The sequence below is a fragment of the Rhizobium indigoferae genome, assembly GCF_034554815.1.
GTDB lineage: Bacteria > Pseudomonadota > Alphaproteobacteria > Rhizobiales > Rhizobiaceae > Rhizobium > Rhizobium leguminosarum.
Genome location: NZ_CP140635.1, coordinates 4,435,276 through 4,492,946, shown reverse-complemented (window position 1 = coordinate 4,492,946; position 57,671 = coordinate 4,435,276). Strand labels below are relative to the sequence as shown.

49 protein-coding genes (2 of these 49 only partly in view) are annotated in these 57,671 nt (G+C 59.9%); 22 read left to right on the top strand and 27 right to left on the bottom strand.

From position 1 onward, the window contains the following. On the top strand, positions 1 to 3,492 hold the 3' portion of the coding sequence (addA, locus tag U5G49_RS22045) for a double-strand break repair helicase AddA (protein WP_047622449.1). It extends 60 nt beyond the left edge of the window; 3,492 of the gene's 3,552 nt are visible here — the last part of the coding sequence; its start codon lies beyond the left edge, outside the window; its stop codon occupies positions 3,490 to 3,492. Between the two features lie 75 nt (positions 3,493 to 3,567). Further along, positions 3,568 to 3,888, top strand: coding sequence for a thioredoxin (gene trxA / locus U5G49_RS22040; RefSeq protein ID WP_008528748.1), 321 nt, complete (start codon positions 3,568 to 3,570; stop codon positions 3,886 to 3,888). A gap of 69 nt (positions 3,889 to 3,957) precedes the next feature. On the opposite strand, the gene U5G49_RS22035 is transcribed toward trxA, so the two are convergent. The 10 genes from U5G49_RS22035 to U5G49_RS21990 form a co-directional block, all read right to left on the bottom strand. Beyond that, on the bottom strand, positions 3,958 to 5,310 hold the full coding sequence (locus U5G49_RS22035; protein ID WP_193444510.1) for a bifunctional folylpolyglutamate synthase/dihydrofolate synthase: 1,353 nt from the start codon (positions 5,308 to 5,310) through the stop codon (positions 3,958 to 3,960). 27 nt (positions 5,311 to 5,337) lie between these two features. After that, complete coding sequence (gene accD / locus U5G49_RS22030; RefSeq protein WP_018068910.1) at positions 5,338 to 6,243, bottom strand: acetyl-CoA carboxylase, carboxyltransferase subunit beta; 906 nt, start codon at positions 6,241 to 6,243, stop codon at positions 5,338 to 5,340. Positions 6,244 to 6,387: 144 nt separating this feature from the next. After that, positions 6,388 to 7,227, bottom strand: a complete 840-nt coding sequence (trpA, locus tag U5G49_RS22025; RefSeq protein WP_018244177.1) for a tryptophan synthase subunit alpha — start codon at positions 7,225 to 7,227, stop codon at positions 6,388 to 6,390. A gap of 3 nt (positions 7,228 to 7,230) precedes the next feature. Beyond that, on the bottom strand, positions 7,231 to 8,451 hold the full coding sequence (gene trpB, locus U5G49_RS22020) for a tryptophan synthase subunit beta (protein ID WP_003544114.1): 1,221 nt from the start codon (positions 8,449 to 8,451) through the stop codon (positions 7,231 to 7,233). Between the two features lie 2 nt (positions 8,452 to 8,453). Beyond that, positions 8,454 to 9,122 carry a phosphoribosylanthranilate isomerase gene (locus U5G49_RS22015; RefSeq protein ID WP_027689457.1) on the bottom strand — a complete coding sequence of 223 codons (669 nt, stop codon included), beginning with the start codon at positions 9,120 to 9,122 and terminating at the stop codon, positions 8,454 to 8,456. A 176-nt stretch (positions 9,123 to 9,298) separates the two neighbouring features. After that, complete coding sequence (locus U5G49_RS22010) at positions 9,299 to 10,057, bottom strand: M48 family metallopeptidase (protein WP_047622451.1); 759 nt, start codon at positions 10,055 to 10,057, stop codon at positions 9,299 to 9,301. Positions 10,058 to 10,164: 107 nt separating this feature from the next. Continuing rightward, positions 10,165 to 10,599, bottom strand: coding sequence for a DUF2852 domain-containing protein (locus U5G49_RS22005; protein WP_017962639.1), 435 nt, complete (start codon positions 10,597 to 10,599; stop codon positions 10,165 to 10,167). Between the two features lie 145 nt (positions 10,600 to 10,744). Then, entirely contained in the window at positions 10,745 to 12,022 is a 1,278-nt protein-coding gene (locus U5G49_RS22000; RefSeq protein ID WP_018244173.1) for a polyhydroxyalkanoate depolymerase, read from the bottom strand. 204 nt (positions 12,023 to 12,226) lie between these two features. After that, positions 12,227 to 13,069 carry a fumarylacetoacetate hydrolase family protein gene (locus tag U5G49_RS21995; protein WP_047622452.1) on the bottom strand — a complete coding sequence of 281 codons (843 nt, stop codon included), beginning with the start codon at positions 13,067 to 13,069 and terminating at the stop codon, positions 12,227 to 12,229. Between the two features lie 142 nt (positions 13,070 to 13,211). Further along, a complete protein-coding gene (locus tag U5G49_RS21990; RefSeq protein ID WP_193444511.1) occupies positions 13,212 to 14,171 on the bottom strand; it encodes a glutathione S-transferase family protein in 960 nt (319 codons plus the stop codon). Between the two features lie 274 nt (positions 14,172 to 14,445). On the opposite strand from U5G49_RS21990, the gene U5G49_RS21985 reads away from it, so the two are divergent. After that, the gene (locus tag U5G49_RS21985; protein ID WP_018448416.1) at positions 14,446 to 14,730 is read left to right on the top strand and encodes a DUF2218 domain-containing protein; all 285 of its coding nucleotides are present in this window, start codon (positions 14,446 to 14,448) and stop codon (positions 14,728 to 14,730) included. A gap of 46 nt (positions 14,731 to 14,776) precedes the next feature. Next, positions 14,777 to 15,376 carry a nitroreductase family protein gene (locus U5G49_RS21980; RefSeq protein WP_193444512.1) on the top strand — a complete coding sequence of 200 codons (600 nt, stop codon included), beginning with the start codon at positions 14,777 to 14,779 and terminating at the stop codon, positions 15,374 to 15,376. Between the two features lie 63 nt (positions 15,377 to 15,439). Here U5G49_RS21980 and gyrB read toward each other — a convergent pair whose 3' ends face one another. The 5 genes from gyrB to U5G49_RS21955 all read right to left on the bottom strand — a co-directional run bounded on the left by gyrB (position 15,440) and on the right by U5G49_RS21955 (position 20,766). Further along, positions 15,440 to 17,875 (bottom strand): DNA topoisomerase (ATP-hydrolyzing) subunit B, encoded by a 2,436-nt coding sequence (gene gyrB / locus U5G49_RS21975; RefSeq protein ID WP_047622505.1) that lies wholly within the window; start codon positions 17,873 to 17,875, stop codon positions 15,440 to 15,442. 135 nt (positions 17,876 to 18,010) lie between these two features. Continuing rightward, positions 18,011 to 18,388, bottom strand: coding sequence for a helix-turn-helix domain-containing protein (locus U5G49_RS21970; RefSeq protein WP_018244167.1), 378 nt, complete (start codon positions 18,386 to 18,388; stop codon positions 18,011 to 18,013). Beyond that, positions 18,385 to 18,951, bottom strand: a complete 567-nt coding sequence (locus U5G49_RS21965) for a Smr/MutS family protein (RefSeq protein ID WP_193444513.1) — start codon at positions 18,949 to 18,951, stop codon at positions 18,385 to 18,387. Before U5G49_RS21965 ends, U5G49_RS21970 begins: the two co-directional genes overlap by 4 nt. Continuing rightward, positions 18,951 to 20,069: a murein transglycosylase A gene (gene mltA, locus U5G49_RS21960; RefSeq protein WP_193444514.1), complete on the bottom strand. Its 1,119-nt coding sequence runs from the start codon at positions 20,067 to 20,069 to the stop codon at positions 18,951 to 18,953. Before mltA ends, U5G49_RS21965 begins: the two co-directional genes overlap by 1 nt. Beyond that, complete coding sequence (locus tag U5G49_RS21955) at positions 20,062 to 20,766, bottom strand: Tim44/TimA family putative adaptor protein (RefSeq protein WP_018068923.1); 705 nt, start codon at positions 20,764 to 20,766, stop codon at positions 20,062 to 20,064. Before U5G49_RS21955 ends, mltA begins: the two co-directional genes overlap by 8 nt. 131 nt (positions 20,767 to 20,897) lie before the next feature. Here U5G49_RS21955 and U5G49_RS21950 point away from each other — a divergent pair, with 131 nt between their 5' ends. Then, a complete protein-coding gene (locus U5G49_RS21950) occupies positions 20,898 to 21,404 on the top strand; it encodes an FxsA family protein (protein WP_032980783.1) in 507 nt (168 codons plus the stop codon). A gap of 101 nt (positions 21,405 to 21,505) precedes the next feature. Continuing rightward, positions 21,506 to 21,988, top strand: a complete 483-nt coding sequence (gene secB / locus U5G49_RS21945) for a protein-export chaperone SecB (protein WP_017995590.1) — start codon at positions 21,506 to 21,508, stop codon at positions 21,986 to 21,988. A gap of 67 nt (positions 21,989 to 22,055) precedes the next feature. Here the strand turns inward: secB and dnaQ are convergent, their stop codons facing one another. Genes dnaQ through U5G49_RS21920 form a run of 5 tightly spaced genes read right to left on the bottom strand, consistent with a single transcriptional unit; the run spans position 22,056 to position 25,686 of the window. Further along, positions 22,056 to 22,778 carry a DNA polymerase III subunit epsilon gene (dnaQ, locus tag U5G49_RS21940; RefSeq protein WP_018244163.1) on the bottom strand — a complete coding sequence of 241 codons (723 nt, stop codon included), beginning with the start codon at positions 22,776 to 22,778 and terminating at the stop codon, positions 22,056 to 22,058. Next, complete coding sequence (gene coaE / locus U5G49_RS21935; protein WP_047622457.1) at positions 22,771 to 23,382, bottom strand: dephospho-CoA kinase; 612 nt, start codon at positions 23,380 to 23,382, stop codon at positions 22,771 to 22,773. The genes dnaQ and coaE overlap by 8 nt, the downstream gene beginning before the upstream one ends. Continuing rightward, the gene (locus tag U5G49_RS21930) at positions 23,382 to 24,239 is read right to left on the bottom strand and encodes a shikimate dehydrogenase (protein WP_047622458.1); all 858 of its coding nucleotides are present in this window, start codon (positions 24,237 to 24,239) and stop codon (positions 23,382 to 23,384) included. The genes coaE and U5G49_RS21930 overlap by 1 nt, the downstream gene beginning before the upstream one ends. Next, positions 24,232 to 24,831, bottom strand: coding sequence for a Maf-like protein (locus U5G49_RS21925; RefSeq protein ID WP_130718398.1), 600 nt, complete (start codon positions 24,829 to 24,831; stop codon positions 24,232 to 24,234). Before U5G49_RS21925 ends, U5G49_RS21930 begins: the two co-directional genes overlap by 8 nt. Before the next feature lie 33 nt (positions 24,832 to 24,864). Then, positions 24,865 to 25,686 (bottom strand): pyruvate, water dikinase regulatory protein, encoded by an 822-nt coding sequence (locus U5G49_RS21920; RefSeq protein WP_011649834.1) that lies wholly within the window; start codon positions 25,684 to 25,686, stop codon positions 24,865 to 24,867. A gap of 401 nt (positions 25,687 to 26,087) precedes the next feature. Here U5G49_RS21920 and hemE point away from each other — a divergent pair, with 401 nt between their 5' ends. From hemE to U5G49_RS21880, 8 genes are all read left to right on the top strand, one after another. Continuing rightward, positions 26,088 to 27,134 carry a uroporphyrinogen decarboxylase gene (hemE, locus tag U5G49_RS21915; protein ID WP_130718396.1) on the top strand — a complete coding sequence of 349 codons (1,047 nt, stop codon included), beginning with the start codon at positions 26,088 to 26,090 and terminating at the stop codon, positions 27,132 to 27,134. Between the two features lie 2 nt (positions 27,135 to 27,136). Continuing rightward, entirely contained in the window at positions 27,137 to 27,673 is a 537-nt protein-coding gene (hemJ, locus tag U5G49_RS21910; protein ID WP_032994780.1) for a protoporphyrinogen oxidase HemJ, read from the top strand. Positions 27,674 to 27,871: 198 nt separating this feature from the next. Further along, positions 27,872 to 29,137 carry a transcription termination factor Rho gene (rho, locus tag U5G49_RS21905; protein WP_011654069.1) on the top strand — a complete coding sequence of 422 codons (1,266 nt, stop codon included), beginning with the start codon at positions 27,872 to 27,874 and terminating at the stop codon, positions 29,135 to 29,137. A 105-nt stretch (positions 29,138 to 29,242) separates the two neighbouring features. After that, positions 29,243 to 30,562, top strand: coding sequence for a tRNA uridine-5-carboxymethylaminomethyl(34) synthesis GTPase MnmE (gene mnmE / locus U5G49_RS21900; protein WP_193444515.1), 1,320 nt, complete (start codon positions 29,243 to 29,245; stop codon positions 30,560 to 30,562). Between the two features lie 70 nt (positions 30,563 to 30,632). Next, the gene (gene mnmG / locus U5G49_RS21895; protein WP_193444516.1) at positions 30,633 to 32,507 is read left to right on the top strand and encodes a tRNA uridine-5-carboxymethylaminomethyl(34) synthesis enzyme MnmG; all 1,875 of its coding nucleotides are present in this window, start codon (positions 30,633 to 30,635) and stop codon (positions 32,505 to 32,507) included. Positions 32,508 to 32,532: 25 nt separating this feature from the next. Then, positions 32,533 to 33,150, top strand: a complete 618-nt coding sequence (rsmG, locus tag U5G49_RS21890; RefSeq protein WP_193444517.1) for a 16S rRNA (guanine(527)-N(7))-methyltransferase RsmG — start codon at positions 32,533 to 32,535, stop codon at positions 33,148 to 33,150. Between the two features lie 19 nt (positions 33,151 to 33,169). Continuing rightward, positions 33,170 to 33,964, top strand: a complete 795-nt coding sequence (locus U5G49_RS21885) for a ParA family protein (protein WP_018244154.1) — start codon at positions 33,170 to 33,172, stop codon at positions 33,962 to 33,964. A 32-nt stretch (positions 33,965 to 33,996) separates the two neighbouring features. Beyond that, positions 33,997 to 34,878 carry a ParB/RepB/Spo0J family partition protein gene (locus tag U5G49_RS21880; protein WP_193444518.1) on the top strand — a complete coding sequence of 294 codons (882 nt, stop codon included), beginning with the start codon at positions 33,997 to 33,999 and terminating at the stop codon, positions 34,876 to 34,878. A 104-nt stretch (positions 34,879 to 34,982) separates the two neighbouring features. On the opposite strand, the gene holA is transcribed toward U5G49_RS21880, so the two are convergent. Genes holA through leuS form a run of 3 tightly spaced genes read right to left on the bottom strand, consistent with a single transcriptional unit; the run spans position 34,983 to position 39,175 of the window. Next, positions 34,983 to 36,023, bottom strand: a complete 1,041-nt coding sequence (gene holA / locus U5G49_RS21875; protein WP_193444519.1) for a DNA polymerase III subunit delta — start codon at positions 36,021 to 36,023, stop codon at positions 34,983 to 34,985. A 10-nt stretch (positions 36,024 to 36,033) separates the two neighbouring features. Further along, complete coding sequence (lptE, locus tag U5G49_RS21870; protein WP_018244151.1) at positions 36,034 to 36,555, bottom strand: LPS assembly lipoprotein LptE; 522 nt, start codon at positions 36,553 to 36,555, stop codon at positions 36,034 to 36,036. Continuing rightward, positions 36,545 to 39,175: a leucine--tRNA ligase gene (gene leuS, locus U5G49_RS21865; RefSeq protein WP_193444520.1), complete on the bottom strand. Its 2,631-nt coding sequence runs from the start codon at positions 39,173 to 39,175 to the stop codon at positions 36,545 to 36,547. Before leuS ends, lptE begins: the two co-directional genes overlap by 11 nt. A gap of 200 nt (positions 39,176 to 39,375) precedes the next feature. Between leuS and U5G49_RS21860 the strand changes: the two genes are divergently transcribed. The 3 genes from U5G49_RS21860 to U5G49_RS21850 all read left to right on the top strand — a co-directional run bounded on the left by U5G49_RS21860 (position 39,376) and on the right by U5G49_RS21850 (position 43,119). Then, positions 39,376 to 40,035 carry a YggS family pyridoxal phosphate-dependent enzyme gene (locus U5G49_RS21860; protein WP_018244149.1) on the top strand — a complete coding sequence of 220 codons (660 nt, stop codon included), beginning with the start codon at positions 39,376 to 39,378 and terminating at the stop codon, positions 40,033 to 40,035. A gap of 82 nt (positions 40,036 to 40,117) precedes the next feature. After that, a complete protein-coding gene (locus tag U5G49_RS21855) occupies positions 40,118 to 42,028 on the top strand; it encodes a propionyl-CoA synthetase (protein WP_193444521.1) in 1,911 nt (636 codons plus the stop codon). 155 nt (positions 42,029 to 42,183) lie between these two features. After that, a complete protein-coding gene (locus U5G49_RS21850) occupies positions 42,184 to 43,119 on the top strand; it encodes a flagellin N-terminal helical domain-containing protein (protein WP_018244147.1) in 936 nt (311 codons plus the stop codon). Positions 43,120 to 43,198: 79 nt separating this feature from the next. Here U5G49_RS21850 and U5G49_RS21845 read toward each other — a convergent pair whose 3' ends face one another. Continuing rightward, on the bottom strand, positions 43,199 to 43,903 hold the full coding sequence (locus tag U5G49_RS21845) for a DUF1013 domain-containing protein (protein ID WP_193444522.1): 705 nt from the start codon (positions 43,901 to 43,903) through the stop codon (positions 43,199 to 43,201). A 232-nt stretch (positions 43,904 to 44,135) separates the two neighbouring features. Here U5G49_RS21845 and acs point away from each other — a divergent pair, with 232 nt between their 5' ends. Continuing rightward, positions 44,136 to 46,091 (top strand): acetate--CoA ligase, encoded by a 1,956-nt coding sequence (gene acs, locus U5G49_RS21840; protein ID WP_168331865.1) that lies wholly within the window; start codon positions 44,136 to 44,138, stop codon positions 46,089 to 46,091. Between the two features lie 96 nt (positions 46,092 to 46,187). Here acs and U5G49_RS21835 read toward each other — a convergent pair whose 3' ends face one another. Beyond that, entirely contained in the window at positions 46,188 to 46,412 is a 225-nt protein-coding gene (locus U5G49_RS21835; protein ID WP_018448393.1) for a DUF1674 domain-containing protein, read from the bottom strand. 110 nt (positions 46,413 to 46,522) lie between these two features. Here U5G49_RS21835 and htpX point away from each other — a divergent pair, with 110 nt between their 5' ends. From htpX to purH, 4 genes are all read left to right on the top strand, one after another. Continuing rightward, positions 46,523 to 47,485, top strand: a complete 963-nt coding sequence (gene htpX, locus U5G49_RS21830) for a zinc metalloprotease HtpX (protein WP_018448392.1) — start codon at positions 46,523 to 46,525, stop codon at positions 47,483 to 47,485. Continuing rightward, positions 47,476 to 48,864 (top strand): RsmB/NOP family class I SAM-dependent RNA methyltransferase, encoded by a 1,389-nt coding sequence (locus tag U5G49_RS21825; RefSeq protein WP_193444523.1) that lies wholly within the window; start codon positions 47,476 to 47,478, stop codon positions 48,862 to 48,864. The genes htpX and U5G49_RS21825 overlap by 10 nt, the downstream gene beginning before the upstream one ends. Before the next feature lie 216 nt (positions 48,865 to 49,080). Further along, on the top strand, positions 49,081 to 50,754 hold the full coding sequence (locus U5G49_RS21820) for a heparinase II/III family protein (RefSeq protein WP_018244142.1): 1,674 nt from the start codon (positions 49,081 to 49,083) through the stop codon (positions 50,752 to 50,754). Between the two features lie 206 nt (positions 50,755 to 50,960). Beyond that, entirely contained in the window at positions 50,961 to 52,577 is a 1,617-nt protein-coding gene (gene purH, locus U5G49_RS21815; RefSeq protein WP_193444524.1) for a bifunctional phosphoribosylaminoimidazolecarboxamide formyltransferase/IMP cyclohydrolase, read from the top strand. A 136-nt stretch (positions 52,578 to 52,713) separates the two neighbouring features. On the opposite strand, the gene U5G49_RS21810 is transcribed toward purH, so the two are convergent. Together U5G49_RS21810 and U5G49_RS21805 are read right to left on the bottom strand one after the other, a co-directional pair. Continuing rightward, positions 52,714 to 54,102, bottom strand: coding sequence for an MFS transporter (locus tag U5G49_RS21810; RefSeq protein WP_018448388.1), 1,389 nt, complete (start codon positions 54,100 to 54,102; stop codon positions 52,714 to 52,716). Between the two features lie 27 nt (positions 54,103 to 54,129). Then, a protein-coding gene (locus U5G49_RS21805) for an NAD-glutamate dehydrogenase (RefSeq protein WP_193444525.1) crosses the window boundary here: on the bottom strand, positions 54,130 to 57,671 show its 3' portion. Its footprint extends 1,234 nt past the window's final position; only the last 3,542 of its 4,776 coding nucleotides appear in the window; its start codon lies off the right edge, out of view; its stop codon occupies positions 54,130 to 54,132.

Genomic DNA, 57,671 nt, shown 5'->3' with positions numbered 1-57,671 from the left:
ACGATCCAGCAGGCGATTGCCTCTGATCCGCTGCGTTCGGCATGGGTCTCAGCCAATGCCGGTTCCGGCAAGACGCATGTCCTGACACAGCGCGTCATCCGGCTGCTGCTTGCCGGTGCGCGGCCTTCCGCCATTTTATGCCTCACCTATACCAAGGCCGCGGCGTCCGAAATGTCGAACCGCGTCTTCGAACGGCTGGCGGAATGGGTGGTGCTTGACGATGAAGACCTCGGCCGGCGGATCACGCAGATCGAGGGTACGGCTCCCGACGGACTGAAGCTCGCCGAAGCTCGCCGGCTGTTTGCCAAGGCGCTGGAGACACCCGGCGGACTGAAGATCCAGACGATCCATGCCTTTTGCGAGGCGCTGCTGCATCAGTTCCCGCTGGAGGCTAACGTTGCCGGACATTTCTCGGTTCTCGACGATCGCGCGGCGGTGGCGCTGCTTTCCGATGCGCGCCGGGCGCTGCTGACGGCAACAGCGCCGGAGAAAGACAGCGCCCTTGCCGAGGCATTCGCCTATGTGCTCAATCTCGGCGACGAATCCGGACTGGAGAACCTGCTCGGCGACATCGTCGCCAACCGCAACGCCATTCGTCGTTTCACGGCGACGGCTGAACAGCAGGGCGGTGTGGAGAAGGTCCTGCGCAAGAGGCTAGGTCTCGCCGCTGGTGACACGGAAAGCCGGATCGCAGCGCAATATTGGCCTTTGCCGGAGCTTTCGGGCGGCACGCTGGAGCTTTATCTCTCGCTTGCCGACCAGAAGGGCGGTGCCAAGGCGCAGGAGGTTGCCTACGGCCTCAGGCTCGCTGGGCGGGAGCGCGATGAGGCAAGGCGCGCTGAGTTTCTCGAGAAAATCTTTCTGACCGTGAAGGGCGAGCCCAAGGCGGACTCGCAATTCTTCGTCAAGGCCATGCTTGCCGAGGCCCCGCAGCTGGCGTGCGCCATCGCCATTGCCCGCGCGCATGTCGCAACAAGCCGCGACCGGCTGAAACTGATGCGGATGTACGGCGCCACGCATGCAGCACTCGTGCTCGCCGACAGACTGAATCACGACTATGAAGAGCTGAAGAAGCAGCGCAGCCAGCTCGACTTTGAGGACCTGATCACCCGCACCGCCGACCTGCTGACGAAAAGTGGCGTCGGTCCGTGGATCCACTACAAGCTCGATCGGGGTATCGATCATATCCTCGTCGACGAGGCGCAGGATACCAGCCCGATCCAGTGGAGCGTCATCCAGTCGCTCGCCGAAGATTTCTTCTCCGGCGAAAGCGCCCGACCGATCGTGCGCACGCTTTTTGCCGTCGGCGACGAAAAGCAGTCGATCTATTCTTTCCAGGGGGCGCGGCCTGAGCGTTTTTCCGAGGAGAGCGACCGGACGCGGCGGCGCGTTTCCGACAGCGGGCAGAGCTTTTCCTCGGTGCGGTTGCCGCTCTCCTTCCGCTCGACTGCCGACGTGCTCGAGGCCGTCGACCACATTTTCAAGGCACCCGACAACGCCCGCGGCCTGAGCGCGCTCGGCGAACCGGTCGTGCATCGTTCCAGCCGCATCGGACATCCCGGCGCTGTCGACCTCTGGGAGATGGTCGCGCCGGAAGCCGTGGTGAAGGAGGAAGACTGGACGGCGCCCTTCGATGCGACGCCGGAAAGCGCGCCGGCCGCAATCCTCGCGCGGCGGATCGCCCATTCGATCGGCACGCTCGTCGGCCGCGAGACGATCGTCGACAAAGGCAAGGAGCGCCTGATCGAAGCCGGCGACATCCTGGTGCTGGTGCGCAAGCGCGACGCCTTCGTCAATGCGTTGACGCGGGCGCTGAAACGCCGCGGCGATATTCCGGTCGCCGGTGCGGACAGGCTGGTGCTGACCAGCCACATCGCCGTGCAGGATCTGCTGGCGCTCGGTCGTTTCCTGCTTCTGCCGGAAGACGACCTGTCGCTCGCCGCCGTGCTCAAGAGTCCGCTTTTCGATCTCTCCGAAGACGACATCTTTGCGATCGCCGCATTGCGCGGCGGCAATCAGAGCGTTTGGAGCCATCTCAAAAGCTTCGCCGCCGACGGCACCGAACGTTTCCGTGCTGCCGTCGAGAGGCTGGAGCTGTTTCTCCGGCAATCCAGGAGCCTGTCGGTCCATGATTTCTATGCGCGCGTGCTGGGTAGCTATGGCGGGCGGCGGCAATTCCTTGCCCGTCTCGGCACCGAGGTCAGCGATATTCTCGACGAATTCCTGACCTTCACGCTCGACCACGAGAGCTCCGGCCTTCCCGGTCTGCAATCCTTCATCTCGACGCTGGAGCTCGAAGCACCCGTGATGAAACGCGAGCAGGATAAGGGGCGCAACGAGGTGCGGATCATGACGGTGCATGCCTCCAAGGGTCTTGAAGCACCGATCGTTTTCCTCGTCGACGGCGGTTCGAAGGCCTTCACCCATACCCATCTGCCGAAGCTTCGCCTGATCGAGACCGGCCCCGACGAGCCGTCGATGCCCGTCTGGGTTCCTGTCTCCGATCTCGCCAATTCGCTGACCCAGGACGATGCGGCGCGTATCCAGATGCTGGCGGAAGAAGAATATCGCCGGCTGCTCTATGTCGCCATGACGCGCGCAGCCGACCGGCTGGTCGTCTGCGGCTATCGTGGCGTGCGGGTGAACAACGACACCTGGCATATGATGATTTCGACGGCGCTGCACGACGACCATCCGCATGTGGAGGCGACCACATTCTCCGGCCCCGATGGGCAATGGCCGGGCATCAAATGGCGCGTGCCGCGGGTAGAACGAAGCTTCGAGCGTACCGATCGCAACGAAGAGCGCGACAGCGAGGAGACCTTGCCGGACGGCCTGTTGCGGCCATTGCCGCCGCAGGCTGAGCTCCCTCGGCCGCTCAGCCCTTCCGGTGCCGGGACGATCGTCGATGAAGACGAGGGCAGTCTGCTCGTCATTTCGCCGCTGTTCGGCCAGAAGGAGCGCAGCGATCGCTCACTGGAGAAGGGCAGGCTGATCCATCGCATGCTGCAGGCGCTTCCCGAAATTCCACTTGGCGAACGGCCTGATGCGGCAAGCCGCTATGCCGAACGAGCGGCGCGATTCTGGCCGGAAGCGGAACGGCGCAAGCTTGTCGATTCAGTTCTGAAACTATTGGACGAGGAAGGTCTGCAGGCCGTCCTCGGTGCGCAGGCCCAGCCAGAGGTCTCGATCATGGGAACATTGACGCTCGAGGACCGGCGCTATGCTGTCTCCGGCCGTATCGACCGGCTTGCCGTCCTTGCCGATCGCGTCGTCATTCTCGACTACAAGACCAATCGGGTGCCGCCGACAACAGAAGAGACCATCCCCTTCGCGCACCGGGCGCAGCTGGCGATCTATCGCGAGATCCTGGCGCCGCTCTATCCTGAGAAGCGTATCGATTGCATGCTTGTCTATACCGAGAACGCCTCGCTCTTCACACTGAGCGAAAAGGCGCTCGGTTTGGCGCTTGCAGCGGTCAAGACAAAGTGAAATACCGGACATTGAAAATTCAGCACCGCACCATCACATGTGGTTCAACACCCAATTCCGATAAAGGAGCAGCCCATGGCTACCGTGAAAGTCGATATCAATAACTTCCAGTCGGAAGTTCTGGAATCCGCAGAACCCGTCGTCGTCGATTTCTGGGCTGAATGGTGCGGCCCGTGCAAGATGATTGCTCCGAGCCTCGAAGAAATCGCCGTCGAGATGGAAGGCAAGGTCAAGGTGGCCAAGCTGAATATCGATGAGAACCCGGAACTCGCTGCACAGTTCGGTGTGCGCTCCATTCCGACGCTTGCAATCTTCAAGGGCGGCGAAGTTGCCGATATCTCGGTTGGCGCAAAGCCGAAGACGGCCCTTTCGAACTGGATTTCGAACGCTGCCTGATTGATATCGCTCAATTTGTATCACAAATGAAAAGCCCGGTTCGACCGGGCTTTTTTCATCTTACCGCCTTCATTTCGGGGGCGTGCCGTTGTCGGCAAGGACATCGCCGACGAGATAGAGAGAGCCGCCGACCAAGATGCGCGGCGGCAAAGCCTCTGGATCGAGAACGGCTCTTATTGCTTCCAGCGCATCGCCGACCGTCAACATCGGTTCGGCAACCAAACCGGCATCATAAGCGGCATTGGACAATATCACCGGGTCGATCATCGCTTCGCTGCCGCGGATCGGCACGCAGAAAACCTTCTCGACCAGGCCGGTAAAGGCCTTGAAATAGCCGACCGGATCCTTGGTGTTGATCATGCCGGTAATCAGGAAAAGCGGCCGAGACTGGCGTTCCTCGAAATTGGCCATGGCTTCGGCGATCACTTCGCCTGCACCGGGATTATGTCCGCCATCGATCCAGATCTCGGCGCCGGCGGGCGCATGCGACAGCAGCCGGCCCTCGCTCAGACGCTGCAGCCGGCCCGGCCATTCGACCGAACTCATCGCCTTTTCCATCATCGTCTCGGTGACCGTGAAACCCGCCGCCTTGACGGCACGAATGGCGGCGGCGGCATTGGCATATTGATGCCGGCCGGGAAGGCGCGGCAGCGGCAGGTCGGCAAGACCGAATTCGTCCTGGTAGACGAGCCGGCCATATTCCTCATGCGCCATGAAATCCTGCCCGAAGACGGCGCTCGGGCAATGCAGCCGCTCGGCCGTCGACATCAGCACGTCGAGTGCTGCGTCATATTCCTGATGACCGATGACAACGGGAAATCCCGGCTTCATGATACCGGCCTTTTCGGCCGCGATCAGCTCGACCCTGTCGCCGAGATAGGGCTGGTGATCCAGCGAAATCGGCATGATGACCGAGACGGCCGGATTGGAAATGACATTCGTGGCGTCGAACCGGCCGCCGAGACCGACTTCGATGATAGCGGCATCGGCCGGATGTTCGGAAAACAGGATGAAGGTGACCGCCGTCAGGATTTCGAAGACGGTAATGTGCTGTCCTGCATTGGCATCGGCCACGCGACGCACGGCCTCGGCAAAGACGGCGTCATCCACAAGCTGCCCGCGTCCGCCCTTGACGCCAATGCGATAACGTTCGTGCCAATTGACGAGATGCGGCGAGGTGTGGACATGGGCGCTGTAGCCGCCGGCTTCGAGCAGGGCGCGGCAGAAGGCGGTGACAGACCCCTTGCCATTGGTGCCGGCGACATGGATCACCGGCGGCAGCTTCCTGTGCGGATTGCCGAGCACATCGAGAAGACGAGTGATGCGATCGAGAGACAGATCAAAGCCCTTGGGATGCAATCCCATGAGCTTGTCGATCTCCTGTGCTGCCTCACTCACCGCGGTTTGGCCTCTGGGTATCAATTCGGCACCCCGCCTGCTTGTCGGTTATCAGGCGCTCGCCGCCAGAGCAATCGCGCCGCCATTCATGTCGTTCGCCGCAGAAACCGGCTTCTTCGTCAGGATCTTCAAGAGGCGCGCCAGCGTTTCCGGAATATCGTGACGTTTAACGACCATATCGACCATACCATGCTCCAGCAGATATTCGGAGGTCTGGAAGCCTTCGGGCAGTTTTTCACGCAACGTCTGCTCGATCACGCGCTTGCCGGCAAAGCCGATTTCAGCGCCGGGTTCTGCCAGATGAATATCGCCAAGCATGGCATAGGAGGCCGTGACGCCACCGGTCGTCGGATTGGTCAGCACGACGATATAGGGCTGGCCGGATTCCTTGAGCATGTCGACAGCAACCGTCGTGCGCGGCAACTGCATCAGCGACAGGATGCCTTCCTGCATGCGCGCCCCGCCGGAAGCGGGGAACATCACCAGCGGGCACTTTTCAGACGTCGCACGCTCAAAAGCTTTAACGATCGCCTCGCCGGCGGCCATGCCGAGCGAACCACCGATAAAGTTGAATTCATGCACGACGGCCACGAGTTTCAGTCCCTGCACCTTTCCGACACCGGCGAGGATCGTATCCTCCTGTTCGGTCTTCAGGCGGCTGTCGCGCAGGCGATCGCTATATTTCTTCGAATCGCGGAACTTCAGCGGATCTTGAGCAACCTTCGGCTGCGGCAGCGATTCGAACTCGCCATTGTCGAAGAGATCGGCCAGCCGCGCCTTGGCCGGCATCTTCATGTGATAACCAGACGCTGGAATGACCCATTTGTTGCCTTCGAGGTCCTTGTGGAAGACCATCTCGCCCGTTTCCGGGCACTTGATCCAGAGGTTCTCCGGCACTTCGCGACGGCCCAGCATGGAATTGATCCGCGGGCGAACGTAGTTGGTGATCCAGTTCAACTCGAATACTCCTGATTGACTAAAGCGCGTCGCGATCTTTCAGATTTGCCTGCCGCGCTTTTAGGTCTTGGGTTTCCCGTATGTCGTTGCCACAAAACCGCTGCACACCTTTGCGCGACATGCTTTAGCGCCAATGTGGGCAAACTATTCGGCAGCAACAAGGCGCGCCGAACGGGTTCCTGTGGAAAGGCCGCGCACCAGCGTGGCAACGGCCTGCACCGTGTCCGCCGTTGCCTTTCCGTCATTCGTCAAGCTGGTCGCGACCTGATTGACGATCGCGGTGCCGACGACGACGCCGTCGGCCGAACCGCCAATGACCTTTGCATGTTCCGCCGTCTTGACGCCAAAGCCGACGCAGACGGGCAGGCTGGTGTGCTGCTTGATGCGGGCGACAGCGCCCGAAACCAGCGACGGATCAGGCAGCGCCGAACCGGTGATGCCGTTCATCGAGACGTAGTAGACGAAGCCGGAGGTGTTCTTCAGTACCTTCGGCAGGCGCTTCTCATCGGTCGTCGGCGTCGCCAGGCGGATGAAATTGATGCCTTTGCGGATGGCCGGAATGCAGAGTTCGTCATCCATCTCGGGCGGCAGGTCGACGACAATCAGGCCATCGATGCCGGCGGCGAGCGCGTCATCGAGGAATTTCTCGACGCCATAAATATAGATCGGGTTGTAGTAACCCATCATCACGATCGGCGTAGCATCGTTGGTCTTGCGGAAATCCGCCGCCAGCTGCAGCGTCTTCTTCAGCGTCTGGCCGCCTTTCAAGGCGCGCTGGCCGGCCAGCTGGATCGCCGGGCCGTCGGCCATCGGATCGGAAAAGGGCATGCCGAGCTCGATGATGTCGGAGCCCGCCTCAGGCAGCGCCTTCATGATGCCGAGCGAGGTGTCATAATCAGGATCGCCGCCCATGAAATAGGTCACAAGCGCCGGACGGCCCTCGGCCTTCAGCTCGGCAAAGCGTTTGTCCATGCGTGCGGTCATGTCTTACAGTCCCATTCCGAGAATCTTGCCGACGGTGAAGATATCCTTGTCGCCTCGCCCGGAGAGGTTCATCAGGATGATCTCGTCCTTGCCCATCGTCGGTGCGCGTTTGATCACCTCGGCAATGGCATGCGAGGGCTCGAGCGCCGGGATGATGCCTTCGAGGCGGGTCAGCGTCTGGAAAGCCTCGAGCGCTTCGTGGTCCATGATCGGCACATAGTCGACACGGCCGGTATCGTTCAGCCAGGAATGTTCGGGACCGATGCCGGGATAATCGAGACCGGCCGAAATCGAATGGCCTTCCTTGATCTGACCGTCACCATCCTGCAGCAGATAGGTGCGGTTGCCGTGCAGCACGCCGGGCGAACCGGCGGTGATCGAGGCGCAATGCTCGTCGCCCTGCAGACCCTTGCCGCCGGCTTCGACGCCGACGATCTTCACAGAGGGATCATCCAGGAAAGGATGGAAAATGCCGATGGCGTTCGAGCCGCCGCCGACGGCAGCGATGACGAGATCCGGCAAGCGGCCTTCGGCTGCCAGCATCTGCTCTTTCGCTTCGATACCGATCACCGACTGGAAATCGCGGACCATCTCCGGATAGGGATGCGGACCGGCTGCCGTTCCGATCAGGTAATAGGTATCCTCGACATTGGTGACCCAGTCGCGAAGCGCCTCGTTCATGGCGTCCTTCAGCGTGCCGCTGCCTGCGGTGACCGGTTTGACCTCCGCGCCGAGCAGCTTCATGCGGAAAACGTTCGGCGCCTGACGCTCGACATCGGTGGCGCCCATATAGACGACGCAGGGAAGGCCAAAGCGGGCGGCAACGGTTGCGGAGGCGACGCCGTGCTGGCCGGCACCGGTTTCGGCGATGATGCGGGTCTTGCCCATGCGCTTGGCGAGCAGGATCTGGCCGATGCAGTTGTTGATCTTGTGCGAGCCGGTATGGTTCAGCTCCTCGCGCTTGAAATAGATCTTCGCGCCGCCGAGTTCGGCCGTCAGCCGCTCGGCGAAATAGAGCGGGCTCGGGCGGCCGATATAATGCGCGCCGAGATGCTTCAATTCGGCCTGGAATGCCGGATCGTTCTTTGCCCTGTTCCACTCGTCCTGCAGATCAAGGATCAGCGGCATCAATGTTTCGGCGACGAAACGACCGCCATAAATGCCGAAACGGCCATCTTCATCGGGGCCGGAACGGAAGGAATTCGGTTTAGGCGTCTCGTTCACTCTCAACTCCCTGAGGCCATCATCGGCGCATTCGCCTTTTCGACCGCGTCAAAAAATTCATCGATCTTCGCGACGCTCTTCACGCCAGGCGCAGTTTCGACTCCCGACGAGACGTCGATACCCGGTGCCTTGGTGATGAAAAGCGCTTCTGCGACATTGTCCTTGTTCAGCCCGCCGGAAAGCATGTAGTCGACGTTGCCGTCAAGCCAGCTGAGAAGGCTCCAATCGAAGGAAATACCGTTGCCGCCAGGCAGTTCTGAACCCTTCGGCGCTTTGGCGTCAAAGAGGAAACGGTCGGCGATGCCGATATAGGCCTCGACGCGCTTCAGGTCGTCTGCCGTGCGGACCGAAAAGGCCTTCATCACGGGCAGACCATAGACCGCCTTTATGGTCAGCACATGTTCGGGGCTCTCGTTGCCGTGAAGCTGCAGCATATCCGGCTTCAACAACGACACGATCTCGTCGAGTTCGTCATTGGTCGGATCGACGACGACGGCGACGATTTTCGCCTTGCCACGCGCAGGTTCGGCAAGCTTTGCCGCCAGGTCCGGCTCGATATAGCGCGGGCTCTTTTCGAAGAAGATAAAACCGATATGGGTCGCGCCGCGTTTCAGCGCGCGATCGACTGCGTCGGGCGTCTTCAAGCCACAGATCTTGATATCCGGTCTCATGGCAGCGAAGTGACACGAAATGCGGAAAGAGTCGAGCCAATTTGCGACGGACACTGAATTTAGCGCGGCTCCCGGCTAGAGCGCCGCGCGTCCAAACGACGCGCTAGGGACGCTCTATCACTTTAAATCTGCGCATAATCCTTTCCGAAAAATCATTCCGATTTTCGGGTTATGCGCTAGTCGAAATCGATGGCATGCAACTGGCTTCCATGCCGTTTGAGCCAGGACTTCGCCTCCTCCATACCGGGGCAAAGCTTACGGCAGAGGGCCCAGAAGTGCGGACCGTGGTTCATTTCCTTGAGATGGGCGACCTCATGGGCGGCGAGATAATCGATCACCGAAGGTGGCGCCATGACGATACGCCAGGAAAAGCTCAGATTTCCTTCCGACGAGCACGAACCCCACCGGCTGCGTGTATCCTTCATCGAGATCGAGCGGATCGGCGCCCGGATCGTTGCGGCATGCATCGTCGCCAGTCTTGCGAGATCGGAGCGCGCCTCCTTCTTGAGAAAGGCCGCAATGCGCCGTCCCACATGTTCCGGCATGCCGCTGACGCGCAGCACCGCCCTGCCATCTATGGACACCGCCTCGGTCAGCCCGCGCAAGCTGCCGCTATGCTGGATGCGATGGGAAACGCCGCGAACAAGGATTTCGGCGCCGTCACGCAGGCCGGCATCGGTCGAAAACTTCGCAAGCTTGGTGAGGAGCCAACCCTGGTGACGATCGAGGAAGGCATTAACCTCACGCGCCGCAAGGCCTTTCGGCACCGTCATCTTCAAGGCGCGGCCACCCGGTTCGATGCGCAGCGTGATGCGTGTCGCCCGGTCATGCTGCTTGATCGTCAGCGGCATGAGCCGGCCAGCGACGTCGAGCGTCCGCATTTCGGGCGGAGCCGGCTTTCGCGCCTTCGAGCTTGTTTTCAGAAGCGAGAACATGCGTGTTTTCTATACGATTCGCCGGCAGATCTAAATGATCGTCGGAAGGGCGGACATGGAAAAACCGGCATCGCGAGATGCCGGTCATCAATTCATCGTTCAGGTGTTTACGGCGTCTGGTATTCAGCGACCGGGCCGTTATCATCGCGCTTGGCGTTCCTGCGGTCGCGCATGAAACGGTCGAACTCTTCCTGATCCTTGGCGCGGCGGAGTTCGCGCAGATAGGAGTCGAATTCCTCGCGCATTTCGTCAAGCTTGCGGCGCTCTTCCTCCATCCGGTCGAGTTCGGCCTTGCGCCAGTCGTCAAAGGCGACGTTGCCGGTCGAGAAGTGCGGGCGGTGACGGCCATGCGGGCGGCGGCAGGAGGCAAAGAAGCCATCGGTCGCCTGGTTGACGTCACGCTTGAAGCCGCGCAGACGGTCGCCGAAGATGATGTAGGCAAGCATGGCAAGACCCAGAGGCCAGAAAACCATGAAGCCGAGAATCATCAGGGCAATGGTAGCCGGAGTCCAATCCGGTCGAAGCAATGCTGACTGGTTCATCGTGCGGGTATCCCTCGCTTTCCGCGCCCGGCAGAATACCGAACGCTGAAATCGATGTGGTTACCGCAATAACCGCCTTCAAGACGATTGCCCGCGAAATCGGACAAGGCCTTGAATCCGTTTCGCTAATTCAGCTATCCCTGATTCAGCCCGCCCGGCCGCCCTTGATGACACGCGGGACCGGAGGCTTAATGGCAGAACGCGAATGCTGGCGGACGAAATCGATGATGCGCGGCGCGATCTCGCGGCGGAAACGCGAACCATTGAAAACACCATAATGGCCGACATCCGGCTGAAGATAGTGCATGCGCATATCTTCGGGAATGTTCACGCAGATGGTCTGAGCCGCCTTTGTCTGGCCGACCCCGGAGATATCGTCATTCTCACCTTCGACGGTCAGAAGCGCCACATTGCGAATTGCCGCCGGATCAACGCGTTTGCCGCGATGCATCAGTTCGCCCTTCGGCAGTGAATGCTTGATGAAGACCTCCTCCACCGTCTGCAGATAGAATTCGGCGGTCAGATCCATAACGGCGAGATATTCGTCGTAGAAATCGCGATGTCTTTCCGGCTCGCCGTCGTTCTTCACGAGATGCATGAAGAATTCCTTGTGCGCGACGAGGTGGCGATCAAGATTCATCGACATGAAGCCCGAGAGCTGCAGGAATCCCGGATAGACCGGGCGCATGAAGCCCGGCTGCGGCCAGGGCACGTTCATGATGACATTGTCGGAGAACCACTGCAGCGATCGCTCCTGGGCGAGCTTATTGACTGCCGTCGGGTTGATGCGCGTGTCGATCGGGCCGCCCATCAGCGTCATCGACGCCGGCGAAAGCGGATCCCTGGCTTCTTCCATCACCGCAGCGGCTGCCAGCACCGGAACAGAAGGCTGACAGACGGCGATGACATGGGTGTCGTGACCGAGGAAATGCAGCATCTCGATGACATAGTCGACGTAATCGTCGAAATCGAACGTGCCTTCCGTCATCGGCACCATGCGGGCGTCGATCCAGTCGGTGATGTAGATATCCGCACTCGGCAGCAGCGCCTCGACCGTGCCGCGCAGCAGCGTGGCATAGTGGCCGGACATCGGCGCGACGATCAGGATGCGCGGATCATTGCCGCGCGCGGCGGGAACACTGCGCGCGAAATGCAGGAGATTGCAGAAGGGTCGCGACCAGACGACCTCTTCGCGGACGGACACCGTCCGATCGCCAATCGTCGTCTGCTTCAGTCCGAATTCCGGCTTCCCGTAGCGGCGTGTCGTGCGTTCGAACATTTCGAGGCTTGCCGCCATCGTCCGGCCGAATGGCGTATGGGAGAACGGGTTCAGCGGATTGGCATAGGCAAATCGCATGATATCGGCCGCGGCGCGAAACGGCGCCATGGCGGCATGGTTCAATTCATAAAGCTGATAAAACATGGAAGGCGCCACCTTTCTCTATCGAAAAGATGACGCTGATTGAGAGGCATCGAGTCTTTCCGTAATGCGGGCACGTAACGCAGACTAACAGGTTTCTGTTGCACAGCAACATGGACGAACCAAACCCACACAAGAAATGCCGGAGAATTGACCTCCGGCATCATAATCGAGCTGAAAACTTAAGTTTCTCAGCAAGAAGCGTCGTTAACGATCCGCTACGAAGGTCTGCTTCTGCGTGCCGAGACCTTCGATGCTGAGTTCGACCACGTCTCCCGCCTTGAGATAACGCGGCGGCTTGAGGCCCATGCCGACGCCCGGAGGCGTGCCGGTCGAGATCACGTCACCGGCATGCAGCGACATGAACTGGCTAAGATAGGAGACGAGGAACGCAACCCCGTAAACCATCGTCTTCGATGAGCCGTTCTGCATCTTCTGGCCGTTGACCGTCAGCCACATGCCGAGGTTCTGCGGTTCCGGAATTTCATCCTTGGTCACGAGCCAGGGGCCGATCGGGCCAAAGGTGTCGCAGGATTTGCCCTTGGTCCATTGACCGGACCGCTCGGTCTGGAAAGCGCGCTCGGAAACGTCATTGGAGACGCAATAACCGGCGACATAATCCAGCGCTTCGGCTTCTGTCACATATTTGGCGGTTTTGCCGATGACGACGCCCAGCTCGACTTCCCAATCGGTCTTTTCCGAACCGCGGGGAATGATCACATCGTCGTTCGGTCCAACGATTGCGGATGTTGCCTTCATGAAGATGATCGGCTCGGGCGGCACGGTCGCACCGGTTTCGGCAGCGTGATCCGAATAATTCAAGCCGATGCAGATGAACTTGCCAGTGCCCGCGACGCAGGGCCCAATGCGGCCGGGCGCGATTTCCGGAAGGCTCTTCGGATCGATGGCCGCTATCTTTGCAAGGCCTGCCGGTGTGATCGCTTCGCCGCCGATATCAGCGACATGTCCGGAGAGATCGCGGATCTTGCCATCGGCATCGAGAAGTGCGGGTTTTTCACTGCCTGCTTCGCCAACACGCATCAGCTTCATGGAATTCCTCCTCATCGAAAACGGATTTGCAACCACCTATGAACGAATTATTCATCGGTGTCATTACGGCTTTGCCGGGAAGCGGTACGGCTTTTCCGCGATTTGGGTGATTTCCTGCCGAAAACCGCCCTATCTTTCGGCATCAAGCTCTAAAAATTTCCGCCAGATCAGGGCCGACGGGAACGATCTTCGTCGGATTGAGGCTTTCGATCGAATAGTAGCCGCGCTTAATGTGATCGAGGTTCACCGTTTCGGCGATGCCCGGCCAATCCAGCATGCGGCGGCAGAAGGCGCGCAGCTTGGCATAGTCGGAAAGCCGGCGCAGATTGCATTTGAAGATACCGTGATAGGCGACGTCGAAGCGCACCAACGTCACGAAAAGCCGGATATCGCTCTCGGTGGGATGATCGGTGAAGAGAAAAGACCGGCCCTCGAACTGCTGCTCGACCCAGTCGAGGCAGGAAAAGACATCGGCAAACGCTTCTTCGTAGGCGACCTGCGTGGTGGCGAAACCGGCGCGGTAGACGCCGTTGTTGAGATCGGGATAGATGCGGTCGTTGAAAGCATCGATCTCGGTGCGCCTCTCCGCCGGGTAAAGATCGATCGGATTTTTTGCCAGGGCGCCAAAGCCGCCGTTCAGCATGCGCAGGATATCGGCGGATTCATTGTTGACGATGGTGTTTCTCTGCTTGTCCCAGAGAACCGGCACGGTGGCCCGGCCGGTGAAATCCGGCGCCGCCCTAGTATAGATTTCATGCATATAGGTTACGCCGTTGACGTGATCCTCCGTCGCGCCAGGATAATCACCGAAGCGCCAGCCCTGCTTGCCCAGCAGCGGTTCAGCGACCGAGACGGAGATGACATCTTCCAGGCCCTTGAGCTTGCGACCGATCAGGGTGCGCGAGGCCCAGGGGCAGATATAGGCGACATAGAGATGGTAACGGCCGGGGCTGGCTTCGAAGCCAGCTTCGCCCGTCGGCCCGGCGCTGCCATCCGGGGTTACCCAATTGCGGAAACTCGAGGTCTGACGGACAAAGCCGCCCTTCTCGTCCTTTGCCTGAACGGGCTGCCAGTCTTCCGTCCACTTTCCGTTCACCAGCATGCGTAACTCCCCGATCAATTGACTAAAACGGTTCATTATCCTGCTTCGACGCCGCCGTGAGGCCGCTTTATGAAGACAGTCTGTACACCCAAACTGCGACGATGCTGCGCTTGCCAAGCCGGTGAAGCAGGAAATATGACTGCGCTAAAGCGTGTCGCAATCTTTCAGCTTCGCTCCTCGCGCTTTAGTTTTTTATTTCGCCGCATGTCGTTATCCCAAAACCGCTGCACACTTTTGCGCGACATGCTTTAGTCAAGATGACGTGGAGTTCGAAATGCATCTCTCGAAGGCCATCGTGCGGACCGAACATGCAAGCCGCTACCTGCAGCAGCTCTGCAAACACTGGAGCCACAAGTTCAGCGTCGATTTTGATCCTCTCAAGGGGCGGGTGCCGTTCAGCGATACGGCCGAGGTGACGTTTGCGGCCGACGACGCGGCTCTGACCATGACGCTTTCCGTCGCCGATCCCTCGCAACAGGAAAGGATGCAGCACGTCATCGACGATCATCTGAAGCGCTTCGCCTTCCGCGAAGAACTCGACATCGTCTGGACGGACTAAGCCCAGCCCACGATCCAAATTTTCTGCCCCAAACCCTGGAACAAGCATGACGAAGAGCAATCACCGCGAATCCGAATATCCGGTCGATCCGATGTTTCTCGACCGCTGGTCGCCGCGCGCCTTCACCGGCGAAATCATCGAGGAAACGCAGCTGCTCGGTCTGCTCGACGCCGCCCATTGGGCGCCGTCCTCGGCCAACCACCAACCCTGGCGCTTCATTTATGGCCTCAAGGGTTCGGAGCATTGGGACAAATTTGTTGCCTTGCTCAACGATTCCAATCAGGAATGGGCCAGGAATGCATCGGCGCTGATCTTCGTCGTGTCGCGCGCCTTCACCGGGGCTGCCGGCTCAGCCGAGGAAAAGCCGAGCTACACCCATTCCTTCGATGCCGGTGCGGCATGGGGGCATCTGGCGATCCAGGCGCGCCTCTCCGGCTTTTACGCCCATGGCATGGGCGGCATCAAGCATGATGAGATCAGGCAGGCTTTCGCCGTTCCCGAGGGATACCGGGTCGAAGCAGGCGTCGCTGTCGGCCGCCTGGCGGACAAGAGCGTTCTTTCCGAACGCAATCAGGCGCGCGAATTCCCCAGCCAACGCAAGCCGCTCTCCGAGGTCGCCTTCAACGGCCGCTTCGTCGCGAATTGAGCCCTCAGGCAAACAAAAGCCCCGCGTCCAGGGGCGGCGGGGCTTTTACTTTCGAAATATCAATTAGATATCAAGGTTTGCAACGCTCAGCGCATTGTCCTGGATGAATTCGCGCCGGGGTTCGACTTCGTCACCCATCAGGCGGGCGAAGAGGCCATCGGCGTCCGTGGCGTCATTGACCCTGACCTGCAGCAGCGAGCGAACATTCGGATCGAGCGTCGTTTCCCAGAGCTGCTCGGCATTCATCTCGCCAAGGCCCTTGTAGCGCTGCATGGTGAGGCCCTTGCGGCCGCTTGCGAAGATCGCGTCGAGCAAGGCGCGCGGACCAGAGATTTCGACGTCGCCTTCGCGGCGATGCAGCGACGGCGGCGTCTGATAGATTTCCTTGAGTCGTGCCGTCAGCTGGTCGATGTGACGGGCATCCGAGGAACCGATCAGCGCCATGTCGAGCACGACCATTTCCCTGACGCCGCGGACCATGCGCTCCAGGCGCAGCCCACCATCGGTTGTCACATCGCCCTGCCAGCCGCGCTCGGTTTCCTCGGCGATGATGTCGAGGCGTCCAGCCACTTCGTTTGCTAGCGCCAGCGCTCTAGCGGGGTCGCTGGCGAGCTCGGCGTTGAGCGCTCCGGCAATCGCCGCTTGTTCGACGGCGGAACGATTGTAGCGCGAATGGAGATTGTCGAGCAGCGCGCGCATGCGCAGGGCATCGAGGATGACCTCGCGCAGATCCTGGCCGGCGCGAACCTCGCCGCTACCGAGCCTCAGCGAAGCATCTTCCAGGCCCTGGCTGATGAGATATTCTTCAAGCGCCTTCTCATCCTTCAGATACTGCACCGACTTGCCGCGCGAAACCTTATAGAGCGGCGGCTGGGCGATATAGAGATGGCCGCGCTCGATCAGTTGCGGCATCTGCCGGAAGAAGAAGGTGAGCAGCAGGGTGCGAATATGGGCGCCGTCGACATCGGCGTCCGTCATGATGATGATCTTGTGGTAGCGCAGCTTTTCGACATTGAACTCGTCCTTGCCGATGCCGGTGCCGAGCGCGGTGATCAATGTGCCGATTTCCTGACTCGACAGCATCTTGTCGAAACGGGCGCGTTCGACGTTCAGGATCTTGCCACGCAGGGGCAGGATCGCCTGGTTCTCGCGCGAGCGGCCCTGCTTGGCCGAGCCGCCGGCAGAATCGCCCTCGACGAGGAAGACTTCGGATTTTGTCGGATCACGCTCGGAGCAGTCAGCAAGCTTGCCCGGCAGCGAAGCGATGTCGAGTGCGCCCTTGCGGCGGGTCAACTCGCGTGCCTTGCGGGCCGCTTCGCGGGCGGCGGCTGCCTCGACGACCTTGCCGACAAGAATCTTGGCTTCGCTTGGATGTTCTTCGAACCAGGTGCTCAGCGCCTCGTTGACGAGACTTTCGACAACGGGACGGACTTCCGAGGAAACGAGCTTATCCTTGGTCTGCGAGGAGAATTTCGGATCGGGCACCTTGACCGACAGAACCGCCGTCAGGCCTTCGCGGCAGTCTTCGCCCTGCAGCGTTACCTTTTCCTTTTTGGTGATGCCGGAACTGTCGGCATAGGAAACGACCTGGCGCGTCAGCGCCGCGCGGAAACCGGCCATATGCGTGCCGCCGTCGCGCTGAGGGATGTTGTTGGTGAAGCAGAGCACGTTCTCATGATAGCTGTCGTTCCACCACATCGCGACTTCGACGGTGATGCCGTCCTTTTCGCCGCGGATGGCAACCGGCTTGTCGACGAGCGACTTCTTGGCGCGGTCTAGATAAGCGACGAAAGCCTCGAGGCCGCCGTCATAACGCAGTTCTTCCTGCTTGATATCGGAATGGCGCTTGTCGGTCAGCAGGATGCGGACGCCTGAATTCAGGAAGGCGAGCTCGCGAAGGCGATGCTCCAGCGTGCCATAGTCGAACTCCGTCATGGTGAAGGTGTCGGTGCTCGGCATGAAGCTCACTTCCGTGCCGGTCTCATTCGGCGCGTCGCCCGTAACCTTCAGCGGAGCGTCGGCGACGCCATGGGTGAAGCTCATTTCATGGATCTTGTCCTGACGGCGGATCTTCAGCTTCAACCATACGGACAGCGCGTTGACGACGGAGACGCCAACGCCGTGCAGGCCGCCGGAAACCTTGTAGGAATTCTGGTCGAACTTACCGCCGGCATGAAGCTGCGTCATGATGACTTCGGCAGCCGACACGCCCTCGCCGGTGTGAATGTCCGTCGGGATGCCGCGACCGTTGTCGGTGACGGTCACCGAGCCATCCGGATTGAGGGTGACGGTGACTATGTCGGCATGGCCGGCAAGCGCTTCGTCGATCGCGTTGTCGACGACTTCATAGACCATGTGATGAAGGCCGGAGCCGTCGTCGGTATCGCCGATATACATGCCGGGGCGTTTGCGCACCGCATCGAGGCCCTTCAGAACCTTGATGGAATCTGCGCCATATTCGGTGCTTACGCCGTTTTCCGTCGCGGATGTATCGCTCATTCTGTCGAGATTTTCCCTGTTGTCGTAAAGCTGCGGCGCGCCTTGCGAATCACCGGCTTTCTTCACTCTCGTATATAGGTTTTTTGAACCCACTTCCCAATGGCAAGCCCCTAAAACAAGGCATAAAACAGGGGATTATGACGCTTTTCCGTCGCCTTTGCCGCCATTTTCGAGAAGAGCCGATAGCCGGCCTATCTCTGCGCTGTCAAGGTTGCGAATCTGCCGGGCCAGCCGGTTGGCAAATTCGGTATATTCGGGGGGCAGGCCGGAGGTGTCGATCACGACGCGCGGGTCGGACGAGCGGGCGAGCAGGAACAGTTCCTCGGCCTCATCCCAGATGATGTTGAAATAGCCGGCGATGCGCTGCAGCAGATCGAAGGTCGGCAAACCACGCTTTCCATGTTCGAGCGCCGAAAGATAGGCGGGAGAGACATTCAGGGCTTCCGCCATCTCCTTCTGGGAGACGCCCTTGCGCGCCCGTAGCCTGCGAACCGCCTCTCCGAAGGGTGTCATGGCCTTTCCCTATGCCGCCGCGACAGGCGAATGTAGAGCGCGCCCTCACCGCCATGATGCTGTGCGGCCGGCTCATAGGAGGAGATCAGGTAGCGAAATTCGGGCTTCGAGAACCAGAGCGGCACGGCCCGCTTCAGCGCGCCCTCGCTGCCCATCGAGCTGCCCTTGCCCGTGATCACGAGCACGTGGCGCATGCCGCGCTCGTGGGCGCGGATCAGGAAATCGAGAAGGATGGCATGAGCCTGGCTCTGCACCAACCCGTGCAGGTCGATCCGCGCTTCGAGCGCCAGCCGGCCCTTGGCGATCTTACGCTTGACCGGCTTTTCCAGCGGATGATGCACCCCGGCCGATGGCTTCGCCGTTGACGGCGCTGTCGGCTGCGGCGGCATGAGTGTGGCGGGCGTCTGCTTTTCCTGTTCCCGTTCAGCCGCCGCTTCGGCTTCGGCAAGAAAAGCATCGAGTTCGGTCAACGCCCCCGCCTTGCCGGGCATCGGCCGCGTGCTGCGGGCAACCTTGCCCCAGAGGATCCTCTCATCCGCGCTCAGCTTGCGATCCCTGGCCATCAGTCGAATCTTCCGGCGGCGGCATTGGGAATGAGGATGGCGAAATCGGCGTCATTGCGAACGGTGCCGGCACTTTCTCCGGCCATATCCCCCGAGCCGGTGAAGATATCACCCCGCGCCGGCCCGACGATCGCCGAGCCGGTATCGAGCGCCAGCATCAGCCGGCTGAACGGCCGGCCCTGGTCGAGATGGGTGAGGCTTTTGGCGTGAATGAAAAACGGAAAGCCGAAGGTATGGATCATCCGGTCGACCGCAAGCGAGCGCCCGGAGAGAAGCGGCACCTTGGCGGCCGCGATCGGACCTGCCTGCGGATCGGCAACCGGCGCTTCACGGAAAAAAATATAAGAGCGGTTATGCCATAACACCTCGTCGGCGCGCTCGGGATTGCGCGCCAGCCAGGTACGGATCGCCTGCATCGAAATCTCCGCCCGGTCGATCTCCCCGCGCTCGATCAGCAGCTTACCGATCGCCGAGAAAGCATGACCGGCCTTCGCCGCATAGGTGATGCGGCCGATACGACCATCTTTATAACGCAGGCGGGCAGCACCCTGCACATGAACGAAGAAGACATCGACCTTCGACTTTGCCCAGGCAATTTCGAGGCCGCGGCCTTTGAGAAAACCCTGATCGATGGCGCGGCGGTCCGGATAGGCCGCGACGCGGCCGTCATGCAGACGGCCAAAAGCATAGGCCTTGTCCAACTCGACGGGACGATTGGCGTCGTCGAGATCGATCAGATCGTCCGGGCGCCTGTAGAAAGGAAAACGGAAAATTTCGTCCGGCCGCTCCGACACGTCGATATCAGGTTCGTAGAAGGCGGTGACGAAGCCGGAATTGCCATCCTTGCGGCGAATCAGAAAGGGCCGACAGTGCGTCTCGAAAAAGGCGCGCGCCGATACCGGAGATGACGGCGTGAAATCTTCGGCGGCGGCGAGAAGCGGAAGCAGGTCTTCCGAGCCCAGGCCAAGCGATCCGGTGCGGTACGGTTTGACATCGGTGATCTGCCGCCGGCAGCTTCGCATGACTTCAAAAAGGCCGGAGGGATCATCATCCTTCCAGCCTTCCAGAGTGTCGAAGCTTATGGCCTGCAGGACGAAGTCCGATGCGTGGTCACTCATGTTCCGATTCGGTCGCCACGAGTTTCCAGTTCGGATCGCGCGAACGTGTGTCGCGGGCAAAGGTCCAGAGGTCGTTGACCTCGGCGACGTTTTCGGCGTCGCCTTCGATCAGCACATCCGCCTTGTCGTAGGTGGCCGATATCAGTTGGCTGACGATGCGCACGGTGATCTGCGCTTCGCTTCCCTTCGTCTCCGCATGGGTGATTTCGGCCTTGTCGATGCCGACGAAAGTGGACTTCACCTTCTCGCCCCGGGCTTCGCGCTCGCCGATCGCCGCATCGAACCCGTCATAGACTTCGCGAGACAGCAAGTTCTTCAGCGTTTTCCGGTCGCCATCGGCATAGGCCATGACGATCATCTCGTAAGCCATGCGGGCGCCGTTCAGAAACTCCTTCGGGCTGAAGGCGGGATCGGCCTTGTTCAGCGCGCGCAGCGATTCGTTGAGCGGCGTTCCGGGTGCCGCGAAAGCATCGATGGCGGCGAAGCGATCCTCGTCCTCCGTCGTCGCATCGCGCCGCGGCAGAGTCACGACCTTGCCGGCATCGGCGGCTTCAGCCGGAGCCGCATCCCGCGGCGTATAGAGATCGCGCGGCGGCTTCTCATTTCCTGTGCGGCGCCCGAGCACGGAGCGGAGCTGAAAGAAAATCAGCACAGCCGCCACCAGGAAAAATAATGTGATGAAGTCGTTCGAACTCATATCGTATCGCAGCCGCCGTTAACATCTCTGATTTGTACTCCCATATAGTCTGCCTATACAGATGATTCAAATGATGGCTGGCATCTTCGCCAGCGCCAAGAGGAGACCGGCGAGCCCGGGACATGACCGACATGCGTTTTTCGATCCTGCCAGCCTTCATTCTGCTGCTGCCGCTCGCCGAAATTGCCGGTTTCGTCGTCGTCGGCCGGGCTATCGGATTGTGGCTGACGCTCGCGCTCGTCATGCTGGGTTTCGTTATCGGCGTGGTCCTGCTGCGCCGGCAGGGCATTGGTATTTTGCGCCGCATGTCGAGTGAAGGACGAAACGGGGTGATGCCGGGCCGCGACCTGCTGCGGCCGGCCATGAATGTCATCGCCTCGCTGCTCCTGATCATTCCCGGCTTCCTCACGGATATCATTGCGATCCTTATTCTCATTCCGCCGGTGCGCGATCTCGTCTGGCGGGCGATCGCCAAACGCTTCGTCGTCGTCAATGCCAAGGGCGGTTTTTCCTCCGCTCCGCAACCCGATTTCCGCGACCGCAAGCCGAATTCGAAGGTGGTCGATCTCGACGAAGAGGACTATCATAGAGAGCCGGATCGCAACTCGCCGTGGTCCGGCAAACATCTCGGCGATTGAGGCACTGCGGCTGATCAACCGCGCCAAGCGCCCAGGGTTGTAAGCCCTTCCCTGAAATGTTAGATGGCGGCACCATTCCCATGCCCCTCGAGGAAAAGCCAATGGCAGACGATAACAACAGCAACGGTGCGACCAACCCCACCCTTTCGATCCTTGCGCAATATACCAAGGATCTTTCCTTCGAAAATCCGGGTGCGCCGCGTTCGCTGCAGGCCCGCGACAAGGCACCGACGATCAACATCAATGTGAACGTCAACGCCAACCCGCTTTCCGATACGGATTTCGATGTCGTGCTGTCGCTGAATGCCGAGGCCAAGGACGGCGACAAGACGGTTTTCCATACCGAACTCACCTATGGCGGCGTCTTCCGCGTTGCCGGTTTCCCGCAAGAACACATGCTGCCGGTTCTCTTCATCGAGTGCCCGCGCATGCTCTTCCCCTTCGCCCGTCAGATCATCGCCGACGTCACCCGCAACGGTGGTTTCCCCCCGCTGATGATCGACCCGATCGACTTCACGCAAATGTTCGCTCAGCGCGTTGCCGAAGAACAGGCCCGCGCCAAGGTTCAGGCCGTTCCGAACTAATCGGATCTTTCTTGTCTGAAATGCGGATGCCCGGGCTGGTCCCGGGCATTTTCAATTGAGGACCGGTTTAATCGAGGTTGGCGTATTTCGCCCAGACGCTTTTTTCACCGAGCTTGCCGACGAGCGCCTCATGCGCCTGCTCCTCGATTTGGCTGAGGCGCGGCGTGAGCGGCCGGGGCCGCTCGAGCACTGCGGCAATCACCACATCGTCTTCCATCGCCATGTCGCCGCGAGCTGCCTGGTTGGATTTGCCGGCCATTCCGAGTCCGAGGGCTGCCTGTCTGCCACCGATCATCTCGATATAGACTTCGGCGAGCAATTCGGAGTCGAGCAGCGCGCCGTGTTTGGTGCGGTGCGAATTATCGATGCCGTAGCGCCGGCAGAGCGCATCGAGCGAATTCGGTCCCATCGGGTGTTTGCGCCGCGCCATCGACAGGGTGTCGAGCACCCTTTCCGGCAGGATTGGCGGCAAACCGATTCGCGCGAATTCCGCGTTGATGAAGCCCATATCGAAGGTGGCGTTATGCGCAATCCACTTCGCATCGCCGAAGAAGGTAAGGATTTGTTCGGCAACCTCCCCGAAAGGCTTCTTGTCCTTCAGGAATTCATCGGTGATGCCGTGCACGGCGAGCGCATCCGGATGAACTTTCTGATCTCCAGGATTGATGAAGATATGGATCGTGTTGCCTGTGGGAAAATGATTGAAGAGCTCGATGCCGCCGATTTCGATAATGCGGTCGGCGCGGTTGTCGAGGCCGGTGGTTTCCGTATCGAAGATAATCTCACGCATTCCGGAAATCTCCCTTGGCAATCCGCGTTTTCAGGTCGGCGACGATCTCGAGCACCCGTTCCCTCGTCACCGCGACACTATGACTGGTGTCGATCAGATAATCGGCCCGCCGCCGTTTTTCCGCGTCCGGCGTCTGGCGGGACAGAATCATGTTGAATTTTTCCTCGCTCATGTCTGGGCGCGCAAGCACCCTCTGGCGCTGAATCTGTGGATCAGTGCTGACGACGACGACGATATCCACTCTTGCCTCGGCGCCGGTTTCGAAAAGCAATGGAATATCGAGCAATACCATGTCGGCGCCGCCGGCGCGCTGTCGCTTCAGAAATTCCCTCTCGCGTTTGCGAACCAGCGGATGAACGATCGCTTCCAGGCGTTTGAAGCCGTCAGGATGAAGAGCAAGCTGGCGGCCAAGTTCATGTCGGTCGACTGCTCCATCCTTCATCGTGCCGGGGAAGGCGGCATTCACCAGGGGTGCAGCCTCGCCGGCATAGAGATCGTGGACCACGGCATCCGAATCGTTCACCGGGATTCCGGCATCGGCGAAGAGCTTTGCCGCCGTCGATTTTCCCATTCCGATGGAGCCGGTGAGACCGATCTTCAGCATTAATGTGCTTCCATATCCGCGATGATGAGCGCGCGCAGCGCGGCGTCGACGATGGGACGCTGGCCGAACCATCTCTCGAATCCGGGCACGGCCTGATGCAGCAGCATGCCGAGACCATCGACGATCGGAAATCCTTGCTCTTCCGCCTGTGCCAGGATCGGTGTCTTCAAGGGCACATAGACGATGTCGGTGACGACGGCATCGGCTGCCAGAGGCGAGAAATCGAGTTGCGGCGCCGTCTCGCCGTCCATGCCAAGCGAGGTGGTATTGATGAAGAGGCCGGCGCCTTTCATCACTTCAGCAAGCGCCCCGGCCGGGTGGGCCTGAACACGCGGGCCAAAGCGATCCGCGAGTTCACGCGCGCGTTCGACGGTACGATTGACGACATGGATCTCCTTGAAACCGCGATCGCGGACCGCCTGGATGATCGCCCGGCTGGCGCCGCCGGCGCCAAAGACGACGGCCGTGCCATGCCGGTCCCAGCCCGGATGGCGTTCGTCGAGATTGGCGATGAAGCCGCGACCGTCGGTATTTGTCGCATGTAGCGCACCATCCTCCAGCCAGAGCGTGTTCGCGGCGCCGAGCTCGTGCGATAGCGCGTCCGGTTTGTCGGCGAGCCGGAACGCCAATTCCTTGTGGGGAATGGTGACGTTGCCTCCGGCAAAGCCGGAACTGCCGTCCTTCAGCGACTGAATGAAATCGGAAAAGGCCTCGGGTGCCACTTCATGAGCGCGGTAGCTGCCCGGCAGATCCAGCGTCTTCAGCCAATGTCCGTGGATCAACGGCGAGCGCGAATGCTTGATGGGAAAGCCCGTGACAAACGCTTTCGGCCCGAATGTTTCACGTGAATCACCCATCGATCGCTCCGAGTTCTCGCAATTTTTGTAACAGCGGCAGCATCGGCAGGCCAAGAATGGTGAAATAGTCACCCTCGATCTTTTCGAAGAGCTGGATGCCCTGCCCCTCCAATTGATAAGCGCCGACACTGGAGAGCGCCTTTTCGCCAACCCGCGCCAGATGTCTGGCGATGAACTCCGCCGTCAGCGGCCGCATCGTCAGCTCCGCATGGGCGAGATGTTCCCACAAGACCACACCATCGCTGACGATGGCGACAGCGCTGTTCAATCGATGGGTTACACCCGAAAGGGCTTGAAGATGACTGGCTGCGTCGGCCATGTCCTTCGGCTTATGGAAGACGCGGTCACCGAGCGACATCGTTTGATCCGAACCGATGACCAGGCTATCCGGAAAACGGCTACTGACTTCCTCGGCCTTGGCCCTGGCCAGAACGAGGGCCACGGCATCAGGCCTAACGCCGGCTCTTTCCAGCGGCGCTTCGACGGCTCGTTCATCGATCCTTGCGGCATGCGCCTCGAAGGCCAGACCGGCATTTTCCATCAGCATCCGGCGAAAGGGACTCGACGATGCAAGGATGAGTTTTGGCGTCATGGGTTCCTCGGAGTGCCGGCTTTTCGTCAGCGCTTAGCGCAGCTTCGGGCGCAGGGCAACGATTGCCGCGGCTGTTTCCTCGATTGAGCGGCGGGTGACGTCGATCAGCGGCCAGTTGTGACGGGCGCAAAGCGAGCGGGCATATTTCAGCTCCTCCGAAATCGCGGCACGATCGGTGTAGTGTTCGCGGTCGAAGCCCTGCGTCACCCCGAGCACACGATTTTCCCGCACCTGGGAAATGCGGTCGGTGGTGGCGATCAGGCAGACGATCAGCGGTTTGCTCGCGACGAAGAGGCTCTCCGGCAATGGCACGCCATAGACGATCGGAATGTTCGCCGTCTTGATGCCTCGGTTGGCGAGGTAGATGCTGGTCGGTGTTTTCGACGTACGGCTGATCCCGATGATCACGACATCGGCGTCGTTGTAGTCGTCGGGCATCTGACCGTCATCGTGATCCATGGTGAAATTCAGCGCTTCGATGCGCGCGAAGTAACCGGCATTCATCACATGCTGGGCGCCGACCCGACGGCGCGACGGGGCCCCGAGATAGATCTGGAAGGCATTCATCACCGGCTCCAGCACATTCACGGAGGCGACGCCCATCTCGATGCAGCGCTCATCGATCAGGCTTGCAAGCTCCCGGTCGACAATGGTGTAGAGCACGATGCCGGGGGCGTCATCGATCGCCTGCAGAACCGGCAGCAGCTGCTTGCGATTGCGGATCAGCGGATAGACATGCTCGATCGGCTGCGCCGATCTGAATTGCGCTGACGCGGCGCGCCCGGCGGAGATCAGAGTCTCTCCCGTTGAGTCAGAAATCAGATGCAGATGAAAGAAGTTCGTTCTGTTCTCCACGCTATTTTCCGCTGCCTGTTGAAAAGACTGGATGAAACAGAGCTACGGCGGCGAGGCAGTCTCCGGCAAGGGAAAACATGCCTCTTTATCCACATTTCGGATTCTGCCGATCGGTTTTGGTTGGCCCTGTGGACGACGGGGAAGGGCTAGGATTCTTGAAAGCTCGTCCACAGCCTATCCACAGCTATGAGAAATATTGCCGATCCGGAAGGATTTGGAATCATTTTCGGATTCGGCTTCTCCCCGAGATTTGGACGAGATCGACCAATCTTTCCGATGTTCTTTTGCAGCCGCGCGACAAATGGCATCGGCGGTGGATGGATTTTAATCCTTGATAGTCACCGACTCTAAGAAATAGAAACCTTTTAAAATATCTTTGTTTTTTTATAGGGAAGAAGCGCTTGAGCGATACGCGCCGAAAGATCATGAGGGTTTTGAGTGGCGAGAGCCTCTCCCCTCCTCCTCTCTGGCTGATGAGACAGGCAGGACGTTATCTCCCGGAATATCGGGAGACGCGGGCAAAGGCCGGGAGTTTTCTCGATCTCTGCTACACGCCTGACCACGCTGTCGAAGTGACATTGCAGCCGATCCGCCGCTATGGCTTCGATGCCGCCATTCTGTTTTCCGATATCCTGGTCATTCCCGATGCAATGAAACGGAATGTCCGATTCACCGAGGGCCATGGTCCGGAGATGGATCCCATCGATGAAGCGGGTATCGGCAGATTGAATGGCGAAGAGGTTGTCGATTATCTCAGACCGGTTCTGGAAACGGTGCGGCGGCTGCGGGAGGAGTTGCCAGTCGAGACGACGCTCCTCGGCTTCTGTGGCGCGCCATGGACGGTTGCGACCTACATGATTGCCGGTCACGGCACGCCGGATCAGGCCCCTGCCCGTCTCTTCGCCTACAGGCATCCCCGCGCCTTCGAGCATCTGCTGATGCTGCTTGCCGACGTATCGGCCGATTATCTCGTCGCCCAGATCGATGCCGGCGCCGATGCCGTGCAGATCTTCGATTCCTGGGCTGGTGTTCTCGGAGAGAAGGAATTCGAGGCGTTCGCGATCAGGCCGGTTGCGCGGATGATCGCTTCGGTCAAATCGCAACGGCCACATGCTCGCATTATCGCTTTTGCCAAGGGCGCCGGTTATCAGCTCAAGACCTATCGCCAGAAGACGGGCGCGGATGCAATCGGCCTCGACTGGTCGGTCCCGCTGGCCTTTGCAGCCGAACTTCAAAAGGATGGACCGGTTCAGGGCAACCTCGATCCGATGCGCGTCGTTGCCGGCGGCCGGGCGTTGGAAGACGGTATCGACGATATTCTGCAGCACCTCGGCAATGGTCCGCTGATTTTCAATCTCGGTCATGGCATTACGCCTCAGGCTGACCCCGAGCATGTGCGTCTGCTGGTCGATCGCGTGCGAGGTGGGCGCGTAGGAGGCGGGGCGTGACGATGGAAAAGCAGACCGATCGGAGATCTGGCGCTTATGCCCGGCGCCGGGCTCATTTTGCGCTGGTTTTTTTCGCGCTGATGGCGATCGGACTTTTTGCCTGGAACCCCGATAATCTCTACCTCTGGATCAAGGCGCTGCACATCATCGCGGTCATTTCCTGGATGGCCGGATTGTTCTATATGCCGCGGCTGTTCATCTATCACACCGATGCCGAGCCGGGCTCGGTGCAATCGGAAACCTTCAAGGTGATGGAACGCCGGCTACTTCGAATCATCATGACGCCGGCGATGATGTTGACGTGGATTTTCGGCCTCTATCTCGCCTGGTCGGTCTATGGATTCCAGGGCGGCTGGCTGCATGCCAAGATCGGTCTCGTCGTGTTGCTGACCGGTGTTCATATGTTCTTCAGCCGCGCTGTCAGAGCGTTCGAGCGGGATGAAAATCGCCGCTCCGCCCGCTACTGGCGGTTCATGAACGAGGCACCGACCGTGCTGATGATCGTGATCGTCATCCTCGTCGTGGTGAAGCCGTTCTGAAGAAAATCGCCCTCTGGGTTAAATTTGCTTCATTTTAAGCAGCCCTCTTGCGGCAGCGATTGCGAGTCGCTATTTTCCGCGCATCTCATCTACGTGGCATGTGTGTAGAGTTCAGTCGTCTGCGAGCCCTTTCGCGGTACCGAATACGACCCAACATCGCCTTTCCCCTTTGAAATTGAAAAGAGTATTGGTCACTTCATGGCTGAAATGAAGCTTCAGGAACTTAAGAGTAAATCCCCGACGGATCTGCTGGCATTTGCCGAATCGCTCGAGGTCGAGAATGCAAGCACGATGCGCAAGCAGGAGCTGATGTTTGCGATCCTCAAGATGCTTGCCAGCCAGGATGTTGAAATCATCGGTGAAGGCGTCGTCGAAGTGCTGCAGGACGGTTTCGGCTTCCTGCGTTCGGCCAATGCGAACTACCTGCCGGGCCCGGACGATATTTACATCTCCCCATCGCAGATCCGCCGTTTTTCGCTGAAAACCGGCGATACGGTCGAGGGCCCGATCCGTGGACCGAAGGAAGGCGAGCGCTATTTCGCGCTGCTCAAGGTCAACACCATCAATTTCGACGATCCGGAAAAGATCCGTCACAAGGTTCACTTCGACAATCTGACGCCGCTCTATCCGAACGAGCGCTTCAAGATGGAACTCGATATTCCCACCACCAAGGATCTGTCGCCGCGCGTGATCGACCTGGTGGCGCCGCTTGGCAAGGGCCAGCGTGGATTGATCGTCGCGCCGCCGCGTACCGGTAAAACCGTGTTGCTGCAGAACATCGCGCATTCGATTACCGCCAACCATCCGGAGTGCTATCTCATCGTTCTGCTGATCGATGAACGCCCCGAAGAAGTGACCGACATGCAGCGTTCGGTTCGCGGCGAGGTTATCTCCTCGACCTTCGACGAACCAGCCGTGCGTCACGTGCAGGTGGCCGAGATGGTCATCGAGAAAGCCAAGCGTCTTGTCGAACACGGACGCGACGTTGTCATCCTGCTCGATTCGATCACGCGCCTGGGCCGTGCCTATAACACCGTCGTTCCCTCGTCAGGCAAGGTCCTCACCGGCGGTGTGGACGCTAACGCTCTGCAGCGGCCGAAGCGTTTCTTCGGCGCGGCGCGTAATATCGAGGAAGGCGGCTCTTTGACGATCATCGCGACCGCGCTGATCGATACTGGTAGCCGCATGGACGAAGTGATCTTCGAAGAATTCAAGGGCACGGGCAACTCGGAAATCGTCCTCGATCGCAAGGTCGCCGATAAGCGCATCTTCCCGGCTATGGACATTCTGAAGTCCGGCACGCGCAAGGAAGATCTCCTCGTTCCACGCCAGGATCTGCAGAAGATTTTCGTGCTCCGCCGCATCCTTGCTCCGATGGGCACGACCGATGCGATCGAATTCCTTATCGACAAGCTGAAGCAGACGAAGAACAATTCCGACTTCTTCGATTCAATGAATACGTAATCCTTAGCCGGATTCAGTCTATAAGAGCTGGGGGCATCGTCATGATGTCGCCAGCTTTTCTATTTCCGAGGAATCACGTTCGATCCAACCGACGGACCAGGCGATATGGCCATGTTGAATGATACCATATATGCGTTATCGAGCGGTGCTCCACCTTCGGGCGTGTCAGTCATTCGAATCAGCGGTCCGCTGACCAAGGACATATTGGTGAGGCTCGTCGGATCAGTTCCGGCAGCCCGGCACGTATCTCACCGAACGATTCGGACTCGTAACAATCAGCCGATCGATAGCGGCCTGGTGCTGTTTTTTCCTGCCCCTCATTCGTTTACCGGTGAGGATGTTGCCGAGCTGCAGATCCATGGCAGCAAAGCCGTGTTGGCGGCGCTGTTTCACGCGCTTGGCGAAATTCCAGGTGTTCGGATGGCGGTTGAGGGTGAGTTCTCCCGCCGGGCTTTTGAGAACGGCAAACTTGATCTCGTCGAGGTAGAGGGGCTGGCAGACCTCATCGGTGCCGAGACTGAAATGCAGCGACGCCTTGCGGTCGAACATAGCGCAGGCGGGCTTTCCACAATTTACGATTCGTGGGCGGAACGATTAACGCGCGCTCGGGCGCTGATTGAGGCCGAACTTGATTTCCCCGACGAGGATGACGTTCCGGGGTCAGTATCGGATATGGTCTGGGCCGATATGGAGAAGCTGCGCAGTGATATCGAGCATCACCTGGCCGCAGCTTCGGCCGGCGAAATTATCAGGGATGGCTTCAAGGTGGTCATCGCCGGGGCTCCGAACGCCGGGAAATCAAGCCTGTTGAACGCCTTGGCGCGTCGTGACGTCGCAATCGTGACGGAGATTGCCGGAACCACCCGCGACGTCCTGCAGGTTGATCTCGATATTGATGGCTATCTGATTAAGCTTTATGACACTGCTGGACTTCGGCAGGCGGACAACCGTGTCGAAATGGAAGGCGTGCGGCGGGCGCGTATTGCGCTTCGCGATGCCGATCTTGTTCTGCTGCTGGTTGACATGGCGAAGCCTCAGATACCCGATGACTTGGAGCAGACCTCTCCACATGTTACTGTCGGGACAAAGAGGGATCTCATCGATATTTCCACGGATCGGTATGATCTGGAGATTTCGACGGCGACGGGTGTCGGTTTGCCGGAACTGCGACGGTTGATCGGCAATGTCGTCGAGAAACGTTTCGCCGGTCTGTCCATGGCGATTCCCAGCCGGCAGCGGCATAAAGATTCGCTAACGAAATGTTTAGCAGCGCTCGAGGCGGCGTTATCGCAGACAGATGTGAATCTCGAACTGCGGACCGAGCAGCTGCGAATTGCCGCAGAGTATTTGGGCAGAATTACCGGAAGAGTGGATGTCGAACATCTGCTCGGGGTGATCTTCTCGGAGTTTTGTATCGGCAAATGATTCACGTGAAACCCTGGGCGTCAGCTTGCGCTGGTCTCACGTGAAACGGTTGCCGGATGTGGAGTCTTGAATGACGGATAATGCCTTCGATGTGATTGTGATAGGTGGCGGCCATGCGGGCTCGGAGGCTGCCAGCGCAGCTGCGCGCCTCGGGGCGAAAACCGGCCTGATTACGCATAGACGAGACACGATCGGCGTCATGTCGTGTAATCCGGCGATCGGCGGGCTTGGCAAGGGCCATCTGGTTCGGGAAATCGACGCGATGGACGGTCTGATGGGACGCGTCGCCGATGCCGCGGGCATTCAGTTCAGGATGCTGAACAAGAAGAAAGGCGCCGCTGTCCGAGGACCGCGGACCCAGGCCGATCGAAAGCTTTATCGCTTGGCAATGCTGGCGGCGATCGAAGCGACGCCTGGCCTGGATATCATCGAAGGCGATGCGTTTGATCTAGAAGTTGTCGATGGTCGCGTCGCAGGCGTGTTCATGAAGGATGGTCGGATCTTGAAAGCGCCAGCGGTGGTTTTGACCACTGGTACCTTTCTGCGCGGCCTTATTCATATCGGTTCGGAAAAGACACCGGCCGGGCGTGTCGGTGAACCACCGTCGATCGGCTTGTCTGCTACCCTCGGCCGCTTGGGATTGCAGTTGGGACGTCTGAAGACCGGAACACCAGCGCGGTTGGATGGAAAGACGATCGACTGGCAATCCGTCGGTCGACAAGGGGCTGACGAGGAGCTTGTTCCTTTCTCCTTCATGACCGATGCGATTACCACCCCGCAGATCGAATGCGGCGTCACCAGAACGACCGAAGCGACCCATCGCATCATCGTCGACAATATTATGCGCTCGGCAATGTATTCTGGGCAGATCGAAGGCGTCGGGCCCCGTTATTGCCCGTCTATCGAAGACAAGCTGGTGAAATTTGGAGAGCGGGATGGACATCAGGTCTTTCTCGAGCCCGAGGGGCTGGACGATGACACAGTTTATCCCAACGGGATTTCCACCTCCTTGCCGGCGGAAGTACAGGCCGAATTTATTAAAACGATCCCGGGTCTGGAAGTGGCAAGAATACTGCAACCGGGCTATGCGATCGAATATGATCATGTCGATCCGAGAGAGTTGACGCCATCGTTGGAGGTCAAACGGCTGAGAGGCCTGTTTCTCGCCGGCCAGATCAATGGCACCACCGGATATGAAGAGGCAGCCGCTCAGGGGCTCGCAGCCGGGTTGAATGCTGCTTTGCGAAGCAATGATTCGGATCCGTTTCATTTTAGTCGGACAAGCTCCTACATCGGCGTCATGATTGATGATCTCACGTCACGCGGCGTTACGGAGCCGTATCGTATGTTTACATCGCGTGCAGAGTATCGACTGACTTTGCGCGCTGACAATGCCGATATGCGTTTAACGCCCCTGGCCATGCGGCTTGGATGTGTAAGTGGCGAGCGGGCGCAGCGATTCACATCCTATCAGTCAGAAATTGAAAGTGGTCGGGCGCTGTTGTCGCTGACGATTACACCGAATGAGGCGCGACGCGCCGGCCTGAACATCAATCTGGATGGGCAGCGCCGAACCGCCTATGATTTGCTATCTTATCCAAATTACGATTTTTCCGCGCTCCGGCATGTCTGGCCAGAGACGCTCGGCGCGATGAGGCCGAAAGTTGCGGAAGCGTTGGAAATCGAGGCGGGCTATTCGGTTTATCTGGATCGGCAAGCGACGGCGATTGCTGATCAACAGCGCGACGAAGACCGACAGATACCACTTACTTTCAATTATGACGCACTTTCCGGACTCTCCAACGAGCTTAAGGCAAAGCTCAATGCTGGTCGCCCTTTCAATATTGCCCAGGCTGCAATCGTTGAAGGAATGACGCCCGCGGCAATCGCATTGCTGCTTGTGCACTTGCGTCGCCTCCCCTCGCCTGAGCGTCATCGGGCCTGATTACAAGATTTGAGAGTCTTTCAGAATGGAATTAAACGGCTTGCGTGTTTCACGTGAAACACAGGAACGGCTTCGACACTTCGCTGCGCTGTTTCAGAAGTGGGCGAAAGCTATTAATCTGGTGGCGCCGTCGACCCTTGAAGACTTATGGGACCGGCACATCGCTGATAGCAGCCAGGTTTTTCAGATTCATCCGCAACCGATAAGCTGGGTCGACCTCGGAAGTGGCGGTGGCTTTCCCGGCGTCATTACGGCGATTTTTCTGGCCGAATTGCAGGACGGATGGGTACATCTGGTCGAAAGCAACCATAAAAAGGCGGCGTTTCTGCGGACAGCGTTGCGGGAGACCAATGCGCGCGGCAGCGTGCATATCCTTCGAATCGAAGATGCCTATCCGGAGATGGGCGAATGTGATGCGATTTCAGCGCGCGCCCTTGCCGATCTTGACGGGCTCCTCGGCTATTCAGCCCCCTGGATGCTTGGCAAGGAAAATTGTCGTGGCTTTTTTCACAAAGGCCGGGATTACCTGAGGGAAATCGACAAAGCACGTGGTCGGTGGGAATTCGATCTGTTAGAACATAAGAGCGCCGTTGAGCAGGAATCCGTTATTTTGGAAGTATCAAATCTCCGGCGCTTGGTTTAACAGATGGGATATTGCGGCAATGGCTGGCGAACGACATCGGATTATCACCATCGCAAATCAGAAGGGTGGCGTTGGTAAAACGACCACAGCAATCAATCTGGCAACGGCGCTTGCTGCTATTGGCGAGCGTGTCTTGATCGTTGATCTCGATCCGCAGGGCAATGCCAGCACCGGCCTCGGTATCGATCGTCGTGATCGCAAGCTTTCCTCCTATGATCTGATGGTTGGTGATCGTGGGATCCCCGACGTAACTCTCGAGACAGCGGTTCCCAATCTCTTTATCGTCCCGTCGACGATGGACCTGCTCGGCATCGAGATGGAGATCTCGCAGCAAAGCGATCGGGTCTTCAAACTGCGGAAAGCGTTGTCTTCGCCCGAAGCCATGGCGTTTTCTTATATTCTTCTGGACTGCCCGCCGTCGTTCAATCTGCTGACGATGAATGCCATGGCAGCAGCTCATTCGGTCTTGGTTCCGCTGCAATGTGAATTCTTTGCGCTGGAGGGGTTGAGTCAGTTGCTTGAGACTGTCAGCCAGGTTCGGCGGACGGTTAACCCGCGTCTGGATATTCAGGGGATCGTCCTGACGATGTTCGATGCGCGCAACAATCTGGCACAGCAGGTTGTCAATGACGTGCGCACGCATCTCGGCGACAAGGTTTACCACACGTTAATTCCGCGCAATGTCCGGGTTTCTGAAGCTCCGTCCTACGGCAAGCCGGCTATTCTCTATGACTTGAAGTGCGCGGGCAGTCAGGCCTATCTGCAGCTGGCCTCCGAGGTCATCCAGCGAGAGCGCCAAAGGCTGGCCGCGTAATATCATTTTCGGGGTGTAGGTGAGTGTAGATCATGAATGACGATGTATCGAAGAGGCGATTGGGCCGTGGCCTTGCGGCGTTGATTGGTGAAATGGATCAGCCTGTCCCGGTGGAAGCCGAGCGGATTATCAGTGCCGACAGGATGATCCCGATCGAGTTCGTTAGCCGTAATCCCCGCAATCCTCGTCGTTTCTTCGATGATGCTGAGCTGCATGATCTCGCAAGTTCCATTCGCCAACACGGTATCATTCAGCCAATTGTTGTGCGGACTATGTCGCGGGATCGATATGAAATCATCGCCGGCGAGCGACGTTGGCGCGCAGCTCAGCTTGCCGGGCTGATCGAGATTCCTGTCATCGTCCGTGACGTGGATGATAAGACGGCGCTGGAAATCGCTATTGTCGAAAACGTGCAGCGCGCGGATCTCAATGCCCTCGAAGAGGCATTGGGCTATGAGCAGCTTATTGCTGAATATGGTTACACCCAGAACGACCTTGGGGAAATCATTGGCAAAAGCCGCAGCCACGTTGCCAACTCTTTGCGCTTGTTGAAGCTGCCGGATCCGGTTCGCGATCTGCTTGCCGCTGGCAGCCTATCGGCTGGGCACGCGCGTGCGCTGGTTTCGACATCTGACCCGGCAAGTCTTGCCCGTACGATCGTTGCCAAGGGCATGTCGGTGCGTGACGCGGAAAAGCTGGCACAGAACAATATAAAGGCTCAGTCGGAACCACAGCAGGCGGCCTTACGACGGGATCAGAAGGATTCCGACACGCTGGCGCTGGAGCGGACACTTTCCGATGCACTCGGTCTTGAGGTTGCGATCAATCACAAGGCGAGCGGTGGCCAGATCAAAATTTCCTATAAGTCACTGGAGCAGCTGGAGGAAATCTGCCGTTTGCTCGAGAGGCGCTAAAACGCTGTGCGTCCTTTCGGACGCGCAAAGGACGCACTCACCACTCTTTCAATCCTCGCATCGTGCAGGCCGAAAATCGATTCCGATTCTCGGCCTGATGCTACTCAGGCGGATTTCCGGCCGGATTGAAGGGTGGTGGACAGAAGCGTTTGCATTGCGACGCTGTCCTCTAGCACCTGTCGCCGCCGGCTTTGCAGAATAGCGGCCTGCAGCCGATTGGATTCCCGCGCGATGCTTTCCGCGGTCCATTGGCGTAATGCCTGTTCGATGATCGGTTTACGGCGAAAATGCAGATGCCGCCCCATCGTCTGCATGATCTGAGGCGGCTGCAGCCGTTTTTCATCCATCTCGGCGCGCATCGAATCCAGAAGCTGGAATTGCTTCAGGCATGTCTGCAGAACGAGAAAGATCGCGGTTTTCGAGCTGCTGATTTTTTGCATGGCGTGCAAAAAGGCGTTGAGATCGCCGCCGAGAATGGCATCGACGGCGTCGTCAACCGAGATGGCGCTGGCGTCGCCGATTATTTCGGTAACGTGATGTTCTTCGACTGTATCGAAGCCGCGGCAGTATAGAGCAAGCTTGCGAACCTCGTTTCGGGAAGCGATCCTGTCACCGCCGATCAAGGCTATGAGCGCCTGGCGCGCGGCCGGCGTAATGCCGAGCTTCTCTGCCCCGAGCTCAGTATCGATCAAGGCATTGAGAGCGCGGCTGTCATCGGCGTAGGACGGGATCGTCATGACAGATCGCGCGGCCTCCGCCATCTTGCGCAGCAACGAGCCCTTCTTCAGGTCGCCGGCCTCGATGATCAGATAGGCGGCTTCGAGTGGTTTTTCGGCCAGCAAGGCCAGGGAATCGACGAGGTATTTCTCGTTGGCGGCGCCACGGATCCAGATCAATTTCTCACCGCCGAACAGCCCGATCGACTGGACCTCGTCGACCAACCGCCCGGGATCCTTCTGCAGGTCGCCGATATCGAGTTTCGTCAGCGAGAAAGGATCATTGAGCGCGACACCAGTCTTACCGGCGAGCAAGCCTGCTCGTTCGGAAACGAGGCCGCGATCCGGCCCGTAGATGACGAAAATCCGATAGTTCCGCGCCGATTTCTGCAGGAAAGTCTCGAATTCGTGGGATTTTATCTCTGCCACATCTCCGCCCTCAGCGGCTGAGAGCAGCGGCGATATCGGCTCCTACGAATTCCGCCACCTGATCCGCCGCTCGGTTTTCGGCATCGCGGATTGCCCGCTGCTTGGCAAATTCCTGGTCAGGGAAATCCACCAGCGCCGTGGTCGCCCGGCTGCCGGCCTTGATGACGTGATTGTCGGTCGCCGCGCGCAGCGTGTAGGTGACGCTGACGGTCACACGACCGGCTCGCGACGTATCGGCGGATTCCGTAAGCAGCGTATCGGCAACGGTGGATGAGGCGTGCATTTCGACCTGATATTCCGGTTTTTCAGGCTCGCCGGCCCCACGCGACGCAAGGAAGATCAAGTGGTTACGAACCTGCTGCTCGATGCGGCTGCCTGCCGGGGAAAAGCCGACCGAGGAAAGCTTTTCAGTGACACCGGAATTCTCGGAGTAGAGCGGGCGAACCTGGCAGGCGGAGAGAAAAGCCGCGGAGGCAAGGATCATGGCGATGCCGGCATTGCGAGCCAGCTTGCAAGCGATATCAGACGACAATGTTTACAATCCTTTGGGGAACCACGATGATCTTCTTCGGTGCCTGTCCGTTCAACGCGTTCTTCACCGCATCCAGATCCAGCACGGCGTCGGTGACGGCATTCTGATCTGCATCGCGAGAAATTGTCAATTCAGCGCGCTTCTTGCCGTTGATCTGTACCGGCAGGACGACATCGTTTTCGATGACGAGTGTTTCGTCGTATTGCGGCCAGCTTGCCCGGGCAAGCAGTCCTGCATTGCCGAGCGCGGCCCAGCATTCCTCAGCCAGATGCGGCGTCATCGGAGAGACGAGCTGAATCAGGATCTCGGCGGCATCGCGTACGGCCGCGCGATAGGTGGCATCACCCTCGCCTGCTGCAACCCTCGTCATCGGTGCGGCCAGCGCGTTGACGAGTTCATAAATTCGGGCAACGGCTTTGTTGAACCAGAGCTTGTCATAGTCGTTCTGGACCGCCTTCAGCGTCTTGTGGGCAGCCTGGGAGATTGACAACGCGTCCCCATCGATTGCCGGCGCCGGTGCGACGGCGGAGAGCGCGTCCGCGGCTTCGGAAATCAGGCGCCACAGACGCTGGGTAAAGCGATGAGCGCCCTCGACGCCTGCCTCGGACCAGATAACATCACGTTCCGGCGGGGAGTCGGACAGAACGAAGAAACGAGCGGTATCGGCGCCGTAGGAGGCGATGATATCGTCGGGATCGACGACGTTCTTTTTCGATTTCGACATTTTCTCGATCGAGCCGATCGCGACTTCCTCGTTGTTCGTCAGCAAGAAAGCCCGGCGTTTGCCGTCGAGTTCGTCGATGCGGATATCGGCGGGTGCCACCCATTCGCGGCTGGCGCCTGCGCCGCGGCAATAGGTTTCGTGGACCACCATGCCCTGGGTGAAGAGACCCTTGAAAGGTTCGGTGGCGGCCACGTGACCGGTCTCGCGCATGGCGCGGGTGAAGAAGCGGGAATAGAGCAGGTGCAGGATCGCGTGCTCGATGCCGCCAATATACTGGTCGACCGGCAGCCAGCGGTTTGCCGCCTGCGGATCGGTCGGCTTTTCCTCCCAGGGCGCGGTGAAGCGGGTGAAATACCAACTCGAATCGACGAAGGTGTCCATCGTATCCGTCTCGCGGCGTGCATCCTTGCCACAGTTCGGGCAGGAGACATGGCGCCAGGTCGGATGACGGTCAAGCGGATTGCCCGGCTGGTCGAAGGTGACATCATCGGGCAGCTTGACCGGCAAATCCTCCTTCGGCACCGGCACGACACCGCAATCATCGCAATGAATGACCGGGATCGGGCAGCCCCAATAACGCTGGCGGGAAATGCCCCAGTCGCGCAGACGGAAATTGACCTTGCGCTCGCCCTGCGGCGCATTGCCGAGCGAAGCGGCCGACAGCCGGTCGGCGACGATATTGAAGGCTTCCTCGGTCGTCTTGCCGTCGAGGAAACGGGAGTTGATCATCACGCCATCACCGTCATAGGCGGTGTCGACGACGGAAAGGTTTGCGGCATCGCCATCCCTCGGCATGACGACGGGCACCACCGGCAAGCCATATTTCCGAGCAAAATCAAGGTCGCGTTGGTCGCCCGAGGGGCAGCCGAAGATCGCGCCCGTGCCATAATCCATCAGGACGAAATTGGCGATATAGACCGGCAGCTCCCAGGAGGGATCGAGCGGGTGCCTGACGCGGATACCGGTATCCATGCCCTTCTTTTCGGCGGTCTCGAGTGCTGCGAGCGACGTGCCGGCGCGGCGGCACTCCTCGCAGAAAGCTTCGATAGCCGGGTTCTTCGCGGCGGCATCCTTTGCCAGCGGATGATCGGCGGCGATCGCCAGGAAGGAGGCGCCGAAGAGCGTGTCCGGTCGGGTGGTATAGACGGTGACTTCGCTCTCGCCGGCCGGTGCCGTTTCCGGCACGATCTCCCAGCGGATCGTCAGGCCTTCCGAACGGCCGATCCAGTTCTTCTGCATCAGGCGCACTTTTTCCGGCCACTGATCGAGCGTATCCAGCGCGTCCAGCAGATCCTGGCTGAAGTCGGTGATCTTGAAGAACCATTGCGTCAGTTCGCGCTGCTCGACGAGCGCACCGGAACGCCAGCCGCGGCCATCGATCACCTGTTCGTTGGCCAGCACGGTGTTATCGACAGGATCCCAGTTGACCTTCGACTGTTTGCGATAGACCAGGCCCTTCTCCAGGAAATCCAGGAAGAGATGCTGCTGCTGCTGGTAATATTCAACGTCGCAGGTGGCGAACTCTCGGCTCCAGTCCAGTGAAAGCCCCATGGCCTTCAGCTGCGCCTTCATTGAGCCGATATTCTGGTAGGTCCAGGAGGCGGGGTGAACACCACGCTCCATGGCGGCATTCTCTGCCGGCATGCCGAAGGCGTCCCAGCCCATCGGATGCAGCACGTTGTAGCCGCGGGCGCGCTTGTAGCGGGCGACGACATCGCCCATGGCGTAATTGCGGACATGGCCCATATGGATGCGCCCCGACGGATAGGGGAACATTTCGAGGACGTAATATTTTTCGCGCGGATCGGCATTGTCGGTCTCGAAGACCTTGTCTTCATTCCATTTCTGCTGCCAGCGGGGTTCGGCATCGCGCGGATTATAACGTTCGGTGGCCATAGTATTCGTATTTCCGGAAAATCAGGGGAGTTGGTCGAGACCTTCACCATGAAACCACCGTAGCGTCAAGTTTTGCAGGCGCTGCAAGCGTCCGATCTTGATCACGCGCAAGCGATTTCGCGAAGGCGGGTCTTGGCAAGCACAGGTTGGCTGGTTAGTTCATTGCCAATCCTTTCATGCTGGTATGTCGAGGCAGAACAATGGAACTTCAAGAGCGGTTGAACGATGTGCGATCACGGATTGCGGCCGGGGAACGCGCGGCAGGTCGTCCGGCGGGTTCCGTTCAGCTGGTCGCGGTGTCGAAGACTTTCGAGGCGGACGCGATCGGTCCGGCCATCGAAGCCGGACAGCGCGTCTTCGGCGAGAACCGGGTGCAGGAAAGCCAGGGCAAGTGGCCGGCGCTGAAAGCCGAGCGTCCGGATATCGAATTGCATCTGATCGGGCCGCTGCAATCGAACAAGGCTGCGGATGCGGTAGCGCTTTTCGACGTCATCGAGACGGTGGACCGGGAAAAGATCGCCCGCGCGCTTGCCGATGAGATGAAGCGGCAGGGCAAGACGCCGCGGCTCTATGTCCAGGTCAATACCGGGCTCGAACCGCAGAAAGCGGGTATCGCTCCCGACGACACGCCGGCCTTCGTCGCCCTTTGCCGCGACGAGCTCGGCCTTTCAATCGAAGGTTTGATGTGCATTCCGCCGGCCGAGGAAAATCCCGGACCGCATTTCGCCCTGCTGGCAAAGCTCGCGCTCAAATGCGGCGTCGGAAAACTTTCCATGGGCATGTCGGGTGACTACGGGACGGCAATCGCCTTCGGCGCCACCAGCGTGCGTGTGGGATCCGCAATTTTCGGCACGCGCTGAAACGCTGCTTTGGTCGGGCTTCCTGTTCCCCTTAATGCCGCCTAGATTGATATCGAGGTTTGCATGTCCTGGGGAGGAGCAGATGCAGAACGGCTATCATCAGACCTATGCGGCCTGGAAAGGTGATCCCGAAGCCTTCTGGCGCGAAGCGGCCAATGACATCGACTGGTTCAAGCCGCCGGAGCGGATTTTCTCGCCCAATGAGGGCGTCTATGGCCGCTGGTTCTCCGGCGCGGAAACCAATACCTGCCACAATTGCCTGGACCGGCATGTGGCCGCCGGCCGCGGCGGCGAGACAGCGGTCATCTTCGACAGCGCAATGAACGGCGAGAAGCGCCATTTTAGCTATGATGAGGTGCTTCGGGAAGTGATGGCCATCGCAGCAGCGTTGGTCGAGCGCGGCATCGGCAAGGGTGATCGTGTCATCCTTTATATGCCGATGGTGCCGCAGGCGGTCTTTTCCATGCTCGCCTGCGCCCGCATCGGTGCGGTTCACTCCGTCGTTTTCGGCGGGTTTGCCGCCAGCGAACTTGCGGCGCGCATCGATGATTGCGGTGCGAAGCTGGTAATCACCGCGAGCTGCGGGCTCGAGCCTGGTCGCATCGTCGCCTACAAGCCCCTGGTCGATCAGGCGATCGAGATTGCGCGTTCGAAACCGGGGCGCTGTCTGGTGTTGCAGCGACCGGAGCTTCGGGCAGATCTCGTCAGCGGCCGCGATCAGGATTTCGAGGCGGCGGTGGCGCAGCATCGTGGCGCCGAGATCGCCTGCGTCTCCGTCAAGGCGACCGATCCGCTCTACATCCTCTATACATCGGGCACGACGGGCCAGCCGAAGGGCGTCGTGCGCGACAATGGCGGCCATATGGTCGCGCTCAACTGGTCGATGCGGAATATCTACGGCTTGAAGCCGGGAGAGGTCTTCTGGACGGCTTCGGATATCGGCTGGGTCGTCGGACATTCCTATATCGTCTATGCCCCGCTGCTCGCCGGTGTAACCACTCTGATCTTCGAGGGAAAACCGGTCGGCACTCCGGATGCGGGAACATTCTGGCGCATCGTTTCGGAGTATAAGGTGCGGGTGCTGTTCACGGCGCCGACGGCATTCCGAGCCATCCGGCGGGAGGATGGTGATGGTGAATTGATGCACAAGTATCCGATGCCGGATCTACGCGCGCTGTTTCTGGCCGGCGAGAGGGCGGATCCGGAGACGCTGAAATGGGCGGAGCGTATGCTTGGCATACCCGTCATCGATCATTGGTGGCAGACGGAGACCAGCTGGCCGATTGCCGCAAATCCGCTTGGCCTCGGCGCCCTTCCCATCAAGCACGGTTCGCCGGCACTGCCGATGCCCGGCTATGATATGGCGGTGCTCGATGATGCCGGTCATCCGATCGAGGCGGGAACGCTCGGCAATATTGTCGTCAAGCTGCCCTTGCCGCCCGGCTGCCTGCCGACCCTCTGGAACGCGGACGAACGTTTCCGATCGGCCTATCTCGATGAGTTTCCCGGTTACTACAAGACGGCCGATGCGGGCTACGTCGATGAGGATGGCTATCTCTTCATCATGTCGCGCACCGACGACATCATCAATTGCGCCGGTCATCGGCTCTCGACCGGGGCGATGGAGGAGGTCTGTGCGCGCCATCCCGATGTCGCCGAATGCGCTGTCATCGGCGTGATCGATGTGCTGAAGGGTCAGGCGCCCTGCGGTTTCCTGGTGCTGAAACGACATGTTTCCCGTGACGCAACGGCGATCGAATCAGAGGTGGTGGCGATGATTCGTGATTCGATCGGGCCTGTTGCTGCCTTCAAGACGGCTATCATCGTAAACCGGTTGCCGAAGACACGCTCCGGCAAAATCCTGCGCGGCACGATGCAGAAGATCGCCGACGGCATACCCTGGAAAATGCCTGCAACCATTGATGATCCAACGATTTTAGAGGAAATTGCCGAGGCGCTGCGTGGGCGTGGTTTCGGCTCCCTGCCGATGTGAATTAAACTTTCGGTAAGCCTAATTGAGGAATTGTTAACCATGTTGATGCAAGCATTTGTTAACGGCAATGGCTTGCATAGCAGGCTTTGCATGACGCGGTCGCCGTTACCGGCCTAGTCCGGATTGCCCCTTTCTCAACGATTGTGGAACGGATCATGACAAGCATCCTTACCAACAACGCTGCCATGGCAGCGCTGCAGACTTTGCGCGGCGTAAACGATAGCCTCAAGGACACCCAGGGTCGCGTTTCATCGGGTTATCGTGTCGAAAAGGCGGCTGACAATGCCGCTTACTGGTCGATTGCTACGACCATGCGTTCTGACAACAAAGCGCTTTCGGCCGTCTCCGACGCGCTCGGTCTCGGCGCAGCCAAGGTCGACACGGCCTATTCGGCTATGGACAGCGCGCTCGATGTCGTCAGCGACATCAAGGCCAAGATCGTCGCCGCCACGGAAAAGGGCGTCGACAAGACGAAGATCCAGCAAGAACTCGACCAGTTGCAGGAGCAGCTGCTCAGCATCGCACAATCGGCGTCCTTCTCCGGCGAAAACTGGGTTGCCGGCGCCTCCGGCACGAAGAGCGTCGTTTCGTCCTTCGTCCGCGACGGCAGCAATGCCGTTTCGGTCAAGATGACGGACTACGTGCTCGATTCAGGCTCGCTTGGAAACGTGCTTTTCGGCATGACGAGCACCGGTGCAATCGAGACATCAAGCGGCATCATCGGCACGGCCTTCAACGGAACCTATGGCGGCACCGTCATCGTCATGGCGTCAATATATGATCTCGACATCACCGGTTTCACCCAGGGTCAGCTTGACGCAGCCCTGACCGGTGTCGAACTGGTTCTCGGCGCTATGACCGCCGCGGGCTCGGCATTGGGCTCGATCTCGACCCGTATTCAGCTGCAGGAAACTTTCGTCAGCGGCCTTCACGATTCGATCGACTCCGGCGTCGGCCGCCTGGTCGATGCCGATATGGAAGAGGAATCAAGCAAGCTCTCGGCGTTGCAAACGCAGCAGCAGCTCGCCGTCCAGTCGCTCTCGATCGCCAACAGTTCGGCGCAGAACATTCTCACCCTGTTCCGCAGCTAATTCGAAACAGGCAATTCGCAACAAAAAGCCCCGCCGGTCAGCTCATACCGGCGGGGTTTTTCATGAAATCGCTGATATCTCAGTACTGATCGTCGTCCTCGTCCTTCGGGGCCGAGCGCAGCGAGCTCAGCTTGCGGAAGACGGCATCGGCGTCGATTTCCTTTTCCTTTTCCTCCTCGCGCTCGTAGCTCGGGGTCAGGCGTTCGGTCTCCTGTGCCGATTGCAGCGTCGCGCCAAGCTCGGCGGCGGTCGGCAGCGGACGGCCCTTGGAGGCCTTTTCCACTTCCAAGTCGAGATCGATCTGGCTGCAGAGGCCGAGCGTTACTGGATCCATCGGCGCCAGGTTGGCGGAGTTCCAGTGGGTGCGCTCGCGGATTTGCTCGATGGTCGACTTGGTCGTGCCGACCAGGCGGGAAATCTGCGCGTCCTTCAGCTCCGGATGGTTGCGAACGAGCCAGAGAATGGCGTTAGGGCGGTCCTGACGCTTGGAAACCGGCGTATAACGCGGACCGCGGCGCTTGGATTCCGGCACGCGCACCTTCGGTTCGGAAAGCTTAAGCTTGTGGTTCGGATTGGCCTCGGCGCGGGCAATCTCGTCGCGGGAAAGCTGTCCTGTCGAGATCGGGTCGAGGCCCTTGATGCCCTGCGCCGCTTCGCCGTCGGCGATCGCCTTGACTTCGAGCGGATGCAGTTTGCAGAACTGCGCGATCTGATCGAAAGACAGTGCCGTATTGTCGACGAGCCAGATGGCGGTCGCCTTCGGCATGAGCAGTGTTTGAGCCATGGATATAGTCCTTCTATCGTCCGCGCCGGTCGCGGTCCGTGGATTGTCACCACAATGTCCGGGAAATATGCCGCTATATAACCGCACTGTCGCATAATTGCAATTCTTCCGAAATGAAATGACCTTTGTCTAATTGCCGTTGCGATGCGAACTGCTATGAATTGCCGTGATTTCAAGTCCGGGCCCTTCCTAGCTCACGCGGCCCGTCGCATGTCCCATGAGGAGGAGTTGCATGTCGGAGAAGATCTATCCGGTCACGAAGCCGGTGAAGGCGCGCGCCCTGATCGATAAGGAAAAGTACCTGAAATGGTACGAGGAAAGCGTCGAGAACCCGGACAAGTTCTGGGGCAAGCACGGCAAGCGGATCGACTGGTTCAAGCCCTATACCAAGGTCAAGAACACTTCCTTTACCGGCAAGGTCTCGATCAAGTGGTTCGAGGACGGTCAGACAAACGTCTCCTACAACTGCATCGACCGTCATCTGAAAACGAATGGCGACCAGGTGGCGATCATCTGGGAAGGCGACAACCCCTATATCGACAAGAAGGTCACCTATAACGAGCTCTACGAGCATGTCTGCCGGATGGCGAACGTGTTGAAGAAGCACGGGGTCAAGAAGGGTGATCGCGTCACCATCTATATGCCGATGATCCCGGAAGCGGCCTATGCGATGCTTGCCTGCGCCCGCATCGGGGCGGTGCATTCGGTCGTCTTCGGCGGCTTCTCGCCGGAGGCGCTGGCGGGGCGCATCGTCGACTGCGAATCCACCTTCGTCATCACCTGCGACGAAGGCGTGCGCGGCGGCAAGCCGGTGCCGCTGAAGGACAATACCGATACGGCGATCGATATCGCCGCTCGACAGCATGTCAGGGTCAGCAAGGTGCTGGTCGTTCGCCGCACCGGCGGCAAGACCGGCTGGGCGCCGGGCCGCGATCTCTGGCATCATCAGGAGATCGCCACGGTGAAGGCGGAATGCCCGCCGGTGAAGATGAAGGCGGAAGATCCGCTCTTCATTCTTTATACGTCAGGCTCGACCGGCAAGCCGAAGGGCGTGCTGCATACGACGGGCGGTTACCTCGTCTATGCGGCGATGACGCATGAATATGTCTTCGACTATCACGACGGTGACGTCTACTGGTGTACGGCCGATGTCGGCTGGGTCACCGGCCACTCCTATATCGTTTACGGGCCGCTCGCAAACTGCGCGACGACGCTGATGTTCGAGGGCGTGCCGAACTTCCCGGATCAGGGCCGTTTCTGGGAAGTCATCGACAAGCATAAGGTCAACATCTTCTACACTGCGCCGACGGCAATCCGCTCGCTGATGGGTGCCGGTGACGAATTCGTCACGCGCTCCTCGCGTTCTTCGCTGCGCCTGCTCGGCACGGTCGGCGAGCCGATCAATCCCGAGGCCTGGGAGTGGTATTACAATGTCGTCGGCGACAAGCGCTGCCCTGTCATCGATACGTGGTGGCAGACGGAAACCGGCGGCCATATGATCACGCCGCTGCCTGGCGCCACCGATCTGAAACCCGGTTCGGCGACGACCCCGTTCTTCGGCATCAAGCCGCAGCTGGTCGACAATGAGGGCAAGGTGCTGGAAGGCCCGGCCGACGGCAATCTCTGCATCACCGACAGCTGGCCAGGTCAGATGCGCACGGTCTATGGCGATCACGAGCGCTTCATTCAGACCTATTTCTCCACCTACAAGGGCAAGTATTTCACCGGCGACGGCTGCCGGCGCGATGCGGACGGGTATTATTGGATCACCGGCCGCGTCGACGACGTGCTGAACGTCTCTGGCCACCGGCTCGGTACGGCAGAGGTGGAATCCGCGCTTGTCTCTCACAACCTGGTTTCGGAAGCCGCAGTCGTCGGTTATCCGCATCCGATCAAGGGCCAGGGAATTTATTGCTACGTGACGCTGATGTCCGGTCACGAGGGATCGGATACGCTTCGCCAGGAACTGGTGAAACATGTTCGTGCTGAAATCGGCCCGATCGCCGCGCCTGACAAGATCCAGTTTGCGCCCGGCCTGCCGAAGACCCGCTCCGGCAAGATCATGCGCCGCATCCTGCGCAAGATCGCCGAAGACGATTTCGGTGCTCTCGGCGACACCTCCACACTTGCCGATCCGGCCGTCGTCGACGATCTGATCGCCAACCGGCAAAACAAGGCCACCGTCTGACATATCGATCCGCTCCGGCCCGTCCGGAGCGGCTCGCTCGTTAGTTAGCCGGATTCTCGGCTATTCCGATCGTAAGACGCCAATTGGAATATTGACTTAGAAATCAATCGCTCGGCCATTGATTTCGTAATCGCCGAAGCGCGCCGGCTCGGCTCCGCCGCGGCCGCCGATCTCCGGCGGTAGTTCCAGCGGCTTCTGGCTCTTTCGCCGCTCCTCGGCTTCGGCAAGGGCGCGTCTGGCAGCCGGGGACAGCATCTTACGCGGTGGCTCCGTTCCCTCGGCCATCGGCGTTTCGCTATTGTCGTTATCGGCGTCCTGCATGGCCGTCTCCTGCCGGAAATATTGAAAATGGCTGGTGAATAACCAAATCATAATGCGCCGGTGTCGGGATTAAAAGCTTGTGACGCCGAAATCGGAGATGGAGATCCGCAATGAACCTCGTTCGCACTGCCATGTTGCTTGCCTTCATGACGGCGCTTTTCATGTTTGTCGGCTTCCTGATCGGCGGTCGGGCCGGCATGATGATCGCATTCGTCATTGCCGCCGGCATGAATTTCTTCTCCTACTGGAATTCCGACCGGATGGTGCTTTCGGCCTATCGCGCGCAGGAGGTCGACGAGCGCAATGCGCCGGAATTCTTCCGGATCGTGCGCGATCTCGCCCGCAATGCCGGCCTGCCGATGCCGAAGGTCTATCTCTACGACAGCCCGCAGCCGAATGCCTTCGCCACCGGCCGCAATCCCGATAACTCAGCCGTCGCCGCCTCGACCGGCCTGCTCAGCGCCTTGTCTCCCGAGGAAGTCGCAGGCGTGATGGCGCACGAACTAGCGCACATTCAGAACCGCGACACGCTGACGATGACGATCACGGCAACGCTTGCCGGCGCGATCTCTATGCTCGGCAACTTCGCCTTCTTCTTCGGCGGCAACCGTGAGAACAACAACAATCCCCTCGGCTTCGTCGGCGTCATCGTCGCGATGATCGTGGCGCCGCTCGCTGCCATGCTGGTGCAGATGGCGATCAGCCGCACGCGCGAATATTCGGCAGACCGCCGCGGCGCCGAGATCTGCGGCAATCCGCTCTGGCTCGCTTCGGCGCTCGGCAAGATCGCGCGCGGCGCTGCTCACGTGCCGAACGAAGATGCCGAGCGCAACCCGGCGACGGCGCATATGTTCATCATCAATCCACTCTCCGGCGAGCGCATGGACAATCTGTTTTCCACCCATCCGAATACGGAAAACCGCATCGCTGCGCTGCACGACATGGCGCAAGGCGGCATGAATGTCTCGACGTCGCCGGCTCGTACTGCTAATCCGTCGCGCAAATCGCGCTCTGTTCCGGATACGGGCCTCGGTCGCGGTGGTTCGCAACCGCCAAAAGGTCCGTGGTCTTGAATTCAGACGGCACGAAGAAGCCATTCCGCAAGCATAGGCCCTCCACTGAGCGATCTGCGCCTGATAAGCCAGGCTTGCAGGCCCGGGCAGCGGCGGCAAAAATTCTTGCAGCCGTCGTCGACCGCAAGCTGCCGCTCGACGGCGCTCTCGATCATGAACACGGCAATCCGGCCTATAGGGCGCTCGGCGAAAGCGACCGGGCGCTCGTCCGCGCCATCCTGAACACGACGCTGCGCCATCTGCCGCGCATCGATGCCGCGATTGCCGCGTTGCTGGATTCGCCGCTGCCGGAGGGGGCAAGGGCGCTGCATCACGTGCTCGCCATCGGGGCGGCGCAGATCCTCTATCTCGATGTGCCGGATCATTCGGCTGTCGATCTTGCCGTCGAGCAGGCCAATCTGGATCCACGCAATCGCCGTTTCGCCAAGCTCGTCAATGCCATCCTCCGCCGGCTCGGCCGCGAGAAGGAGCAGGTGCTTGATGCGATCGGCAAGGTCGCGCCGATGCCGGCCTGGTTCATCGCCAGGTTGGAAAAGGCCTATGGCCGGGACGCGGCGCTGGCGATTTCGGAATCCCAGCTCGAACCGGCCGCAATCGATCTGACCGTCAAGTCCGACCCGGAAGGCTGGGCGAAGCGGCTTACCGGCGTCGTCCTGCCCACGGGCGGCGTGCGGCTCGCCGCCTTCGACGGCGGCATTCCTTCGCTCGAAGGCTTCGATGAGGGCGCGTGGTGGGTGCAGGATGCGGCAGCAAGCATCCCGGCCAAGCTGTTCGGCGATCTCTCCGGCAAACGCACCGCCGATCTCTGTGCTGCGCCCGGCGGCAAGACGGCGCAGCTCATCCTGGCCGGCGGCGCAGTCACCGCACTCGACCAGTCGGAAAGCCGGCTGAGACGGCTGCGCTCGAATCTCGACCGGCTCGGCCTCAAGGCGGAGACGATTGCGGCAGACCTGACGACATTCGAGCCGGCGGAACGCTTCGATGCGATCCTGCTCGACGCTCCCTGCTCTTCCACCGGCACGACACGCCGGCACCCTGACGTGTTGTGGACCAAGGGGCCTGAGGATATCGCCCGGCTGGCGGCGCTGCAGGAGCGGTTGCTGCGTCATGCGCTGACATTGCTGCAGCCGGGCGGCACACTGGTTTTTTCGAATTGTTCGCTCGATCCTGTCGAGGGTGAGGAAGTCGTCGCCCGTGTTCTTTCCGATACGGATGCGGTCGAGCGCGTTCCGATCGGCGCCGGCGACTGGCCCGGCCTTGAGGCGGCGATTACGCCGCTCGGCGAATTCCGTACGCTTCCCACCATGCTGAAAATGCCTGATGGCATCGGCTCCGGCCTCGACGGCTTCTATGCGGCTGTGCTGCGGCGCGTGGCCTGATTGCAAGGCTTGAGCGCGCGCGGCGAGCCTGCATTATACGAGGTGCTTCATAGCCTCGGGTCACGCATGCCCTTTTCCAAAACCGTCCCCACGATTTCAGGCGAAACGCGTTAATTTGCGTATATTCGAACCTTGTCACGAATTAATTCATTGTGGACGATGAAATCGGCCGCTTTTCACCTATTCTTAACCACGAGGGTCAATAGACAATAGAATATGCAGTCCGGTCGGCGTTTTGCGAGCATGTATGTTCGGGAGGCTTGGCGGCGCGCCTTGCGCCGCGTCGCGTTGCTGCGCCTGAAGCTCTTTCGTCATTCGATCAAGGTGCCCGAGCGTCTGATCGTCGCGCCGACCGATCTCCGCAGCATCGATCCACATGTGGCCGACGAAATCCTCAACGGACGGTTTCTCCTGGCCGGGCGCATGCTGGAAACGAACGGAAAGTCGCCCTTCACCTTCACCCTGCCCTCGCGCCCCTTCGCGACGCGTCTTCACAGCTTCGGCTGGCTGCGGCATATGCGGGCGAACAAGACGGAGCGTAGTTCGGCTGCGGCCCGCGCGATCGTCGACAGCTGGCTTTCCATCCATGCCGGTCGCATGGAGGGGATTGCCTGGGAGATCGACGTCACCGCCCAACGCGTTATCGCCTGGCTGTCGCATTCGCCGGTGGTGCTGCAGAACGCCGACCGCGGCTTCTATCGCCGCTTCATGAAGTCGCTGGCGTTCCAGGTGAGGTTCCTGCACCGCATGGCGCCGTTCACCCTCGGCGGGTTGGAGCTGTTTCGGCTGCGTATCGCGCTCGCCATGGCCTCCGTCGCCATGCCGGCGCGCGCCTCCACGCTGAGAAGGGCGGCGCAGGCACTCGACCGCGAATTCGATAGCCAGATTCTATCAGATGGCGGCCATGTCTCGCGCAATCCGCGCGTCGGGCTGGAATTGCTGCTCGATCTGCTGCCGCTCAGGCAGACCTATGTCAATCTCGGCCATGACCTGCCGCAGAAGCTGATCTCCGGCATAGACCGGATGTATCCGGCATTGCGGTTCTTTCGCCATCAGGACGGAGACCTTGCGCTGTTCAACGGGGCAACCTCGACGCTCGCAAACGAGCTGATGTCGGTGCTGCGATATGACGAGACCGCCGGCCAGCCGTTCAAGGCTTTGCCGCAGTCGCGCTATCAGCGGCTTTCCGGGGGAAAGACGGTGATTATTGCCGATACCGGCACGCCGCCTTCGGGAGGCGCACTTCGGACCGTGCATGCCGGCAGCCTCTCCTTCGAGATGTCGTCCGGCCGTCATCGCTTCATCGTCAATTCCGGTTCGCCGAAATTTGCCGGGCATCGTTATGTCCAGATGGCGCGCACGACGGCGGCGCATTCCACCGTCATCCTCAACGACACGTCGTCCAGCCGTTTTTCGCCCTCACCCTTCCTTAGTCACGCCATCACCGAACCGGTGAGAACCATCACTGTCGAGCGCGCCGAAACCGAGGACGGACGCGACGGCATCAAGCTCAGCCATGACGGCTATCTCAGGGTGTTCGGGGTGCTGCACGAGCGTGAGCTGACACTCAATGCCGCAGGCTCGATCGTGACAGGCCGCGACCGGCTCGTTGTCCGCGAAGGATATGAGCATGACGAACCTCTGAAGGCTGTCGCCCGTTTTCATATCCATCCCTCGATCGTCCTGCATCAGAGTGACGGGGAGTCCGTGCTGCTGACAGCGCCGGACGGCGAAAGCTGGCTGTTTTCGGCGCCCGGCAATGAGGTGCTGATCGCTGAGGACATCTTCTTTGCCGACAGCTCCGGCATCTGCGGTTCGGACCAGATCGAAATCGACTTCGATCTTGCCGAAAAGACGGAAATCCGCTGGTTCCTATCTCGTAAAAGCTAGAGGCGGAGGATTTTAGGCCGAGTGGCCAAAGATTGGGATCGCATCCACAGCAAGGAAGCAAGGTATGATGCCATCCAAAAATGGCTCGTGCTTTTCGTCATCTGCTCTGACGCCTGTTTGCGCGGCGGCAAACCTGTGCTAACGCGGCGCCAGCATGCGAACATCCCTTGCGGATGTCCTCCCGAAGCCCGAACGGAGAAGGTTTCATGGCCGTCATTTCCAAGAAGATCCCCGCCCCCGAAAAGGTCGAAATCAAGACCGCGCTCATCTCCGTCTTCGACAAGACCGGGATCGTCGAACTCGCCCACGCCTTGTCTGCCAGAGGTGTGCGCCTGCTTTCGACCGGCGGCACCTATAAAGCGATCGCTGCGGCCGGTCTTGCCGTCACCGATGTCTCCGAAATCACCGGTTTTCCCGAGATCATGGACGGACGCGTCAAGACGTTGCACCCAATGGTGCATGGCGGCCTGCTGGCGATCCGTGACGACGGCGAACACCAGGATGCGATGAAAACACACGGCATCGAGGGCATCGACCTCGCCGTCATCAACCTCTATCCCTTCGAGGAGGTGCGCGCGGCCGGCGGCGACTATCCGACGACGGTCGAGAATATCGACATCGGCGGTCCGGCGATGATCCGCGCATCGGCCAAGAACCATGCCTATGTGACGACCTTGACCGATCCGGCCGATTATGCCGAGCTGCTGGAGCAGCTTTCCGCAGATGACGGCAAGACCGCCTATGCCTTCCGCCAGCGTATGGCCGCCAAGGCCTATGCCCGCACCGCCGCCTATGATGCAATGATCTCCAACTGGTTCGCTGAGGCGCTGTCGATCGACACGCCGCGTCACCGGGTGATCGGCGGCGCGCTGAAGGAAGAGATGCGCTACGGCGAAAACCCGCATCAGAAGGCTGCCTTCTATGTGACCGGCGAGAAGCGTCCGGGTGTTTCGACGGCCGCTCTTCTCCAGGGCAAGCAGCTCTCCTACAACAACATCAACGATACGGATGCCGCCTACGAACTCGTCGCCGAGTTCCTGCCTGAGAAGGCGCCGGCCTGCGCGATCATCAAGCACGCCAATCCCTGCGGCGTCGCCACCGGATCCAGCCTGGTCGAGGCCTATCAGCGGGCGCTCGCCTGCGATTCCGTTTCCGCCTTCGGCGGCATTATCGCGCTCAACCGGACGCTGGATGCCGAAACGGCTGAGGAGATCGTCAAGCTCTTCACCGAAGTGATCATCGCGCCCGATGTCACGGAAGAGGCAAAGGCGATCGTCGCCCGTAAGCCGAACCTGCGGCTATTGTCCGCTGGTGGCCTGCCCGATCCGCGTGCGGCGGGCCTGACGGCGAAGACCGTTTCCGGCGGCCTGCTCGTCCAGAGCCGCGACAACGGCATGGTCGAGGATCTGGAACTCAAGGTCGTCACCAAACGCGCGCCGACGGCACGGGAACTTGATGACATGAAGTTTGCCTTCAAGGTCGGCAAACATGTGAAATCGAATGCCGTGGTCTATGCCAAGGACGGCCAGACCGCCGGTATCGGCGCCGGCCAGATGAGCCGCGTCGATTCCGCCCGCATCGCCGCGCTGAAGGCCGAAGAGGCAGCCAAGGCGCTTGGCCTTGCAGTGCCGATGACACACGGCTCGGCGGTCGCCTCCGAGGCCTTCCTGCCTTTTGCCGACGGTCTTCTGTCGATGATCGCCGCAGGGGCGACAGCGGTTATCCAGCCGGGCGGCTCGATGCGCGACCAGGAAGTCATCGATGCCGCCAACGAACACGGCGTCGCAATGGTCTTTACCGGCATGCGCCATTTCCGGCACTGAGTGATTGCGACTGCATAATTCCTTTAAATCGAAATCGATTTAAGGATGAAATTATGCAGCAATTCAAAGTGCTACAGCGCCGCGCGTCTTAAAAGACGCGCGGCGCTGTAGCCGCCGGCCAGGGCAGAGCTGATTGCTATGCCCGATCGGCCGGATAGGGTGTGCGGAACAAGAGCACCAGTCCGCCGGCAAGAAACAGGATCAGCGTTGCCATCCCGAGCCGCGGTGATCCGCTCATATAGGTCATCAGCGAGAAGAGCAGCGTCGCCATGAAACTCGTGGCGCGGCCCGAAAGTGCATAGATGCCGAAGTAGCGGCCGGCTTCCTCCGGACTGACGCTGCGGGCGAGATAGGAGCGCGACGAGGCTTGCACCGGCCCGAAGGCGAGCCCGATCAGCAGACCGTAAAGGATATAGGCCTTTTCCGCCGCAGTACCGAAAAGGCCGCCGGAATCGGCGGTCGGCAGCGGCATCAGTCCGAACAGGGTGTAACCCGGTCCTGTCGAGATGATGCCGATGGTGGCGAGAAGCAGCATGGTGAGGCTGATGACGACAGTCACCTTCGAACCGACGCTCTTATCGACGCGCCCGGCGATCAGGCAGCCGAAGATCGCGACAACATTCAGGATGATGCCGTAGATACCGATCTCGATCGTCGCCCAGCCGAACATGCCGGCCGCGAAGATACCACCAAGGATCAGCAGGCCGTTGACGCCGTCTTGATAGATCATGCGGGCGATGAGGAATGTCAGGATGCCGCGGCGTTCTCTGAGTTCGCCAAGCGTGTTTCTGAGTTCTCGCAAGCCAGAGCGGACGGCGATGCCGAAGGGAAGACCCCTGCCGACGTCCGGCGTGAAGAAGAACATCGGCAGGATGAAGATCAGATACCAGACGGCCGAAATCGGCCCGGTGATACGTGCATCCTGGCCGGTCTCAGGATTAAGACCGAATAGCGGATCGAGACCGAGGATGGTCTTGCCGGTCTCGGGGCTCGCCGCCAAAAGCGTCACGACGGCAATGAGCACGATTATGCCGCCGAGGTAACCGAGACCCCAGGCGGTGTTGGAGAGCTTGCCGACCTCGTGCTTGCCGACCAGGCGCGGCATCATCGAATCGTTGAAGACGATCGAGAACTCAGCCGAGATCGAGGCGAGGATCATGAAAATGACGGGATAGACAACAGGCGAACCGGGGGCTGCGAACCACAGGCAGAAGAGGCTGGCGATCTTGATGATCGCGAAGAAGCCGATCCAGGGTTTGCGTGCGCCGGACTGGTCGGCGATCGAGCCGAGGACGGGTGAGAGCAGGGCGATGATCACCGAGGAGATGGTCGCCATATTGCTCCACGTCGTCTGCGCGGAAACCGGGTCATCGGTCAGGCGGGACACGAAATAGGGTCCGAAGATAAAGGTTGTGACCACGGTGAAGAAGGGTTGTGCTGCCCAATCGAAGAACATCCACCCCCAGATGCCCTTCTCCGTGGCCTTCGGCGGTTGCGTTCCTGTCCAGTCAATGCGATTCAACATCCGCTCCTTCTTTTGACGCGGACTGTCTCACCTCGCCCGGTCGCGCGCAAGATCGGTGAGGATACCTGCAGCAACGGTAATACGCGCAAGATTGGGATCGCCGCCGTCGCTGAGGCTTGAAAGCTCCTCGAGGATGCGGTTGATGCGGATGCGATCCTGCGCGTGCCAGGCTTGAACCGGAAGCTTTTCCTTGCCGTGATCGGAAAGGGCCGAGATGACGATGTCGCGCCTTGCGCTGGCGATCTGGTCGATGCTGCGGGCAAGCGCCAAATTCTCGTAATGGTCTGAGGTGAGGATCCGCCCGCCCGCCGCCAGCAATCTGCCGATACGGAAGGTCTGCGACACCGCGAAATAGTTTTCGGCGGCGCGCACCAGGGGCTCGCCGGTTCGTTCGGCAATCTGCATGATCTCAGGCACCAGCGCGAAGCTCTGCAGGTTGGCGATCTCGGCCGCGAGTTTCTCGGGCACGCCCGCCTGGCTATATTCCGCCTGGCGCGGGGCGGCATCGCCGGCCGACTGTTCGGCGAAGGCAGGCTTCAGTTTCTTCAGAGCGGCCTGCAGCCGGCTAATCACTTCTGCCATATCCGCCTTGGTCATGCCGGTCTTCAAGAGCAGCCGCGTCAGAACGGTAAAGCTATGGCTGATCTCCTCGTAGATCCGGTTCTGCATATCGCCGGAAACCTTGCCGTCGAGAGCGTCGGTTTCGGCCCAGAGCCGGGTCAGGTCGAAACCGTCGCGGGCAACGATTGCGGCGCGCACCACTTCCGGTGCCGAAGCTGCCGTCGCGTCCATCATGGCGACGGTGAAGCTTGGTCCGCCACGGTTGATCGCTTCGTTGGCAAGCACGGTCGCGACGATTTCGCGCTTCAGGCGGTGAGTGGTGATATCGCCGGCATTCGACTTCTGCATCTTCACAGGGAAATAATTCAAAAGCGTCGCGATGAAATAGGGATCGTCCGGCAGATCGCTTGCGGCCAGCGCGTCGAAGAGCACGATCTTGGCATAGGATACCAGCACGCCGATTTCCGGCCGCGTCAGCGGCTTGCCGGCTGTATAGCGTTCGGCCAGAGTCTGGTCGTCCGGCAGCGTCTCGACCTTGCGGTTCAGCTGGCCGGCGCCCTCGAGCACAGTCATGAAGCGGCCAAGCTGCAGACCGTTTGCCGTGCCCTTGCGTTCCGTCAGTGAGATCGCCAGGGACTGCAGGTAGTTGTTGCGCAGCACCAGGGTCGCCACTTCGCCGGTCATCGAAGAAAGAAGCTGGTCGCGTTTTGCGCGCGTCAGGCGCCCGTCGTGCATGGCGGCTGCCAACGCGATCTTGATGTTGACCTCGACGTCCGAAGTGTTGACGCCGGCCGAGTTGTCGATGGCGTCGGAGTTGCAGCGCCCGCCCTTCAGACCGTAGGCGATGCGGCCCTTCTGGGTAACGCCGAGGTTTGCGCCTTCGCCGATCACCTTGGCACGCACTTCCACCGCGGTGATGCGGATCGGGTCGTTGGCGCGGTCGCCGACTTCGGTGTCGGTTTCGGACGGCGCTTTCACATAGGTGCCGATGCCGCCGAACCAGAGCAGGTCGACCGGGCTCTTCAGGATCGCCATCATGATCTCGAAGGGCGTGGCTACGGCCTTGTCGATGCCGATCGCGGCAACCGCTTCCGGCGTCAGCGTGACCGATTTCGCGGCGCGGGAAATGATCATCGCACCCTTCGACAGCACGCTCTTGTCGAAATCCTGCCAGCTTGAACGCGGCAGGTCGAAGAGCCGGTGGCGTTCGGCCAGCGTCTTTTCCATATCGGGGTCGGGGTCGATGATGATGTCGCGGTGATCGAAGGCTGATATGAGCCGGATTTTGGGAGAGAGCAGCATGCCGTTGCCGAAGACATCGCCCGACATGTCGCCGACGCCGGCGACGGTGAAGGGCGTTGTCTGGATATCGATGTCCATTTCACGGAAATGGCGTTTCACGGTTTCCCAGGCGCCGCGGGCAGTGATGCCCATCTTCTTATGGTCGTAACCGGCCGAGCCTCCGGAGGCAAAGGCGTCGTCCAGCCAGAAGCCGGCTTCCTGCGCCAGTGCATTGGCGGTGTCGGAGAAGGTCGCAGTGCCCTTGTCGGCGGCGACGACGAAATAAGGGTCATCACCGTCGAGCCTGACCGTATCCTTCGGCGGCACGATATCGGCGCCCGATATATTATCGGTGATCGAAAGCAGGGTGCGGATGTAGGTCTTGTAAGCCTCACGGCCGGCATTGAAGATCTCGTCGCGGCTGCCGCCGACAGGAAGCTTTTTCGGATAAAAACCACCCTTGGCGCCGACCGGCACGATCACCGCGTTCTTGACCTGCTGGGCCTTGACGAGGCCGAGCACTTCGGTGCGGTAATCCTCGGCGCGATCCGACCAGCGAAGGCCGCCGCGCGCCACCTTGCCGAAGCGCAGGTGAACGCCTTCGACCTCGACGCCATAGACGAACATCTCGCGGAAGGGTTTCGGCTGCGGCAATCCGTCCACCAGATGCGGATCGAGCTTGAAGGCCAGCATCGGCTTCGGCGAGCCGTCCGGGTTCTTCTGGAAATAATTGGTGCGTAGCGTCGCATCGACGATATTGACGTAGCGGCGCAGGATGCGATCGTCGTCAAGGCTCGGCACGTTTGCAAGCTCGGTCTCGATCGCCTGATGCAATTCGGCAAGCTTCTTCACGCGAGCCTTCTCCGAAAGCCTGGTGTCGAGCGTGTCATGGAAGAGACGGAAGATAGCAGCGGCGACACCGGGATATTTGTCGAGAGTCGTTGCGATATAATCCTGCGAATAGGCGATGCCGGCCTGCCGGAGATAACGCGCATAGGCGCGCAGAACGTTCGTCTCGCGCGCCGAGAGCCCGGCCGAAAGGATCAGCCGGTTGAAGCTGTCATTGTCGATCGTGCCGGCGAAGGCGGCGACGAAGGCTTCCTCGAGGGCGGCGCCGTAACGCTGCAGATCGATTTCGCCGCCGTTGCGGGTCTCGAGTTCCATGTCGTGCAACACGACGAGTTTGGTTTCTCCATCAGCGGCAGGCACCCCGATGTCGAAGGTGCGTTCGCTGACGACATTGAAGCCGAGATTCTCGAGGAGCGGCACTCGGCGCGACAGCGCCAGCTGGCCGCCGGCGTGAAAGATCTTCAAGGAAAGGGTGCGGCCCAGTTCCTCCCGGCGATGGTAGAACTGGATGCGAAGCGGCTCGCCGGCGGCGCAGGCGCCGATATCGGCGAGGTCGGCCACGGTTTCCTCCGGGGTGAAGGAATCCTGGAAGGCTTGGTCGACGGATATCTTCGGCGCCTTGGCCCCGGCCAACGCCTCGAAACGGTCGTCCCAGCGGGCCGTGATCTCGCGGATCGCCTGCTCGAGCTTTGCCTGCGGAATGCGCGGCGTCTTGCCGCCCGAGCGGCCGATGATGAAATGCACGCGCGCCACGCCGCCTTCCGGGAAAGCCGGGTAATAGGCGGAGACACGGCCGTCATAGACAGTCTTCAGATAGGTGCCGATCCGCTCGCGCACGATCGAGTCATATTCCTCGCGCGGTACGTAGATGATCACCG

Bases quoted from the DNA above. Each gene is read 5' to 3' on its own strand.
- trxA (WP_008528748.1), top strand. From the start codon at position 3,568: ATGGCTACCGTGAAAGTCGATATCAATAACTTCCAGTCGGAAGTTCTG.
- trpA (WP_018244177.1), bottom strand. From the start codon at position 7,227: ATGACCGCACGCATGGACAAACGCTTTGCCGAGCTGAAGGCCGAGGGC.
- U5G49_RS22015 (WP_027689457.1), bottom strand. From the start codon at position 9,122: ATGAGACCGGATATCAAGATCTGTGGCTTGAAGACGCCCGACGCAGTC.
- U5G49_RS22010 (WP_047622451.1), bottom strand. From the start codon at position 10,057: ATGTTCTCGCTTCTGAAAACAAGCTCGAAGGCGCGAAAGCCGGCTCCG.
- U5G49_RS22005 (WP_017962639.1), bottom strand. From the start codon at position 10,599: ATGAACCAGTCAGCATTGCTTCGACCGGATTGGACTCCGGCTACCATT.
- U5G49_RS22000 (WP_018244173.1), bottom strand. From the start codon at position 12,022: ATGTTTTATCAGCTTTATGAATTGAACCATGCCGCCATGGCGCCGTTT.
- U5G49_RS21995 (WP_047622452.1), bottom strand. From the start codon at position 13,069: ATGAAGCTGATGCGTGTTGGCGAAGCAGGCAGTGAAAAACCCGCACTT.
- U5G49_RS21990 (WP_193444511.1), bottom strand. From the start codon at position 14,171: ATGCTGGTGAACGGAAAGTGGACGGAAGACTGGCAGCCCGTTCAGGCA.
- U5G49_RS21985 (WP_018448416.1), top strand. From the start codon at position 14,446: ATGCATCTCTCGAAGGCCATCGTGCGGACCGAACATGCAAGCCGCTAC.
- U5G49_RS21980 (WP_193444512.1), top strand. From the start codon at position 14,777: ATGACGAAGAGCAATCACCGCGAATCCGAATATCCGGTCGATCCGATG.
- gyrB (WP_047622505.1), bottom strand. From the start codon at position 17,875: ATGAGCGATACATCCGCGACGGAAAACGGCGTAAGCACCGAATATGGC.
- U5G49_RS21970 (WP_018244167.1), bottom strand. From the start codon at position 18,388: ATGACACCCTTCGGAGAGGCGGTTCGCAGGCTACGGGCGCGCAAGGGC.
- U5G49_RS21965 (WP_193444513.1), bottom strand. From the start codon at position 18,951: ATGGCCAGGGATCGCAAGCTGAGCGCGGATGAGAGGATCCTCTGGGGC.
- mltA (WP_193444514.1), bottom strand. From the start codon at position 20,069: ATGAGTGACCACGCATCGGACTTCGTCCTGCAGGCCATAAGCTTCGAC.
- U5G49_RS21955 (WP_018068923.1), bottom strand. From the start codon at position 20,766: ATGAGTTCGAACGACTTCATCACATTATTTTTCCTGGTGGCGGCTGTG.
- U5G49_RS21950 (WP_032980783.1), top strand. From the start codon at position 20,898: ATGCGTTTTTCGATCCTGCCAGCCTTCATTCTGCTGCTGCCGCTCGCC.
- secB (WP_017995590.1), top strand. From the start codon at position 21,506: ATGGCAGACGATAACAACAGCAACGGTGCGACCAACCCCACCCTTTCG.
- dnaQ (WP_018244163.1), bottom strand. From the start codon at position 22,778: ATGCGTGAGATTATCTTCGATACGGAAACCACCGGCCTCGACAACCGC.
- coaE (WP_047622457.1), bottom strand. From the start codon at position 23,382: ATGCTGAAGATCGGTCTCACCGGCTCCATCGGAATGGGAAAATCGACG.
- U5G49_RS21930 (WP_047622458.1), bottom strand. From the start codon at position 24,239: ATGGGTGATTCACGTGAAACATTCGGGCCGAAAGCGTTTGTCACGGGC.
- U5G49_RS21925 (WP_130718398.1), bottom strand. From the start codon at position 24,831: ATGACGCCAAAACTCATCCTTGCATCGTCGAGTCCCTTTCGCCGGATG.
- hemJ (WP_032994780.1), top strand. From the start codon at position 27,137: ATGGAAAAGCAGACCGATCGGAGATCTGGCGCTTATGCCCGGCGCCGG.
- rho (WP_011654069.1), top strand. From the start codon at position 27,872: ATGGCTGAAATGAAGCTTCAGGAACTTAAGAGTAAATCCCCGACGGAT.
- mnmE (WP_193444515.1), top strand. From the start codon at position 29,243: ATGGCCATGTTGAATGATACCATATATGCGTTATCGAGCGGTGCTCCA.
- mnmG (WP_193444516.1), top strand. From the start codon at position 30,633: ATGACGGATAATGCCTTCGATGTGATTGTGATAGGTGGCGGCCATGCG.
- rsmG (WP_193444517.1), top strand. From the start codon at position 32,533: ATGGAATTAAACGGCTTGCGTGTTTCACGTGAAACACAGGAACGGCTT.
- U5G49_RS21885 (WP_018244154.1), top strand. From the start codon at position 33,170: ATGGCTGGCGAACGACATCGGATTATCACCATCGCAAATCAGAAGGGT.
- U5G49_RS21880 (WP_193444518.1), top strand. From the start codon at position 33,997: ATGAATGACGATGTATCGAAGAGGCGATTGGGCCGTGGCCTTGCGGCG.
- leuS (WP_193444520.1), bottom strand. From the start codon at position 39,175: ATGGCCACCGAACGTTATAATCCGCGCGATGCCGAACCCCGCTGGCAG.
- U5G49_RS21860 (WP_018244149.1), top strand. From the start codon at position 39,376: ATGGAACTTCAAGAGCGGTTGAACGATGTGCGATCACGGATTGCGGCC.
- U5G49_RS21855 (WP_193444521.1), top strand. From the start codon at position 40,118: ATGCAGAACGGCTATCATCAGACCTATGCGGCCTGGAAAGGTGATCCC.
- U5G49_RS21850 (WP_018244147.1), top strand. From the start codon at position 42,184: ATGACAAGCATCCTTACCAACAACGCTGCCATGGCAGCGCTGCAGACT.
- U5G49_RS21845 (WP_193444522.1), bottom strand. From the start codon at position 43,903: ATGGCTCAAACACTGCTCATGCCGAAGGCGACCGCCATCTGGCTCGTC.
- acs (WP_168331865.1), top strand. From the start codon at position 44,136: ATGTCGGAGAAGATCTATCCGGTCACGAAGCCGGTGAAGGCGCGCGCC.
- U5G49_RS21835 (WP_018448393.1), bottom strand. From the start codon at position 46,412: ATGCAGGACGCCGATAACGACAATAGCGAAACGCCGATGGCCGAGGGA.
- htpX (WP_018448392.1), top strand. From the start codon at position 46,523: ATGAACCTCGTTCGCACTGCCATGTTGCTTGCCTTCATGACGGCGCTT.
- U5G49_RS21820 (WP_018244142.1), top strand. From the start codon at position 49,081: ATGCAGTCCGGTCGGCGTTTTGCGAGCATGTATGTTCGGGAGGCTTGG.
- purH (WP_193444524.1), top strand. From the start codon at position 50,961: ATGGCCGTCATTTCCAAGAAGATCCCCGCCCCCGAAAAGGTCGAAATC.
- U5G49_RS21810 (WP_018448388.1), bottom strand. From the start codon at position 54,102: ATGTTGAATCGCATTGACTGGACAGGAACGCAACCGCCGAAGGCCACG.